This is a genomic window from Dactylosporangium sp. NPDC048998 (assembly GCF_043197855.1).
Taxonomy (GTDB): Bacteria; Actinomycetota; Actinomycetes; order Mycobacteriales; family Micromonosporaceae; genus Dactylosporangium.
The window spans coordinates 165,673-221,569 of record NZ_JBICTV010000001.1 but is presented as its reverse complement, the minus strand read 5'-3'; the positions used below and the strand labels follow the sequence as shown (position 1 = coordinate 221,569).

53 protein-coding genes and 1 pseudogene (2 of these 54 running past the window's edge) are annotated in these 55,897 nt (G+C 71.0%); 25 read left to right on the top strand and 29 right to left on the bottom strand.

Going from position 1 to position 55,897, the window contains the following annotated elements; translation table 11 throughout:
- The 3 genes from ccrA to ACGFI8_RS01100 form a co-directional block, all read left to right on the top strand.
- On the top strand, positions 1–1,238 hold the 3' portion of the coding sequence (gene ccrA / locus ACGFI8_RS01110; protein WP_392798179.1) for a crotonyl-CoA carboxylase/reductase. The gene continues 112 nt to the left of window position 1, outside the view; only the last 1,238 of its 1,350 coding nucleotides appear in the window; the start codon falls outside the window, past its left edge; the stop codon is at positions 1,236–1,238.
- A gap of 225 nt (positions 1,239–1,463) precedes the next feature.
- Positions 1,464–2,702, top strand: coding sequence for a cell division protein DivIVA (locus ACGFI8_RS01105; RefSeq protein WP_392798176.1), 1,239 nt, complete (start codon positions 1,464–1,466; stop codon positions 2,700–2,702).
- 123 nt (positions 2,703–2,825) lie between these two features.
- Positions 2,826–4,865, top strand: a complete 2,040-nt coding sequence (locus ACGFI8_RS01100; protein WP_392798174.1) for a hypothetical protein — start codon at positions 2,826–2,828, stop codon at positions 4,863–4,865.
- Positions 4,866–4,946: 81 nt separating this feature from the next.
- Here the strand turns inward: ACGFI8_RS01100 and ACGFI8_RS01095 are convergent, their stop codons facing one another.
- Genes ACGFI8_RS01095 through ACGFI8_RS01085 form a run of 3 tightly spaced genes read right to left on the bottom strand, consistent with a single transcriptional unit; the run spans position 4,947 to position 7,611 of the window.
- Entirely contained in the window at positions 4,947–5,579 is a 633-nt protein-coding gene (locus tag ACGFI8_RS01095; RefSeq protein ID WP_392798171.1) for a PIG-L deacetylase family protein, read from the bottom strand.
- Entirely contained in the window at positions 5,576–6,370 is a 795-nt protein-coding gene (locus tag ACGFI8_RS01090) for a sugar phosphate nucleotidyltransferase (RefSeq protein WP_392798169.1), read from the bottom strand. Before ACGFI8_RS01090 ends, ACGFI8_RS01095 begins: the two co-directional genes overlap by 4 nt.
- Positions 6,371–6,378: 8 nt before the next feature.
- On the bottom strand, positions 6,379–7,611 hold the full coding sequence (locus ACGFI8_RS01085; protein ID WP_392798167.1) for a methyltransferase domain-containing protein: 1,233 nt from the start codon (positions 7,609–7,611) through the stop codon (positions 6,379–6,381).
- Between the two features lie 230 nt (positions 7,612–7,841).
- On the opposite strand from ACGFI8_RS01085, the gene ACGFI8_RS01080 reads away from it, so the two are divergent.
- From ACGFI8_RS01080 to ACGFI8_RS01055, 6 genes are all read left to right on the top strand, one after another.
- A complete protein-coding gene (locus ACGFI8_RS01080) occupies positions 7,842–8,873 on the top strand; it encodes an NAD-dependent epimerase/dehydratase family protein (RefSeq protein WP_392798164.1) in 1,032 nt (343 codons plus the stop codon).
- Positions 8,870–10,084, top strand: coding sequence for a methyltransferase domain-containing protein (locus tag ACGFI8_RS01075; protein WP_392798161.1), 1,215 nt, complete (start codon positions 8,870–8,872; stop codon positions 10,082–10,084). The genes ACGFI8_RS01080 and ACGFI8_RS01075 overlap by 4 nt, the downstream gene beginning before the upstream one ends.
- A gap of 266 nt (positions 10,085–10,350) precedes the next feature.
- A complete protein-coding gene (locus ACGFI8_RS01070) occupies positions 10,351–10,965 on the top strand; it encodes an SAM-dependent methyltransferase (RefSeq protein ID WP_392798158.1) in 615 nt (204 codons plus the stop codon).
- A 208-nt stretch (positions 10,966–11,173) separates the two neighbouring features.
- The gene (locus ACGFI8_RS01065) at positions 11,174–12,334 is read left to right on the top strand and encodes a hypothetical protein (protein ID WP_392798155.1); all 1,161 of its coding nucleotides are present in this window, start codon (positions 11,174–11,176) and stop codon (positions 12,332–12,334) included.
- Between the two features lie 91 nt (positions 12,335–12,425).
- Positions 12,426–13,907: an oligosaccharide flippase family protein gene (locus tag ACGFI8_RS01060; RefSeq protein WP_392798152.1), complete on the top strand. Its 1,482-nt coding sequence runs from the start codon at positions 12,426–12,428 to the stop codon at positions 13,905–13,907.
- A complete protein-coding gene (locus ACGFI8_RS01055; protein ID WP_392798149.1) occupies positions 13,891–14,808 on the top strand; it encodes a glycosyltransferase family 2 protein in 918 nt (305 codons plus the stop codon). The genes ACGFI8_RS01060 and ACGFI8_RS01055 overlap by 17 nt, the downstream gene beginning before the upstream one ends.
- Before the next feature lie 60 nt (positions 14,809–14,868).
- Here ACGFI8_RS01055 and ACGFI8_RS01050 read toward each other — a convergent pair whose 3' ends face one another.
- Positions 14,869–16,638 carry a hypothetical protein gene (locus ACGFI8_RS01050; RefSeq protein WP_392798147.1) on the bottom strand — a complete coding sequence of 590 codons (1,770 nt, stop codon included), beginning with the start codon at positions 16,636–16,638 and terminating at the stop codon, positions 14,869–14,871.
- Between the two features lie 112 nt (positions 16,639–16,750).
- Here ACGFI8_RS01050 and ACGFI8_RS01045 point away from each other — a divergent pair, with 112 nt between their 5' ends.
- Positions 16,751–17,695, top strand: coding sequence for a phosphatase PAP2 family protein (locus tag ACGFI8_RS01045; protein WP_392798144.1), 945 nt, complete (start codon positions 16,751–16,753; stop codon positions 17,693–17,695).
- Here the strand turns inward: ACGFI8_RS01045 and ACGFI8_RS01040 are convergent.
- Positions 17,602–18,825, bottom strand: a complete 1,224-nt coding sequence (locus ACGFI8_RS01040) for an acyltransferase family protein (RefSeq protein ID WP_392798141.1) — start codon at positions 18,823–18,825, stop codon at positions 17,602–17,604. The two genes, ACGFI8_RS01045 and ACGFI8_RS01040, sit on opposite strands and share 94 nt — an antisense overlap.
- On the opposite strand from ACGFI8_RS01040, the pseudogene ACGFI8_RS01035 reads away from it, so the two are divergent.
- Positions 18,792–19,232 (top strand): annotated as a pseudogene (locus tag ACGFI8_RS01035) (glycosyltransferase); the annotation flags it as partial. The gene ACGFI8_RS01040 and the pseudogene ACGFI8_RS01035 sit on opposite strands and share 34 nt — an antisense overlap.
- A 252-nt stretch (positions 19,233–19,484) precedes the next feature.
- Here ACGFI8_RS01035 and ACGFI8_RS01030 read toward each other — a convergent pair.
- Genes ACGFI8_RS01030 through ACGFI8_RS01015 form a run of 4 tightly spaced genes read right to left on the bottom strand, consistent with a single transcriptional unit; the run spans position 19,485 to position 23,678 of the window.
- Entirely contained in the window at positions 19,485–20,981 is a 1,497-nt protein-coding gene (locus tag ACGFI8_RS01030) for a glycosyltransferase family 4 protein (RefSeq protein WP_392798139.1), read from the bottom strand.
- 26 nt (positions 20,982–21,007) lie between these two features.
- Positions 21,008–22,072: a GNAT family N-acetyltransferase gene (locus ACGFI8_RS01025; protein WP_392798136.1), complete on the bottom strand. Its 1,065-nt coding sequence runs from the start codon at positions 22,070–22,072 to the stop codon at positions 21,008–21,010.
- Positions 22,073–22,074: 2 nt separating this feature from the next.
- Positions 22,075–23,007, bottom strand: coding sequence for a glycosyltransferase family 2 protein (locus ACGFI8_RS01020; RefSeq protein ID WP_392798133.1), 933 nt, complete (start codon positions 23,005–23,007; stop codon positions 22,075–22,077).
- Positions 23,004–23,678 (bottom strand): polysaccharide deacetylase family protein, encoded by a 675-nt coding sequence (locus tag ACGFI8_RS01015; protein ID WP_392798130.1) that lies wholly within the window; start codon positions 23,676–23,678, stop codon positions 23,004–23,006. The genes ACGFI8_RS01020 and ACGFI8_RS01015 overlap by 4 nt, the downstream gene beginning before the upstream one ends.
- A gap of 352 nt (positions 23,679–24,030) precedes the next feature.
- On the opposite strand from ACGFI8_RS01015, the gene ACGFI8_RS01010 reads away from it, so the two are divergent.
- Both ACGFI8_RS01010 and ACGFI8_RS01005 read left to right on the top strand, forming a co-directional pair.
- Complete coding sequence (locus ACGFI8_RS01010) at positions 24,031–24,951, top strand: hypothetical protein (protein ID WP_392798127.1); 921 nt, start codon at positions 24,031–24,033, stop codon at positions 24,949–24,951.
- An 18-nt stretch (positions 24,952–24,969) separates the two neighbouring features.
- On the top strand, positions 24,970–26,352 hold the full coding sequence (locus ACGFI8_RS01005) for an O-antigen ligase family protein (RefSeq protein WP_392798125.1): 1,383 nt from the start codon (positions 24,970–24,972) through the stop codon (positions 26,350–26,352).
- Between the two features lie 75 nt (positions 26,353–26,427).
- Here ACGFI8_RS01005 and ACGFI8_RS01000 read toward each other — a convergent pair whose 3' ends face one another.
- Entirely contained in the window at positions 26,428–27,258 is an 831-nt protein-coding gene (locus ACGFI8_RS01000; protein WP_392798123.1) for a hypothetical protein, read from the bottom strand.
- A 713-nt stretch (positions 27,259–27,971) separates the two neighbouring features.
- On the opposite strand from ACGFI8_RS01000, the gene ACGFI8_RS00995 reads away from it, so the two are divergent.
- Positions 27,972–28,883 carry a TIGR03621 family F420-dependent LLM class oxidoreductase gene (locus tag ACGFI8_RS00995; protein WP_392798121.1) on the top strand — a complete coding sequence of 304 codons (912 nt, stop codon included), beginning with the start codon at positions 27,972–27,974 and terminating at the stop codon, positions 28,881–28,883.
- 72 nt (positions 28,884–28,955) lie between these two features.
- Here ACGFI8_RS00995 and ACGFI8_RS00990 read toward each other — a convergent pair whose 3' ends face one another.
- Complete coding sequence (locus ACGFI8_RS00990; RefSeq protein ID WP_392798118.1) at positions 28,956–30,446, bottom strand: sugar transferase; 1,491 nt, start codon at positions 30,444–30,446, stop codon at positions 28,956–28,958.
- A gap of 820 nt (positions 30,447–31,266) precedes the next feature.
- Here ACGFI8_RS00990 and ACGFI8_RS00985 point away from each other — a divergent pair.
- Entirely contained in the window at positions 31,267–32,145 is an 879-nt protein-coding gene (locus ACGFI8_RS00985; protein ID WP_392798115.1) for a glycosyltransferase family 2 protein, read from the top strand.
- Positions 32,146–32,212: 67 nt separating this feature from the next.
- Here ACGFI8_RS00985 and ACGFI8_RS00980 read toward each other — a convergent pair whose 3' ends face one another.
- The 7 genes from ACGFI8_RS00980 to ACGFI8_RS00950 all read right to left on the bottom strand — a co-directional run bounded on the left by ACGFI8_RS00980 (position 32,213) and on the right by ACGFI8_RS00950 (position 37,703).
- Positions 32,213–32,542: a hypothetical protein gene (locus ACGFI8_RS00980; RefSeq protein ID WP_392798112.1), complete on the bottom strand. Its 330-nt coding sequence runs from the start codon at positions 32,540–32,542 to the stop codon at positions 32,213–32,215.
- A 23-nt stretch (positions 32,543–32,565) separates the two neighbouring features.
- Positions 32,566–34,353, bottom strand: coding sequence for a 3-hydroxyacyl-CoA dehydrogenase family protein (locus tag ACGFI8_RS00975; protein ID WP_392798109.1), 1,788 nt, complete (start codon positions 34,351–34,353; stop codon positions 32,566–32,568).
- Positions 34,354–34,528: 175 nt separating this feature from the next.
- Positions 34,529–34,717, bottom strand: a complete 189-nt coding sequence (locus ACGFI8_RS00970) for a hypothetical protein (RefSeq protein WP_392798107.1) — start codon at positions 34,715–34,717, stop codon at positions 34,529–34,531.
- A gap of 143 nt (positions 34,718–34,860) precedes the next feature.
- The gene (locus ACGFI8_RS00965; RefSeq protein WP_392798104.1) at positions 34,861–35,631 is read right to left on the bottom strand and encodes a maleylpyruvate isomerase family mycothiol-dependent enzyme; all 771 of its coding nucleotides are present in this window, start codon (positions 35,629–35,631) and stop codon (positions 34,861–34,863) included.
- A 68-nt stretch (positions 35,632–35,699) separates the two neighbouring features.
- On the bottom strand, positions 35,700–36,203 hold the full coding sequence (locus ACGFI8_RS00960; protein ID WP_392798101.1) for a DUF456 domain-containing protein: 504 nt from the start codon (positions 36,201–36,203) through the stop codon (positions 35,700–35,702).
- Positions 36,204–36,238: 35 nt separating this feature from the next.
- Complete coding sequence (locus ACGFI8_RS00955; RefSeq protein ID WP_392798098.1) at positions 36,239–37,243, bottom strand: alpha/beta fold hydrolase; 1,005 nt, start codon at positions 37,241–37,243, stop codon at positions 36,239–36,241.
- A 55-nt stretch (positions 37,244–37,298) separates the two neighbouring features.
- Complete coding sequence (locus ACGFI8_RS00950) at positions 37,299–37,703, bottom strand: hypothetical protein (protein WP_392798095.1); 405 nt, start codon at positions 37,701–37,703, stop codon at positions 37,299–37,301.
- Between the two features lie 143 nt (positions 37,704–37,846).
- On the opposite strand from ACGFI8_RS00950, the gene ACGFI8_RS00945 reads away from it, so the two are divergent.
- From ACGFI8_RS00945 to ACGFI8_RS00935, 3 genes are read left to right on the top strand one after another with little or no spacing between them, the layout of a single operon-like run.
- Positions 37,847–38,203: a DoxX family protein gene (locus ACGFI8_RS00945; protein ID WP_392798092.1), complete on the top strand. Its 357-nt coding sequence runs from the start codon at positions 37,847–37,849 to the stop codon at positions 38,201–38,203.
- A gap of 56 nt (positions 38,204–38,259) precedes the next feature.
- Positions 38,260–38,772, top strand: coding sequence for a MarR family winged helix-turn-helix transcriptional regulator (locus ACGFI8_RS00940; protein WP_392798089.1), 513 nt, complete (start codon positions 38,260–38,262; stop codon positions 38,770–38,772).
- Between the two features lie 30 nt (positions 38,773–38,802).
- A complete protein-coding gene (locus ACGFI8_RS00935; protein ID WP_392798087.1) occupies positions 38,803–39,504 on the top strand; it encodes an SDR family NAD(P)-dependent oxidoreductase in 702 nt (233 codons plus the stop codon).
- Between the two features lie 47 nt (positions 39,505–39,551).
- On the opposite strand, the gene ACGFI8_RS00930 is transcribed toward ACGFI8_RS00935, so the two are convergent.
- Positions 39,552–40,373, bottom strand: coding sequence for an alpha/beta fold hydrolase (locus ACGFI8_RS00930; RefSeq protein WP_392798084.1), 822 nt, complete (start codon positions 40,371–40,373; stop codon positions 39,552–39,554).
- A gap of 119 nt (positions 40,374–40,492) precedes the next feature.
- Here ACGFI8_RS00930 and ACGFI8_RS00925 point away from each other — a divergent pair, with 119 nt between their 5' ends.
- Positions 40,493–41,998, top strand: a complete 1,506-nt coding sequence (locus ACGFI8_RS00925) for an aldehyde dehydrogenase family protein (RefSeq protein WP_392798082.1) — start codon at positions 40,493–40,495, stop codon at positions 41,996–41,998.
- 3 nt (positions 41,999–42,001) lie between these two features.
- On the opposite strand, the gene nucS is transcribed toward ACGFI8_RS00925, so the two are convergent.
- Positions 42,002–42,661: an endonuclease NucS gene (nucS, locus tag ACGFI8_RS00920; protein ID WP_392798079.1), complete on the bottom strand. Its 660-nt coding sequence runs from the start codon at positions 42,659–42,661 to the stop codon at positions 42,002–42,004.
- Positions 42,662–42,711: 50 nt separating this feature from the next.
- Here nucS and ACGFI8_RS00915 point away from each other — a divergent pair, with 50 nt between their 5' ends.
- Entirely contained in the window at positions 42,712–43,341 is a 630-nt protein-coding gene (locus ACGFI8_RS00915) for a DUF4126 domain-containing protein (protein ID WP_392798076.1), read from the top strand.
- Between the two features lie 210 nt (positions 43,342–43,551).
- On the opposite strand, the gene ACGFI8_RS00910 is transcribed toward ACGFI8_RS00915, so the two are convergent.
- Positions 43,552–45,537 (bottom strand): protein meaA, encoded by a 1,986-nt coding sequence (locus tag ACGFI8_RS00910; RefSeq protein ID WP_392798074.1) that lies wholly within the window; start codon positions 45,535–45,537, stop codon positions 43,552–43,554.
- Between the two features lie 67 nt (positions 45,538–45,604).
- Here ACGFI8_RS00910 and ACGFI8_RS00905 point away from each other — a divergent pair, with 67 nt between their 5' ends.
- The 3 genes from ACGFI8_RS00905 to ACGFI8_RS00895 all read left to right on the top strand — a co-directional run bounded on the left by ACGFI8_RS00905 (position 45,605) and on the right by ACGFI8_RS00895 (position 47,732).
- Positions 45,605–46,447, top strand: coding sequence for an ABC transporter ATP-binding protein (locus ACGFI8_RS00905; RefSeq protein ID WP_392798072.1), 843 nt, complete (start codon positions 45,605–45,607; stop codon positions 46,445–46,447).
- Positions 46,444–47,229 (top strand): ABC transporter permease, encoded by a 786-nt coding sequence (locus ACGFI8_RS00900; RefSeq protein ID WP_392798070.1) that lies wholly within the window; start codon positions 46,444–46,446, stop codon positions 47,227–47,229. The genes ACGFI8_RS00905 and ACGFI8_RS00900 overlap by 4 nt, the downstream gene beginning before the upstream one ends.
- 161 nt (positions 47,230–47,390) lie before the next feature.
- Entirely contained in the window at positions 47,391–47,732 is a 342-nt protein-coding gene (locus tag ACGFI8_RS00895) for an ATP-binding protein (protein WP_392798068.1), read from the top strand.
- On the opposite strand, the gene ACGFI8_RS00890 is transcribed toward ACGFI8_RS00895, so the two are convergent.
- Together ACGFI8_RS00890 and ACGFI8_RS00885 are read right to left on the bottom strand one after the other, a co-directional pair.
- Positions 47,717–48,568, bottom strand: coding sequence for a 3-hydroxyacyl-CoA dehydrogenase family protein (locus ACGFI8_RS00890; RefSeq protein ID WP_392798065.1), 852 nt, complete (start codon positions 48,566–48,568; stop codon positions 47,717–47,719). The genes ACGFI8_RS00895 and ACGFI8_RS00890 overlap by 16 nt on opposite strands.
- A 154-nt stretch (positions 48,569–48,722) precedes the next feature.
- The gene (locus ACGFI8_RS00885) at positions 48,723–49,682 is read right to left on the bottom strand and encodes a helix-turn-helix transcriptional regulator (protein WP_392799569.1); all 960 of its coding nucleotides are present in this window, start codon (positions 49,680–49,682) and stop codon (positions 48,723–48,725) included.
- Positions 49,683–49,753: 71 nt separating this feature from the next.
- Between ACGFI8_RS00885 and ACGFI8_RS00880 the strand changes: the two genes are divergently transcribed.
- Positions 49,754–50,212: a VOC family protein gene (locus ACGFI8_RS00880; protein ID WP_392798063.1), complete on the top strand. Its 459-nt coding sequence runs from the start codon at positions 49,754–49,756 to the stop codon at positions 50,210–50,212.
- Positions 50,213–50,258: 46 nt separating this feature from the next.
- On the opposite strand, the gene murA is transcribed toward ACGFI8_RS00880, so the two are convergent.
- Entirely contained in the window at positions 50,259–51,542 is a 1,284-nt protein-coding gene (gene murA / locus ACGFI8_RS00875; RefSeq protein WP_392798060.1) for a UDP-N-acetylglucosamine 1-carboxyvinyltransferase, read from the bottom strand.
- Between the two features lie 28 nt (positions 51,543–51,570).
- Here murA and ACGFI8_RS00870 point away from each other — a divergent pair, with 28 nt between their 5' ends.
- A complete protein-coding gene (locus ACGFI8_RS00870; protein ID WP_392798057.1) occupies positions 51,571–52,149 on the top strand; it encodes a cob(I)yrinic acid a,c-diamide adenosyltransferase in 579 nt (192 codons plus the stop codon).
- Between the two features lie 8 nt (positions 52,150–52,157).
- Here the strand turns inward: ACGFI8_RS00870 and ACGFI8_RS00865 are convergent, their stop codons facing one another.
- The 5 genes from ACGFI8_RS00865 to atpA form a co-directional block, all read right to left on the bottom strand.
- Positions 52,158–52,613, bottom strand: coding sequence for a DUF2550 domain-containing protein (locus tag ACGFI8_RS00865; protein ID WP_392798054.1), 456 nt, complete (start codon positions 52,611–52,613; stop codon positions 52,158–52,160).
- Positions 52,614–52,629: 16 nt separating this feature from the next.
- Positions 52,630–52,914, bottom strand: a complete 285-nt coding sequence (locus ACGFI8_RS00860; protein ID WP_392798051.1) for a F0F1 ATP synthase subunit epsilon — start codon at positions 52,912–52,914, stop codon at positions 52,630–52,632.
- A gap of 281 nt (positions 52,915–53,195) precedes the next feature.
- On the bottom strand, positions 53,196–54,629 hold the full coding sequence (gene atpD, locus ACGFI8_RS00855) for a F0F1 ATP synthase subunit beta (RefSeq protein ID WP_392798048.1): 1,434 nt from the start codon (positions 54,627–54,629) through the stop codon (positions 53,196–53,198).
- On the bottom strand, positions 54,629–55,555 hold the full coding sequence (locus ACGFI8_RS00850; RefSeq protein ID WP_392798045.1) for a F0F1 ATP synthase subunit gamma: 927 nt from the start codon (positions 55,553–55,555) through the stop codon (positions 54,629–54,631). Before ACGFI8_RS00850 ends, atpD begins: the two co-directional genes overlap by 1 nt.
- A gap of 3 nt (positions 55,556–55,558) precedes the next feature.
- On the bottom strand, positions 55,559–55,897 hold the 3' end of the coding sequence (gene atpA / locus ACGFI8_RS00845; RefSeq protein ID WP_392798042.1) for a F0F1 ATP synthase subunit alpha. The gene runs 1,299 nt beyond the window's last position; the window shows 339 of its 1,638 coding nt (coding positions 1,300–1,638); its start codon lies off the right edge, out of view; the stop codon is at positions 55,559–55,561.

Below are 55,897 nucleotides of genomic sequence, written 5' to 3'. Positions count from 1 at the left end.
TCAGGGCCGACGAGGCCGACATGTTCGATGGACTGACCACCCGGGACAAGGATCCCCGCAAGTCCCTGCACGTGCAGGAGGTGCCCACGCCCGAGGTCGGGCCCGGCGAGGCGCTCATCGCCGTGATGGGCAGCGCGGTCAACTACAACACGGTGTGGACCTCGATCTTCGAGCCGGTCTCGACGTTCGGGTTCCTGCAGCGGTACGGCCGGCTGAACTCCCTGAGCCGGCGCCACGACCTGCCGTACCACGTGGTCGGCTCCGACGCCGCCGGGGTGGTGCTGCGGGTGGGCCCGGGGGTGAGCAAGTGGAAGCCGGGCGACGAGGTGGTCGCGCACTGCCTCAGCGTGGAGCTGGAGGACGCGGCCGGCCACGACGACACCATGCTCGACCCCCAGCAGCGCATCTGGGGCTTCGAGACCAACTACGGGGGCCTGGCCGAGCTCGCGCTGGTCAAGGCCAACCAGCTGATGCCCAAGCCGGCGCACCTGTCGTGGGAGGAGGCGGCCTGCCCCGGGCTGGTCAACTCGACCGCCTACCGGCAGCTGGTCTCCCAGCACGGCGCGCAGATGAAGCAGGGCGACACCGTGCTCATCTGGGGCGCCTCCGGCGGCCTGGGTTCCTATGCGGTGCAGTTCGCGCTCAACGGCGGCGCGACGCCGGTCTGCGTGGTCTCCAGCCCGCAGAAGGCCGAGCTGTGCCGGTCCATGGGCGCCGAGCTCGTCATCGACCGGTCCTCGTACCACTTCTGGAAGGACGAGGAGACCCAGGACACCGCCGAGTGGCGCCGCTTCGGTGCCGAGATCCGCTCCCTGACCGGCGGCGAGGACCCCGACATCGTGTTCGAGCACCCCGGGCGGGAGACGTTCGGCGCGAGCGTGTTCGTGGCCAAGCGCGGCGGCACGATCGTCACGTGCGCCTCGACATCGGGGTTCATGCATCAGTACGACAATCGGTATCTCTGGATGAACCTCAAGCGCATCATCGGCAGTCACTTCGCGAACTACCGCGAGGCGTGGGAGGCCAACCGGTTGATCGCCCGCGGGCGAATCCATCCGACGCTGTCGCGCACGTACTCGCTCGAGCAGACCGGGCAGGCGACGTACGACGTGCACCGCAACCTGCACCAGGGCAAGGTCGGCGTGCTGTGCCTGGCGCCCGGTGAGGGCCTCGGGGTTCGTGACGCGCAGTTGCGGGCCCGCCACGAGCAGGCGATCAACCGGTTCCGCAACCGGTAGGGCCGATCCCAGGACCGGACTTGGACCCCGCTCCGGGGGTGGTCACAGCGTGGTGACCTCCCCGGCGCGGCGATTTTCACCTCCCCGTTCGGCCAGGCGACACGCCCATAAAGCAGGACAAAAACTCGGCGTGTCCTGGCCGGTCGAAGTTGACCATGGAAGGCTCGCGGAAGATAGCCGTTGTACCCTTGCGAAAGCCCCCGGGTGGTCTGCAAGTATGTGCCAATGCCCCAGCAGCAGTCCTCGGTTGACTTCTTCCAAAACGGCTCGGATCACGAAGAGCTGAGCGTCGTCCTGCGCGGCTATGACCGCACCCAGGTCGACAGCAAGCTGCAGCGCCTCAACTCGCAGCTGCAGCAGGCCAATCAGGCCCGCGAAGAGGCCGAGGGCCGACTCGCCGAGGCCCAGCGCCGCGTCCGCCAGGCCGAGCAGCGCCTGGGCACGATGGAGCAGAAGCTCAGCGACACCAACAAGCAGCTGGAAGAGAACAACCGGCCGACGCTGTCGGGCCTGGGCACCCGGGTCGAGCAGATCCTGCGCCTGGCCGAGGAGCAGGCCAACGACCACCGCGGCGAGGCGAAGCGCGAGTCCGAGGGCATCATCTCCGCGGCCCGGCTGGAGGCCCGCGAGATCACCGACAAGGCGCGCGCCGAGTCCGCCGCCATGAAGGCGACCGCCGAGCGCGAGGCCGGCAACCTGCGCACCGCCGCCGAGCGGGAGGCCGCCGAGGTCCGGGTGCAGGCCCGGCGCGAGGCCGACACGCTGCGGGCCGACGCGGAGCGCGAGACCAAGCAGCTGCGCACCGCCACCGCGCACGAGGTCGCCGAGCTCAAGGCGACCGTCGAGCGCGAGGTCGCGACGCTGCGGGCCACCGCCGAGCGGGAGATCACCCAGCTGCGCGCCAAGGCCGCGCGCGAGGCCGAGGAGAAGCGCGCCGAGGCGACCAAGCTGCTGACCGACGCCCGCGACAAGCGCGACAAGGACCTGCAGTCCCTCGCGCTGGAGATCGCCGAGCGGCAGGAGAAGGCCGAGCGCGACGAGTCCGCGCGCCACGCCTCCGCCGTCGCCGCCACCCAGAAGCTGGTCACCGAGGCCGAGGGGCGCGCCCGGGCGGCCGAGGACCGGGCCAAGGAGATCGAGCAGCGGGCCGAGACGCGCCGCGTCGAGTCCGAGCGCGCCGCCGCCGAGACGATCGACAAGTCGAAGAACCTCGCCGACAAGACGGTGAACGAGGCCCGCGCCGAGGCCCACCGTGTGCTCAGCGAGGCTCGCGCCGAGGCGGACGACACGACCCAGCGGGCCCGGCGCGAGGTCGAAGATCTCACCCGCCAGAAGGACGCGGTCACCTCGCAGCTGGGGCAGATGCTCTCCGGCCTGGCCGGAATCATGCCCTCGGTGGGCCAGCAGCAGGGCGGAGACGCCAAGAAGGGCAAGTCGGGCGACGGCGAGAAGGTCACCGCCTGACGAAGGCGGGTCGCGGGTGGTCATGCCGCTTCTCGAATCATTCACGGGGAGTTCGACCGCACGTCCCGCCATGCGCAGTGTGTAATTGCGCATGGCGGGACGTTGCGTGTGAGGATGGGTGTTATGTCAGACGGCGGCAACCTCTTCAATGCGGGCACAGGGGTGTCCTCGGAACCTGACTTCGAGACCGCTATCCGGGGTTACCGGCGGGATCAGGTCGACAAGTACTGGACCCAGTCCGAAAACGAGATCGCCGCGCTGAAGATCGAGAACGAGGAGGTGTGGGGCCAGGTTCAGGCCCTCGCCTCACAGGTCCAGGACCTGCAGATGGAGCTCGCCGAGCTGCGCCGGCACGCGCCCAGCCACGGCGATGACCTCTCGTTCCGCCACCTCGGCCCGCGCGTCGAGCAGATCCTCGGCCTCGCCGAGGACCAGGCCGCCGACATCCGCTCCAGCGCCGTGCAGGAGATCTCCGGCCTGCGCGCCGAGGCCGAGCGTCTGCTCGCCGAGGCCCGCAACCGCGCCGCCAAGGCCAACGAGGACTTCGAGCTGGCCCTGGGCGCCCGCCGCGCCGAGGAGGAGCGCGCCGTGAGCCAGCGCCGCTCCGAGCTGGACGCCGAGTCGCGCGCGCTCGACGAGCGCACCACCAGGGCCCAGGCCGAGGCCGAGCGCCTCGTCGCCACCGCGCACGGCGAGGCCCAGCGCGTCACCCAGTCCATCACCGCCCGGCTCGAGCAGGCCCGCGCCGAGTCCGAGCGGGACGCCCACGGGGTGCGCACCGCCGCCGAGCAGCACGCCGAAGCGGTACGCGCCGAGGCCGAACAGCACGCCCACTCCCTCCGCTCGGCCGCCGAGCAGGAGACCGCCGGCGCCCAGTCGCACGCCGCCGCGATCGTCGCGCAGGCCCAGGAGCAGGCCGCCACGCTCGCGGCCCAGGCCAAGCACGAGGCCGACACGCTCGCCGCGCAGGCCCAGCAGACGGCCGCGGCCGTCGCCGCCAAGGCGCAGGAGGCCGCCGATGCGGTCGCCGCCCAGGCCCAGCAGCACGCCGCGACCGTCACCAGCCAGGCCAAGGAGGCCGCGGACGCCCTGGCCGCCCAGGCCGAGCGCGCCGCCGCCGAGGCCGCGGAGCAGGCCCGCCTCCGGCTCGAGGCGGAGACCGGCGCGGCCAAGCAGGATGCGGACACCCAGCTCGCCGCGTACCGCGCCACGCTGGAGCAGGAGCTGCGCGACCTGCGCGCGGCCCACGACGCGGAGCTCGCCGAGCAGCGGGCCGCCGCCACCGCCGAGGCCGACCGCCTCCGCGAGGCCGCGAAGGCCGAGGCCGAGAAGCTGCGCACCGCCGCCGCCGGCGAGGCCGACGACCTGCGCGCGTCCGCGGCTTCCGAGGCCGACACGCTGCGCACCGCCGCCGCGACGGAGGCGGAGGGCGTCCGCGCCGCCGCCACCACCGAGGCCGACGACCTGCGTGCCGCCGCGGCCACCGAGGCCGAGGGCGTCCGCGCCGCCGCCACGACCGACGCCGCCGGTGTCCGCGCCGAGGCCCAGGCCGAGCGCGAGAAGGTCCGCTCGGCGACCGCCGCGGAGACCGAGAAGCTCCGCGCGGCCGCCTCGGCCGAGGTGAAGGCGCTGAAGACCCGCATCGAGGCCCTCGACGCCGAGGCCAAGACGCTCCGCGCGACGGCCGCCGAGGCGGAGACGCTCCGCGCAGCCGCCGCCGAGACCGAGGCGCTGAAGGCCCGGATCGAGGCGCTCGAATCCGAGGCCGAGTCGGCCACCGAGCGGACGATGGCCCTCGACGCCGCGAAGACCGAGGCCGGCGCCGCCGCCGAGAAGGCCGTCGCCGAGGCCAAGGCGACGGCGGACGAGGCCACGAAGCGCCTCACCGAGGCCGAGGCGAGGCTGGCCGAGGTCCAGTCGCAGGAGGCCGCGCTGCGCGAGCGCCTGAAGGACTCCACCGAGGCCGAGAGCCGCGTCGCCGAGCTGCGCGAGCAGGAGGCCGAGCTCAGCGGCCAGCTGACCCGGCTGCGCGAGCAGGAGACGGAGCTGACGGCCCAGGTCGCCGCCGTCGAGGCCCGCCTGGCCGAGCTCAACCAGGAGCTGTCCACCGCCGCGCCGAAGAACGGCAAGGTGACGGCGGACGCCACCAACGGCACCCGCTGACCGACCCCGCACCCGGACTCTGGGGCGACAAGCGCGCCGGCCCGGCGCGCGCAGGGCGGGCCGGGCCGGAAACGGGTGTGATCAGAAGGTGACGACGGACTTCGTGACCGTGTACGCCTCGGCGTAATGGGCGCGGCACTCCATTCCCCGCAGGCGCGCCAAGCCCAGGAACACCTCGTCGTCCCACCAGTCGCGCGCCTTCTGCGACGGGAAGTGCTCGTGCAGCAGTGCGACCTTGCGGCGGCCCTGGTCCGGGGTCAGCGGGACATAGACGTTGCGCCGGGAGAGGTCGCCGTCCCACTTCGGGATCTCGTAGTGCAGCACCAGGGAGTTGCGGAAGGCCGTCGAGGCCAGCGAGCCCAGCAGGCGGTGATCCTGGTGGGCGTCGTCGGTCGACGGGGCCAGGACCAGGTCCGCGGTGCCGAGGCGCGCGGCGGCCTCGACGATCTCCTTCGTGGCGTTCCAGTGCGCGGGCAGCCGGCCGTCGGGCAGGTCGTTCAGGTGGAACGTGAGCGAGCCGGCGTGGGACAGGAAGGCCGAGGCCGCCGCGCGGGCCTCCGCCTGCCGGTTCGGCACGCCGGTGGCCAGCACGTAGTCGACGGTGACGCCCTCGGGCAGGGACAGCAGCAGGCCGCCGGCCGCGATCTCGATGTCGTCCGGGTGGGCACCCAGGGCGACCACCGACCGCACGCCGGTCAGGGAGAAGCCGATCACGAGGCGGGCCCCCGCACGGCGTCCCAGAGCATCCACGGGCAGTTGCCGCTGCTGTACGCCTCCTCCATCTCCGCGCGGTCCTTGAAGGTGTCGATCGCGCGCCAGAAGCCGTCGTACTGCTGCGCCATCAGCCGGCGCTCCGGGATGAGCCGGTCGAAGGCGTGCGGCACCATGTCCTCGCCCTCCCTCAGCACGTCGAAGACGCCGGGCCGCAGGATGAAGTACCCGCCGTTCTCCCACGTCATGAGCTCGCGGAAGTCGCGCACTCGGGAGACCGAGCCGTCGGCGTCCATCTCCACCACGTGGTGGGTGGACACCGGCGGCACCGCGAGCATGCTCACGGTCGCCTCCGAGTTGCGGAACCGCTCCACCATCTCCGGCAGCGGCGCGTCGGTGAGCGTGTCGGCGTAGTTGGCCAGGAACATCGGCTCGTCCTCGACGTACTTGCGCACGCGCATGAGCCGCTCGCCGATCGTGGCCTTGAGGCCGGTGTCGATGAAGGTGATGTTCCAGCCGGTGATGTCCGTGGAGAACAGCTGGACGTCGCGGTCGCCGCCGGTGAGCGTGAAGTCGTTCGACAGCGTCTCGTCGTAGTGCAGGAAGTAGTCCTTGACGACGGCGGCGCCGTAGCCCAGGGCCAGGATGAAGTCGGTGTGTCCGAAGTGTGCGTAGTAGCGCATGACGTGCCACAGCAGCGGCCGGTCGCCGATCATCGCCATCGGCTTCGGCGCGTTGTTCGTCCCCTCGCGCATGCGCATGCCGAGGCCACCACAGAACAGAACGACCTTCATGTGCGGGATTACCCCTCTACCTCGAGGACCGGGATCGGGTACACCAGCTTGCCGCCCCAGTCCTTGACGTAGGACAGCTGCGCGCTGATCTCGGTGCGCAGGTTCCACGGCAGGACCAGGACGTAGTCGGGCCGGTCGGCGGCGATGCGCTCCGGCTCGTGAATCGGGATGTGCGTGCCGGGCAGGAACATGCCCTGCTTGTGCGGCGAGCGGTCGACCGTGTACTCGAGCAGGTCCTCGCGGATGCCGCAGTGGTTGAGCAGCGTGTTGCCCTTGCCCGGGGCGCCGTAGCCGACGACCCGCTTGCCCTCGGCCCGCGCCTGCATGAGGAACGTCAGCAGGTCCCGCTTGATGGTGAAGACCTCGTTCGCGAAGCCCATGTGGCCCTCGAGCGTGTGCAGGCCGGCCGCGGCCTCGGTCTCCAGCAGCGTCTTGACGGCCAGCGACGGCTCGCCGGCAAACTCGGTGTGCTTGGCGTGGACCCGCAGCGAGCCGCCGTGCGTGGACAACTCCTCGACGTCGACGACGGTGAGGCCGCCCTTGGCCAGCGCCCGCGAGGCGGTCAGCAGCGAGAGGTACTGGTAGTGCTCGTGGTAGATGGTGTCGTACTGCCGACGCTCGATCAGGCGCAGCAGGTGCGGGAACTCCAGGGTCACCAGGCCGTCGGGCTTGACGAGGTTGGCGAGGCCCTGCGAGAAGCCGATGATGTCGGGAATATGCGCGTAGACGTTGTTCGCGGCCACGAGATCCGCGCGCCCGTATTGATCGGCGACGGCCGCCCCGGTTTCCGGCCCGAGAAAGCAGACCTCCGTCCGAACGCCCTTTTCCCGGGCGACCTCCGCGACATTTCCGGCCGGCTCGACGCCGATGACCGGAATACCGGCGGCCACAAAATGCTGCAGAAGGTACCCATCATTACTGGCCACTTCGGCGACCAGACTGTCGGCCGTTAGGCCGAGCTTCTCCGTCATCGCGACCGCGTAGCGGCGGGCGTGCTCGACCCAGGACGTGGAGTAGGAGGAGAAGTAGAGGTAATCGGAGAAGATGTCCTCGCCCGCGACATATGCCGGAAGCTGCACCAGGAGGCAGTCGGAGCAGATGCGCACGTGCAGCGGATAGAACGTCTCCGCCGCGTCCACCTTGTCGGCCGAGACGTAGCTCTCGCAGAGCGGGGACATCCCCAGGTCGACGAAGGTCTCGGTGAGCTCGGCCCCACACAGCCGGCACGAGACTGCGGACATGCGTTCCCCCTCATAGTCGTTGGCGCTAGGCTGCTGGCCGGTGGCTGACCAGGTGTCGGAGACGCGCAAGCTTAGAACAGTTCTCTGAATCCGACCCGGCCGCCAAGAACCTAGCCGTCCAGGCCGCACGGCGGTAAACGACAAAGTAAAAAGTCCGACAGACGACCAGGGGCCGTTTTGCACGGCTTCTAGAATCACATCCTGCCCCCCAAGCCTTCGGGAGCTAGCTCATGCGCGTACTCGTCACCGGCCACGACGGATACATCGGCAGCGTTCTGGTGCCGTTACTCACCGAAGCCGGGCACGAGGTCGTCGGCCTCGACACCGGGCTGTTCGCGGACTGCGTGCTCGGTCCGGCGCCCGAAGAGGTCAAGACGCTCCGCGTCGACCTGCGTGACGTGGAGCCGGAGCACGTGACCGGCTTCGACGCGGTGATCCACCTCGCCGCGCTGTGCAACGACCCGCTGGGCAACCTCAACCCCGACCTGACGTACGACGTCAACCACCGCTCGACACTGCGGCTGGCCCGCGCGGCCAAGGCCGCCGGCGTGGAGCGCTTCCTGTTCTCGTCGTCGTGCTCGCTGTACGGCAAGGGCGAGGACGACACCCCACTGGACGAGACGGCCGGCTTCCAGCCGGTGACCCCGTACGGCGAGTCGAAGATCCTCTCCGAGCAGGGCCTGCTGGAGCTGGCCGACGACGACTTCTCGCCGGTGTTCCTGCGCAACTCCACGGCGTACGGGTTCTCCCCGCGCCTGCGCGGCGACCTGGTGGTCAACGACTTCGCCGCGCACGCGCTGCTGACCGGCAAGGTGGTGCTGCTGTCCGACGGCATGGCGTGGCGGCCGCTCATCCACATCGAGGACATCTCGGCGGCATTCCTGGCGCTGATGGAGGTCGACCGCGACCGGGTGCACGCCAAGGCGTACAACATCGGGCGCACCAGCGAGAACTACCTCATCCGCGACGTGGCCAACCTGGTCGCCGAGATCGTGCCGGGCAGCGAGCCGACCTTCGCCGAGGGCGCCGGCGCGGACCTGCGCAACTACCGCGTGACGTGCGACCTCATCGAGCGCGAGATCCCCGAGTTCCAGCCGAAGTGGAACGTCAAGCTCGGCGTCGAGCAGCTCGTCGAGGCCTACCAGCGGCACGGGCTGACCATCGAGCAGTTCGCCAGCGAGACCCACCAGCGGATCAAGCGGATCAAGGCGCTGATCGCGGCGGGCAAGCTCGACAACAACCTGCGCTGGACGAACGCGTGACGGCGCCGAGCGACATCCAGGCCGAGCACCTCCAGCACCGCCTCTGCGACGCCTGCGGCGAGGACCGGCTCGTCCCGTTCGCCGACCTGGGCGAGATCCCGGTGCTGTGCGGCGTGCACTGGGAGGCGCACGGCGACGCGGTGGCCTCGCCGGTCGGCCGGATGGTGCTGGCCGCCTGCCCGCGCTGCGCCTACGTGCGCAACGTCGCGTTCGAGGCGGACAAGCTCGTCTACGACACCACGATGGACACCAACCTGCACTTCTCCCCCGCGTTCCAGAAGTTCTCGGCGGAGCTGGTGCAGAGCCTCAACGAGCGGTACGACCTGAGCGGCAAGCTGGTGCTGGACATCGGCTGCGGGCAGGGCGAGTTCCTGCGCGAGCTCACGCACGCCAGCGACGCGCGGGGGGTCGGCTACGACGCCATGTACGCCGGCGAGGAGGGCGAGCAGGGCAACGCCACGTTCCACTGCGGGTTCGCCCCGCGCGGCGGCGGCCTGCCGCAGTACGACTTCTTCACCTCCCGGCACTGGTTCGAGCACATCGATGACCCCTACGAGTTTCTCGTCGACCTGCGCGAGCAGGCGAACGGGCGCGAGGTGTTCGGCTACGTCGAGGTGCCCGACGCCGTCTACGACCTCGCCACCGCCGGGTGGGAGGTCATCTACCCGCACGTGTCGTACTTCGACGCCTACTCGCTGGCCACCATCTTCGGCCGCGCGGGCTGGACGGTGGAGTCGACCGGCACCCTGTTCTCCGGCATGTTCCGGTACATCGAGGTCTCGGCCAACCGGCCGCGCGCCGGCGGCCACGTCGCGCACACCGGCGAGCTGCCCTCGCTGCGCGCGCGGGACAAGCAACTCGCCGCGATCGCCGGCTTCTCCGACCGTCACCACGCCGAGCGGCAGCAGTGGCGGGACACGATCGCCCGGCTCGACGCCGAGGGCGCCCGCCCGGTGCTGTGGGGCGCGGGCTCGCGAGGCGTGCAGTTCCTCACCCTCGCCGACCGGGAGCTGGCGCTGGCCGGCGTGGTGGACCTCAACCCGCGCAAGTGGGGCCGGTTCCTGCCGGTCACCGGCCACCGGGTCGACCCGCCGTCGACGCTGACCTCGCTGCAGCCGAAAGCGGTCGTCATCACCAACCCGGCGTACAAGGAAGAAATCGCCAAATCCCTGGCGGATCTCGGCGTCACCGCCGAAATCCTCGTCGCATAGCGACCGAGCGTTCGTCGAAGGCCCCGTATTCCTCGCAACGCGCGAGGAATACGGGGCCTTCGACGTCGGCCCGTCGCAACCATCACGCGGCACTAGCCGCTATACTCGCAGAACCGCCGTCTTAGCCAGAACCGGACGGCGGTTCCATGCTGTCCGTTCACCCAGGTGTCGCGGTCAGTCATCGTCAAGTACAGTCCGTAATGCACCGTAGCCCAAAGCGATCATTCATTGTGTCATCTGGCTGATAGACCGCCGAGGAGACATTGATGTCAGGTGTGACGGGCGCGCTGGTCGCCGGCAAACGGCAGGCGCGCCGAGTGAACAACCTCCTGTGGGAACGCCGGTTGGGCGTCGTCACCCGCGGCGTCGTCGCCGTCGACTACCCCGACGCCAGCCAGTACGCCTCGATCGACTACGCGCTGATCGACCAGATCCTCCGCCATCTGGCGCTGCAGCCCTCCGACGTGTTCGTCGACGTCGGGTGCGGCAAGGGGCGGGTCCTCTGCTGCGCGGCCCGGTTCCGGGTCCGGCACGTCATCGGCGTGGACCTGTCGGAGGAGTTCTGCGCGCAGGCCCGGGCCAACGCGGAGCGGACCCGCGGCCGGCGTTCGCCGGTCGAGGTGCACCAGGCGTTCGCGCAGGAGTACGACTACTCGGACTGCACCGCGTTCTATATGTTCTCGCCGTTCGGGCCGGACACCATGGAGCAGGTGCTCACGAAGATCCGCAAGGATCGCGCCGGCGCGCCGATTCGCATCGCGTATTCGAACCCCGCGTTCGTCGAGGTGTTCGCCGGACAGGACTGGCTCGAGCAGTACGATTTCTGGGACCGGGATGCGCGCGGCGAGGAACATTCGGTCGCGTTCTACCGGTCGAAATAGCACGCGATATCCGCCGAAGCGCCGTCCGGTCCCGAAACCGGGCGGCGTTTCCGTTGTGTCCCTGCACCGGTTGCCGGGGTCGTCCGCGGTCGCGTAACGTCACGGCGGCGCTGAACGGGAAATAGAGCGCCGCGGGTCGGATCGATGACGCCAGCATTGGGTTTCGCCAGGGATCAACCTTCAATGCCTCACGGGAGGAAGGAGCAAGATGCCCGCGATTCGCCCGGACCGGCCGTGGTCCGACGGTGAGCTCGACCAGCCGATGCCCAAGAAGCCCGGGAGCGCGCTCGCCCGCGAGCTGCGCCGGCCGCGCCTGTGGCTGATCGGCACGCTCGTGCTGGCCGTGGCCGCCGCCTCGGTGTACGTGGCCGACTGGGTCCGGCAGCCCCGTCCGACAGCCGCGAACGGCGCGGAGCCTTCGATGACGCCGGAGCCCGGCCCCGCGCATGGCGCCGCGCAGGGGCTCGACTCCGCCTCACCGTCCGCGTCCGCGTCCGCCTCCGCGTCGAAATCGCCCTCGGCCAGTGCCGGCAAGACCGACGCGGCCGTCGGCCCCCGGGTGGGCGGCGCCTGGCCCGGCCCCGGCAATACCGGCGTGCCGAAAGGCACGGATCTCAGCACCTACACCGGGCCGTGCACCATCCAGAAGGCCGGCACAGTCATCGACGCCAAGACCGTCAACTGCAGCCTCACCGTCCTGGCCGCGAACGTCACCATCAAGCGCAGCAAGATCAATGGCACGGTCTTCATCGACACCGACCGGGCCGGTTCGAGCGGGTGGTCGTTGACCCTGTCGGACTCCGAGGTCGATGCGGGCCTACGGCAGCTCCCGGCCGTGAGCGACGGCAACATGACGGTCTTGCGCAGCAACATCTACGGTGGCCAGACGGGCGTCCATTGCGGGGAGAAGGCGTCGGTGTGCACGGTGCAGGACTCGTGGCTGCACGGCCAGCGCATCCCCAACGACGCCGACTGGCACCTGGGCGGCTTCCAGTCCAACGGCGGCCGCAACGTCCGCATCAAGCACAACACGATCGTCTGCGACCCGCCGGTGAACTCCGTCGGCGGCGGATGCACCGGCGACCTCAACCTCTTCGGTGACTTCGCGAAGGTCACCGACGTGGTCGCCGACAGCAACTACTTCGGCGCCAACATGGCCAACTCGTACTGCCTCTACGCCGGCGACACCAGGACCAAGCCCTACCCGAACGCCGACCACGTCGTGATCACCAACAACGTGTGGCAGCTCGGCTCGAACAAGAAGTGCGGCGCGTACGGCCCGGTCGCGGGCTTCAACACCAGTGGCCCCGGCAACGTCTGGAAGAACAACACCTGGGAGGACGGCACCCCGGTCCAACCGGAGAACTGACGGCTTGTGACGCAAATCCGTCAGCACGGCAGCACTCCAAGGTGGCTCACGTAAACTCTCGCCGCCTGAATACCGATTGAGCTGGAGTCACGTGACCACCTCAGAAGCATCCACCGAGACGATCGGGCGTCAGGCGAAGCGCGGCCTGAAGTGGAGCCTGGTCGGCACGTTCGTCAACAAGGTCGGCTCGTTCGCCATGGGCCTGGTCCTGGCCCGGCTGCTGACCCCGGAGGATTACGGCGTCTACGCGGTCGCGCTGAGCGCCATGTTCTTCGTCATGCACGTCAACGACGTCGGGCTCATCGCGGCCACGACGCAGTGGCGCGGCAAGATTGAGGAGATGGCGCCGACGGCGACGTCGCTGGCTCTCGTGTTCAGCATCGTGACGTACATCGGCTTCTGGTTCGCCGCGCCGGCCCTGGCCAACCTGTCGCACGTGCCCGCGGCCACCAACGTCATCCGGGTGCTGACCATCGTCATCCTGGTCGACGGCGTGACCGCGGTGCGCAGCGGCACGCTCATGCGGGAGTTCCGCCAGGACAAGCTGATCCAGGCCAACATGGTCGGGCTCGTGGTCAACGCGGCGGTGGCGATCTCCATGGCCGCCCTCGGCGGCGGGCCGATGAGCTTCGCCGCCGGCATGGTGGCGGGCTCGATCGTCACCGGCTTCATGGTGTTCACCGGGGCGGGCGTGCCGTTCCAGCTCGGCTTCGAGCGCCCGATCGCGCGCCGGCTCATGGCCTTCGGCATCCCGCTGGCGGCGAGCCTCGGCATCGAGTCCATCCTGCTCAACACCGACTACGTCGTCGTCGGTCACGTGGTCGGCGCGGGACCGCTCGGCGAGTACCTGCTGGCCTTCAACATCTCCACGTGGGCGCTCAGCGTCGTCAGCAGCGCCATCCGGTATGTCTCGGTGGCCGGCTTCTCCCGGCTGTCCGAGGTGGACGCCGAGACGCTGTCCGCCGGCGTGCGCCGCTCGCTGCCGATGCTCTTCACCGTGCTGGTGCCGATCGTCGTGCTCTCGGCGTCGCTGGCCTACCCGCTGATCCAGGTCCTCTACGGCGAGAACTGGACGCCGGCGGCGGTCGTCCTGCCATACCTCATGATCCTCACCGCGGTGCGGGTGCTGACCTCGTTCGCGATGGACATCCTCATGGGCGCCGGCGCCACGAAGTGGACGCTGTGGTTCAACCTCGCGTGGGCGGTCGCGCTCGTCCCGGCGCTCATCTACGGGACCAACGTGGGCGGGACCCGCGGCACCGCCATCGCGCACGCGGTGGTCGGCCTGGTCGTCGCCGTGCCGGTGATGGCGTGGGCGCTGCACAGCATCGGCGTGCGCCTGGCGCCCCTCGGGCCGCCGCTGCTGCGCCCGCTGCTGGCCGGCCTCGCCTCGGCCGCGGTCACGCTGCTGATCGGGCACGCGGTGGGCGGCTCGATCCCGCTGCTGAAGCTGGCCGGCGCGGGCGCCGCGGGCCTCGTGGTGTACGGCGCGCTGGCCCTTCCGCGGGAACAGCTGCGCCAGTGGCTCGGCAAGCTCCGGCGTGAGGAGGCGGCGGATGTCGCCGTTGAATGACGTGCTCGTCTCCGTCTGCCTGCCGGTGCGCAACGGCGCGTCGCGGCTGCTGACGGTGGCTCAATCGGTCCTCGCCCAGGACCACGAGAACCTCGAACTGATCATCTCCGACAACGCGTCGACGGACGACACCGAGGAGGTCTGCCGCGCGCTCGCCGCGGAGGACTCGCGGGTCGTCTACCACCGCAACCCCGAGAACATCGGCCTGATGAACAACTTCATCTCGGCGATGCACCACGCCCGCGGCACGTTCTTCCGGTGGGTCGGCGACGACGACTGGCTGGAGCCGAACTGCATCTCGCGCTGCCTGGAGGTCTACGCCACCGACGAGCGGCTGGTGCTCGTCACGACGGGGGCGCAGTTCATCGGCGAGGACGACGAGATCACGGCGACCCGGGAGTACGACGGCGCGAGGCTGCTGTCGGACGACCCGATCGAGCGGCTCACCGAGATGCTGCGGCTGCTCAACTCCAGCTTCCTGCTGATCGATCCGCTCTACGGGCTGGCGCGGCGCGAGGCGATCGCCTGGATCCCGCGCCGCAACATGCTGCGCGAGGACCAGATCTTCGCCGCCAAGATGGCCCTGGCCGGGCCGTGGGGGCACATCAACGAGCAGCTGTACCGCCGGGGGTTCCGCGACGAGAGGCGCCCGGAGCTCGCGCGGCGCCTCGGCGTGCCGGCGTGGCACGCCCGCGCGGCGAACACGCTGCAGGGGCGGGAGCTGCTGCGCTGGGTGAGCGAGGGCGCCCAGCTCGAGCCGGAGCAGCGGCGCGCGGCGCGGGCGGCGGTCCGCAAGTGGTACGTCGAACGGCAGCAGATCGTGCTGGCGCGGCGCGGCCGGCGGATCGCCCAGGTGGCCGGCCTCGTGCCGAAGCGCGACACGACGCACCAGCCCGGCTGAGCGCGGGGCACACACACGAAAGGCCCGGCCGCATCCGGCCGGGCCTCGTTCGTTGCGGTACTACTTCGCCTGCTCCGCCACGACGATCAGGTTGACCAGGAAGGCCACGGTGGTCGCGGCGGCCCCGTGCGCGCCGCCGAGCAGCCCGTCCAGCCACTGCCGGTCCACCATCGGCATGTCGTACAGCGCCTGGCAGGCCGCGGGCTCGGCGCGCCAGTGTGCCAGCACGAGCTCGCCAACCTCCGCCGCGCCGAGCTGCGGCTTGCGCGCGTTGGTCAGCCGCTGGCGCACCTTGCCGGCCGCCTTGCGGGCGGTGGCCGCCGCCACGGTCATCCGGGTCGCCATGGTGCGCCGGCCGAGCCGCGCGGGGATCAGGCCCGTGTCGAGCGGCATCCGGGCCAGCTCCGGGTCGAGCCGGCTCATCAGCCGGCCCAGCAGCAGCGAGTCGCGCTTGTCGGCCGGCGCCACGGCGAGCGCCAGCTCGATGAAGCGCCGGTCGAACATCGGGTTGACGAAGTGGCGCCGGACGCCGGCGAACGTGCCGTGCGCGGCCGACCAGCGGTGCATGCGGTGGTAGAGGTAGAACTGGTCGGTGGCGCGCAGCCAGTCCCCGGCCGGGAACAGCCCGGCGAGGGTCTTGTGGGTGTGCTCCTGCGCCGCGGCATGGAAGTCGCGGTTGAGCGCGGCCGCCTCGACCGACTCGTTGCTGAACAGCCGCCAGCGCGCCAGCCGGTCCACCAGCGCGGGCGAGGTCTGTGCGCCGACGGGCTGCCCGGCGTAGTAGAAGCCGCGGGCCACCTCGCCGCCGAGGCCGGAGAGGCGGTGGCCCTGGTCGAGGCGCGCCTCCACGGTCAGCAGCGGGGCCAGCGCCATCGGGCTGCCCAGGCACTCCAGGCCCTTCGCGGCGACGAGCGACAGCGCGTGGGCGGAGGCGGGGCTGGGGGGCGCGTGCTCGTCGAGCCGGTAGATCTCGTGGCGGATGCCGTACCGCTGGGCCAGCCGCGCCGCGATCACCACGTCGGGGCTGGTGTCGGAGCCGAGGGTGAGCGCCCGCATCCCCCGGCGCTGCTTCTCCGGGGTCGCGCCGAGCAGGATCCGCGAGTCGTGGCCGCCGGTGAGCTGCAGCACCGAGTCGGGGTGCGCCTCCAGGTAGGCGGTCTGCCAGCGGACCAGGATGTCGGCCATCTCGGCGACCGCGTCCTCGAGCACCGGCGCCGGGCCGACCTGGCTCACGGGCTCCGCGTATTGCCGCAGCCCCAGCGCCCCGCCCTGGAGGGTGGCGATCGTGGCCGGCGGGCAGGCGCGGACGCCCTCGAAGATGGTCTGGTCGGAGATCTGCCAGCCCATCATCGCCTGGGTGCCGAGCCCGTCGAGGTCGAGGCCGGCGCCGGACAGCGCCGCGAGCGCGCGGGCGCTGGTGGAGACCGCGGCCACGCCCTCGCCCTTCCACCAGAAGAGCTGGCGGAACCCGAGCCAGTCATTGGCGACCGTGATCGGCCCGCCCGAGCGTGCGCGGTGCGCGGCCGCGAACGGCGGCAGCAGCGCGGTGAGCCCCGATCCGCCGTCGAGCATGGCGACGAGGTCGGCGGTGGACAGGTCGGCGTCGCGGGTGCGCAGCATGCGGCTCAGCACCACGGTGAAGGCGCCGCCGGGCTGCCCCGGCAGGTCGGTGTCGTCGGCGTCGGTGAAGGCCACCCAGCCGTCGAAGGCCTCGTCGACCCGGGCGACGGAGACGTCTTCGTCGGCGAGACAGGCCACCGCCGCCTCGACCGGGCGGCGCAGATGTTCGGCTGCTTGCGGTGCGATGGAGACGGCGAGAAACGCTCTCATAAGAGCCCGAACGTACCCGGCCGCCGACCGGGCGACCAATAGGTCGATCGGTTATCCGTCAACGCTTTCGTGCTCGCCGCTCCGGCCCCGGCGGCAGGGCACAATGGCTGTCGTGGACGCCACCCGCGCCGTGCTCCGCGCCGCCGTCGTGGGCGGCGGCTCCGTGCTGCTGTTCGCCGTCGTCTACCTGCTCGCCGTGCGCACGGTGCCCGGGCAGCGCTTCGAGGACGCGGTGCTGACGGCCGCCGAGGCCCGCGCCGGCACGGTCTCGCAAGAGCGGGCGACGCGCGTGCTGAGCATCGTGACCGCCTCGACGGTCGCGGTCGTGGCCGCCGGGGTCGTCGCGATCGGGTTCCTGCGCCGCGCGCCGCGGCTCGGGCTGCTCGCCGCCGCGGTCATCCTCGCCACCGTGGCCGCGACCGAGGTGCTGCAGTTCTGGCTGCCGCGGCCGGTGCTGCTGCACTCCGGCTACCGCCGCGACGACCAGAGCTTCCCCAGCGGGCACACGGCGACCGCGATGGCCATGATGTGCGCGCTCGTGCTGGTCGTCCCGTATCGCCTGCGCTGGGCCGCGCTGGCCGCCTCGTCGCTGTTCGCCGGCGGCATCGCGGTCGCCACGGTCGTCGCGAGCTGGCACCGGCCGAGCGACACCATCGGCGGCGACCTCATCGCGCTCGCGGTGTGCTGCGCCGCGGTCGCATGGCTGGCAGGGCGGGGCGGCCTGCGCCCGGTCCCCCGCCCGGTCCCGAAGCCGCTGTGGGCGCTCGGCGGCCTCTACACGCTCGTGACGCTCGCCGCCACGGCCGTGGTGCTCGCCGTCGGGCCGCTGGACGCCCGGGCCGGGGCCGACGCGACGCGCGGCTCGGCGCTGCTGACCGGCCGGGCCATCGCGCTGGCCGGGGCCGGCGCGACGGCGCTGATGCTGCTGCTGGTGCTCGGGCGCGCCGAGACGACCGGCACCGGTCAGGGCTCGCCGACCGGCCCGGGCACCGGCCGCGGGCGGCCCAGCCGCGCGCGGATCGCCGCGCGCAACGGGCCCCAGCTGCGGTACCGCTGAAACGGCAGCTCGAAGAAGCGCGAGAAGCTCCAGGCGAACGCGATCGCCACGGGCCCGGCCAGCCCGACGTTGGCCCAGAAGGTCGGCACGGTGCCGGACACGTGGGGCTCCACCAGCTTCGCGTGGATGGCCACGACGATCGGCGCGTGGGTGAGGTACAGGCTGTAGGAGAACGAGCCGAGCGAGCGCAGCGGCCGGGTGTCCAGCAGCCGCACCAGAAGGCGCGGCCGCCCGGTCGCCACGGCGGCGAGCAGCAGCGCCACGCCCGGCCCGAACGCCAGGTCGACCCAGTAGTAGTGCGTAGCCGTCCACACCGAGCCCCGCACCGCCATGAGCGCGACGGGCGGGACCAGCGCGGCGAGGGCGAGCCAGTGGTACGGCAGGCGCCGGACGCGCTCGCCGGCGCGCAGCACGGCGGTGGCGACCAGGCCCAGCGCGAAGAGCACGGCGAACTCCGGGGTCAGCCGGATGAGCAGCTGCACCGCGGAGACGTGCGGCGCCAGCACCCCGATCGTCGTGACCACCAGCGTCACCGCCGTCAGCAGCACGATCGCCCCGGCGCGGCGCAGGACGAGCAGCATGAGCGGGAACACGACGTACAGCTGCGCCTCGATCGCGATCGACCAGAACGCTCCGTTCGGGGAGGCCGAGCCGAACACGTCCTGCAGCAGCAGCCCGAAGATGACCACCGACTTGCCGTTGGGCACCGGGGTGTCCGGCTGCGGCACGACCGTCCACGCGATGATGAGGCTGAACACGAGCGCGGCCCAGTACGGCGGGAGGATGCGCCAGGCGCGGCGGTGCGCGAACCGGGCGCCCCCGCCGAGCTGCCAGTCGTGCTGGGCCGGCGAGAAGCCGAGCGAGAAGCCGGACAGCGTGATGAAGACGACCACCGCCAGGTGCCCGTAGAACAGCCAGGCCGCCCACAGCGGGCCGTTGTTCGACGGGTACCCCGGAAACGCCAGCAGGTAGCAGTGGTGCAGCATGACGGCCAGTGCGGCGATCCCGCGGATCCCGTCGAGGCCGAGGAGGCGGGGACGCTCGCGCCGGGCGGCTCCGGCCGGTTCGGCGGCCGGTTCGCCGAGTGGTTCGGCGAATGGTTCGGCGACTGGCCGGGCGAGTTCCGTCATGGGCGAAGCACTCCGATCGGTGTCGGCCGCGCGGCGGCTATCCTGTGCATCGGCCTGGGAGGCATCGGCCTACGAGAGGTGGTTCTCCGGTGGTCACACCGTTGGTCAGCATCGTCATTCCGGCCCACAACGAGGCCTCGGTGATCGGCAAGAACCTCGCCCGGCTGCTGGAGGGTACCTCGCCCGGCGAGTTCGACGTCATCGTCGTTCCGAACGCCTGCACCGACCGCACGGCCGAGGTGGCCGCGTCGGTGCCGGGCGTGCGGGTCATCGAGTCGCCGGTCCCCGGGAAGGTGCCGGCGCTGCGCCTCGGCGACGAGGCGTGCCTGACCTTCCCCCGCATCTACCTCGACGCCGACGTCGAGCTGACCGCCGGCTCGGTGCGCGCGCTCGTCGAGGCGTGCGCCCGCCCCGGCGTGCTGGCCTGCTCCCCCGTTCCCGAGCTCGACCTGGCGCAGGTCGGGCGGCTCATCCGGCGCGTGCACCGGGTGCACGACCGGATGATGGCGCCCTCCCGCGCGCTGGCCGGCGCCGGCGTCTACGTGCTCACCGAAGCGGGCCACGCGCGGGTCTTCCCGATGCCCGACGTGATCTCGGACGACGGCTGGGTGCACGCCAGCTTCGCCCCGCACGAGCGCGCGGTGGTCGCCGACGCCCGGTCACTGGTACGTCCGGCCCGCACCGTCGCCGCGCACCTCAACCGACGGGTCCGGGTCCGGCGCGGCAACCGGCAGCTCGCCGCGCTCAGGGGTGGCTCTGGGAGCTCCGGCGAAGCCTCGCTCAGCCTGGGCTCCCTGGTGCGGCTGGTCCGCCGCCGCACGGTCAGCCCCGTGGACGCCACGGCCTACCTGAGCGTGCTGGTCCTCGACCGCGCCGTGAGCCGGCTGCGCCGGGATGACAACGCCTGGGGCAGCGACGCCAGCACCCGCACCGCTGCGCTGAGCGGGGATTGACGCACCGCGGCCGCCGGCGCCCTTGGCGTAGGCGGCCTCGTAGGCGGCGATCAGCGCGACCTTCGAGTTCTCCCACGACAGCGGGCCGCTGACGCGCTCCTGGCCCAGCTCGCCCATGCGCTTGCGCTCATCGGGGTTGTCGAGCAGGTACGAGACCAGCTTCGCGAACTCCGACTCGTCGTTGGCCGGCGCGTAGAGCGCCGCGTCGCCCGCCGAGACCCGCGCCTCGCGCAGCTCGAACGAGACGATCGGCTTGGCCATCGCCATGTACTCCATGATCTTGTTCATGGTGGACACGTCGTTGAGCGGGTTCAGCGGGTCCGGCGACAGGCAGACGTCGGCGGTGGAGAGGTACCGCAGCAGGTCCTCGTCCGGGATGCGGCCGGTGAACGTGACCGACTCGCCGAGCCCGAGCTCGACGGCCAGCTCCCGCATCTGGTCGAACGTGTCGCCGGCGCCGACGAACGCGGCGTGCCAGTCGGTGCGCCCGACCTCGTCGCGCAGCTTCGCCAGGGCCCGCAGCGCGTAGTCGACGCCGTCCTGCGGCCCCATCACGCCGAGGTAGCACAGCAGGTAGGGCTTGCCGCGCTTGATGGACTCGTCCGGCGGCACGTGGTGGAAGCGCTCGACCACGGGCGCGCTGCGCACGACGAACACGTCCTCCGGGCGCTTGCCGCCGCGGGTCAGCGCGGCCTGGCGGTAGCTCTCGTTGGTCGCGATGACCACGTCGGCGGCGTCGTACGTGGCCCGCTCGGCCCGCAGCACGGCCCGGTAGAGCAGGTCCTTGCCCCGGTTGAAGCGGGACAGGTACAGCTCCGGCACCAGGTCGTGCTGGTCGAAGATGAACCGGGTGCCGTGCTTGCGCAGCCGCTTGGCCACGATGTACAGGATGTCCGGCGGGTTGCACGCGTGCACGACGTCGACCGGGCCGACCTTCTTGGCCAGCCGCAGCGTGTGCCGCAGCGCCGCGGAGTACTCCTTGGCGTAGCCCAGCGGGCCGCCGGTCGCGGCGTCGAGCGGATACCGGTGGATCCTGATCGAGTCGATCTCGGCATAGGGCTCGGTGTCGCGCTTCGTGCCCTGCGGGCAGATGACGTCGACCTCCCAGCCGGCGTCGCGCAGCGCGAGGCTCTCCTGCCACACGCGCCGGTCGAACGGCACCGAAAGGTTCTCGACCAGAATGAGGGCTCTTCTACCGGCCATGCTGACGCCTCCAGGGGTGTGGTGCACTACCGCTTGGCGGCGCGCAGCCTGCGCACCACCCGCCGCAGGTGCGGGCCGAGGGGCGACGCCTTCGCCGCCGCCACGAGGGATTCGCGGGCCCGCCGCACGGCGCGCCGGGCGTTGCTCCGGGTCACGATGCCCTGACCGACGAGGGTCTCGCCGGTCTTGGCGCGCCGCTTGTACTCGTCGTCGCCGCGGCCCAGGTCGATCCGGGTGAAGCCGAGCTGCGGTGCGGCCAGGACCAGCTCGCGCAGGAGCATCCAGCCCGGCGCCAGCCCGGCGTGCTCGGGATCGTACACCGGGAACCACCAGTGCAGGACGCCACCGGAACGGATGCCGAAGTGGGCGGCCAGCAGGTGCGGCCCGGCGTGCAGGGTGGACAGGATGCCCGCGAAGTCGGTGCCTCGGGTGTGCAGCAGGTCGGTGAGCAGCCGCACCCGGTCCGGCTCGGCGAAGTAGTCCCGGGCGCCGGTGGCCGCGTACTGCGCCCGCTTGAGCTGCACGACCTGCGCCAGCGCCTCGTCGTCGACGACGTCGGCGGCGAAGCGCACCGGGCCGATCTCGCGCTCGGCCTTGGCCGCGCGGCGGCGCGCCTGGCCCATGTTGTCCTTGCCGGACTTCGAGGCGCGGGCGAGGTACCCGTCGAGGCCGCCGGTCGTGTCGACGAACGGCGACGGCCGGGTCGTCTCGGTCCACGGCGCGAAGTCCTCGGCCATGGGCAGCAGGTGGTCGAACTCCAGCGCCGTCACGCCGCCGGTGAGCAGGCCGGCCACCGGGTAGGCGGCGCCCGGCGCCAGGATCGGGCCCTGGAAGTCCGCGCCCGGCCAGCCGACCGGGCGCAGCAGGGCGCCGTCGCGCTGCACGGGGAAAAGGCTCTCGATCTCGCCGGTCTCGCCGCGCCCGACGTACACCTGCACCGGGCGGCCGCTCGCGTGCACGGCGGCGGCGAAACCGGGGTGGAAGTACGGGCTGTCGAGCATCGGGTTGACGTCACGCAGCTTGTGCCATGCGTCGAGGTGCGCGTCGGTGAGCCGGTCGAACGCGACCGGCTCCAGTGCCGTCCGGGCCATGCTCAGTCCGCCAGCCGCGGCGGGTTGGACGGGTGCATGAGGGCGGCGACCGAGGCGCGCGCGATGCGCCGGCCGGTGGCCGCGCGCATCGACTCGCCGAGCAGCACCGCGGCGTAGTACGCCGAGCCGGCGGCCCGCCCGCGGCGCCGGCGGAACAGCTTGACCTTGTTCACGGTGAGCAGCGCCGCGAGCGTCGGGTTGACGCCCGAGTCGCCGCCGATGTGCTCGACGACCGCGCTCGGCTCGTACCACAGCGTCCAGCCGCGGTCCCGCGCGCGCAGCATGTACTCGGTCTCCTCGCTGTAGAGCACGAACGACTCGTCCCAGTCGCCGAGCTCGCGGACCACCTCGGCCGAGATGAGCAGGGCCGCGCCGGTCGCCCAGGCGAACTCGCCGGCCTTCTCGTACTCCTTCGGGTCGGTGATGAGCTCACCGAGCTTGCCGATGCGGCCCGCGCGGTCGCCGCCGATGACGGCCTCGACGAGCGCCCGGCCCACGGTCGGCATCCGGCGCAGGGACGGCTGCAGCGAGCCGTCGGAGTTGAGCATCAACGGCACGGTCATGCCCCGGCCGGGCTCCTTGAGCGCGTCGGCGAGGACGGCGAGCGTGTCGGGGCGCATGCGCACGTCGGGGTTCATCACCCACAGCGCGTCGTACTTCTCCTCGGCCAGCGCCGCGAGGCCGGCGTTGATCGCGGCCGCGTAGCCGGCGTTGCGGCCGGTCTGCACGCTGCGGACCGGCAGGCTGTCCGCGGCGGCCAGGGCGACCGCGACGGAGTCGTCCTTGGAGTTGTTGTCGACCACGACGACGGCCGCGATGTCCACGCCGTCGGACGGCAGCAGCGAGGCCAGGCAACCGCCGAGCACGCCCCCGCTGTTGTAGGTGACGATCACGATGGCGACCCGGTGCCGGGCCGGCTGCTGGAAATCGTTCACGATGCCCCACGTAGTTGTTTGACGCGACGCGCGACGACCCGTCGCGCCTGCACGATCGGTGAAGCCTTGCCGTTGAACACCTGCTGCACCCATGCGTCGTCGAGGTCGTGCCGGAGGCTGTTGCGCGCCTGCAGCCACTGCCCGGTGCGGGCCCGGCCGCCGTCGCTGGTGTAGACCAGCCGCATGCCGGCCCGGCGCAGCCGGGTGAGCACCACGCGGTCGTAGGAGCCGAAGGGGATCGCGACCTCCTTCACGGGCTCCCCGGTGATCTCGCCGATGACGCGGTTGGCCTCCCCGATCTCCCGCTCGGCCTCGGCGTCGGTGAGCTTGCGCCAGTCGCGGTGCGCCCAGCCGTGCGAGCCGACGGACATGCCGGCCCGCAGCAGTTCGCGCACGCCGTCCACGTCGAGCCGCCCCGGCTTGCCGAACTCGCCCGCCAGCACGAAGAAGTGCGCCTTCAGGCCCCGCTCGACCAGGCGCGGCAGCCCGATCTCCAGGTCGGAGGCGTTGCCGTCGTCGAAGGTGATCCGCACGTCGTCCCGGCCCACCGCCGCGTCGAGGGCCCGCTCGAACTGCCCGACACTGACCCAGGTGTTCTCTTCGCCGGGATCGAGGGTGCGGGACGTAGGGCCGATTCCGTGCACGGTGATGTTGACGACCGAGGTCGGCATTCCGACGGTTCCTCCCCGAATTGTCCTTTGCCCCTGCCCGCGAAACACGCCTCGTCTCTGTCACGTGCCGCCACCCCCGCCAAGGGACGACGAGATACTGACTGCGTCGCGTGTGCCCCTGCATCGGTAGATCGGGCAGAGGTATTGTCGACTACCGGACATGCGTAGGTTTTTCAGCTTTTCTTCAGCTGTTCTGGAGTTCGCTGCGAGGCTCCGGGCCAGTAAGGTGTCGGCACGCGGCCCGCCCTCGTGACAGTTGCGCGACCCGTCCTTGCCCTTCGGTCAGTGCCACCGGAGACTGGATGCGCCGGCGCGCGCGGGGCTGCACCAGGCGGTCATCGAGAGGACGACGTTGGACTTCTGGGACATCACGAAGCTGCTGGTCCGACGCTGGCGGATCGCGCTGCCGTTGCTGCTGCTGTCCGTGGCCATCACCGCCGTCACGATGAGCCAGGTGAAGCCGGACTACGTCGCCACCGCCTACGTCCAGCTGGTGCCGCCCAACGCCGGCCAGAGCCAGCCCGGCGCGATCAGCCCCGACCAGCAGAACCAGTGGATCGGGCAGGGCCTGCAGACGCTCGGCAACGCCGCGATCGTGCAGGTGCAGGACCAGACCGTCGTCGACGAGTTCAAGCGCCTCCACTACAGCGACACGTTCACGGTCACGATGGGCCAGAGCACCCCCCTGATCACGTTCGAGGTCACCGGCAACTCCAAGGCGCAGGCGAAGGACACGGTCGACGCGCTGGTCACCAAGTACACCGACAGCGTCAAGCGGCTGCAGAACGAGAACGGCGTGACCAAGAAGGAAATCATGATCACCGCCAACCGGCTCGACGCCGGTGGCAACGTCAAGAAGTCCACCTCGAAGGTCAAGCGCGCGCTGGTCGCCGTCGCGGCGGCCGGTCTCCTGCTCACCGCCGGCACGACGATCGCCGTCGACGCGTGGCTGCGCCGCCGCAAGAAGGGCGGCAAGCCGGGCGCGGAGGCTGAGGACACCGCGACGACCACGCCGATCCAGGCCCGCGCCGGCACCGTCGCGCCGGGCAAGCACGTCGACCGGGGCCTGCCGATCGTCACCGGCGCCGACCAGCACGGCCTCACCGTCGAGTACCAGCGCCCAGGCGCGACGCCCGGCCCCATGGGCGAGAGGATCGAGCGCAGGGCCGATGAGACAGCGATCATCGTGCCCGACGCCGAGTCGACCGTGGTCATCCCGCTCGCCGCGATGCCGCCCCGCCCGGCCTCGGCGAAGCGTGGCACGACCAACTGATGCCGACCGGAGCACCCGGTGACGATCGCGACTGAGGAATACATCTCCGCAGACCTCGAGCCCTCGTACGTCTCCGGCAAGACCTACGTCTCCCGCCGCCGCGTCACGCGCATCGACGCGGCGGCGCTGCTGAGCGTCACGATGTTCCTCATCACCGTCATCCCGGCACGACTCATCGTGCCCGGCATGACCGACGTGGGCCGGCCCGGCCTGGTGGTCGGCCTGGCGCTGTTCGTGTGGTGGGTGCTCGCGCGGTTCACCACGACGCTGTCGATGACCGGTCCCCAGCCGATGCGCTGGGCGCTGATGGTCTTCCTCGTGTCGGCGCTGATCTCCTACGCCATCGGGTTCATGCGCGGGCTCACGACCATGGAGTCCAACGCCGCCGACCGGATGATGCTGTACCTCAGCGTCTTCTCGGGCATCCTGCTCACCGCCTCCGACGGCGTGCCCAACTGGATCCGCATGCGCGGCGTACTCAAGGTCGTGGTGGCCTGCGCGGCGGTCGTCGCGGCGATCGGCCTCCTGCAGTACGTGACCAAGGTCGACTACACGCTGTACCTCAACATCCCGGGCCTGCAGGTGAAGACCGAGGCACTCGGGTTCGAGGTCCGCGGCAGCGGCATCCGCGTCGCGAGCACCACCACGCACTACATCGAGCTGGCCGCGTTCCTGGCGATGGTGCTGCCCTTCGCCATCCACTTCGCGCTCTTCGCCGGCACGCCGCAGCGGCGCCGGGCCTCGGCGATCGCATGCTTCGTGATCGCCGCCGGCGTGGCCGCCACCGTCTCGCGCACCGGCATCCTGGCGCTCGGGATCACGCTGCTGGTGCTCGTCCCGGTGTGGAAGTGGCGGACCCGGTTCAACGTCCTGGTCATGGCCGCCGGCCTGCTGGCCGGGCTCGGCGCGGCCAGCGGCGGGCTCGTGCGCACGATCTTCACGCTGTTCGACAACCCGTCGGACAACTCGTCGATCAACGCGCGGACCGAGCGCTACCCGATGGCGTTCCACTACATCGCCCAGCGCCCGTGGTTCGGGCGCGGCACGGGGACGTGGGTGCCCCCGCAGTACCAGGTCATGGACAACCAGTGGCTGATCACGCTGCTGAGCACCGGGTTCGTCGGCGCCGCGGTCATCGCCGCGCTGCACATCACCGGCATCACGCTCGCCGGTCTGGCCTTCCGCCGCGCGACCGAGCAGGCGGACAAGCACCTGTGCGCGGCGCTCATCTCGACCCAGCTGATCGCGCTGATGGTGGCGGCCACGTTCGACTCGATGAGCCTGAGCTACAGCACCTACGTGATGACGCTGGCGCTGATGTGCGGGCTGTGCGGGACCGTCTGGCGCCTGACGCACCCGGCGCGCACGATCCGCACGTCCACGACCCGCTGGTTCATGTGACGGTTTCTTGAACACGCGTGGCCGCCGCGCCGGGCGCGGCGGCCACGATCGTCACGGTCCGTGGCGACCCCGCGGTCAGCCGGCCGCGGTCTGGACGGGGACCTTCCGCTCCTCCCGGCCGTCGCCCTCCTCGATCTTCTCGAGCCAGATCTCGCGCCAGTACGGCGTGATGGCCCGCGGGCAGTTCGCGTTGAACGCGCCCTCGCAGATGACGCCCTCGAGCACGAGGCACGGGCTCTTCATGTAGATCATCCGGCCGGTGTTCTCGTCGATGATGTGGTCGACCCGGCGCAGCACCCGCGCGGTGCGCCCGAGGAACCGGGCCATCTCGGCGTCGAAGCCCATACCGCGGTTGAGCAGGTCGGAGTTGAGCGTCGGCTCGATCTCCTCGCGGGACCTGATCCGCACCAGGTCGCCGGGCTGCAGGCCGGTGCGGGCGTCGGGGGTCTTGCCGCTCGCCTTGCCGCGCAGGTAGCCCCACTCCTTGCCGCCCCGGATCCGGGCCCAGCGCGGCAGCCGCTTGTTGCTGGCCCGCTGGAAGCGGTTGTAGACGCCCACGCCGAAGGCGCGCACGGTCCAGCTCAAGCCGAAGTTTCCGGTGTGCATGTCCTTGCTGAACTGGCCGAGGTCCTTCAGCGGCAGCACGGTCGGGGCGGCGCGCAGCAACTCGGTGGTCTGGCACCGGAAGCGCTCGGCGCCGTCCTCGAAGGCGGGGCCCTGGGCGTTTTCGGTGATCAGCGGCAGCAGCCGGACGCCGGCCGGAGCCTCGGGCGTCGGGGCGGCCGGCTCAGCGTCGCTGACCTTGCGCAGCCACGCGTGCTTCCAGAAGATCATGCATCCGGCCTGGCAGCCGCCGTGCCCGCCGCCGTCGCAGCGCACACCGGAAAGGTGAACCGCGTTCTCCATTTTCCGCATGCCCGACCGCGTCATGGTGTCGCACGTCTTGTGTGCCGATTTGTACACACGGAAACGCTTTCCGCAGTACTGCAGCATTTCCGGCATGAATGGCAGAGCCTCGAGTTCGCCGCGCTCGTCGAGTGTGGCGAGAATCTCGTCGGGACTCCGCACCTCGACCAGATCGCCGGAACGTAGGTCCACCGGTTCCGCCTGGATGGATGATTGCGTTTGCACGTCAGACCGCCTCCGTCAGCTGTCCGCGGCACGCCGCGGCCCTATCCCTACCGAACAGACCTTCGAACTTGCCCGGATCTCCCTGCGCTGGGCCGACTCCGGCCGTCGTGAGCCGCGCACGGGCCGTGACCGGCGGCGCCCGGTCGCCTCGCCGGTGAACCCTCGGGGCGGCCGCCGCCAGTCTTCCCGCCAAAACTCACGGAAAATGCGGAATCCGGCATTTAGGCGCCCGCCCGATGGGCCGGACCGCCATGACACCGGCAGCTGCCGCCAGACCACGCATACCCGCACTCCGACTGTTATCCGACTCGGGACGCGCGTACTCTACGCAACTAGAATCCGCATCCCGAGAAATATGACAGATTTATGACGCCTCTTTTCGTTGAAGAGGGTACCAGTTAGGTTCTGCAGCGGACGTCCGTCGGCCACGACCATTTTTGGGGGGTCAAGTGACCGCGCAAACACGCCCGTTTCATTTCATCGTCACGATGCCGGTCCTGCGCCGGCCGCTCGACGCGTGGCGGGGCCGGGTTCGCCAGATCGAGGATCTCGGGTTCCACACCGTGACCGTCGCCGACCACCTCGGCGACGGCTGGTCTATGGATCCGATGCTGACGATGGCGAGCGCCGCGGCGGCCACCACGGACCTGCGGGTGGCCACCGGAGTGCTGTGCAACGACTTCTACCACCCGGTGCACCTGCACCGTTCCATCAGCAACCTCGACCTGCTCTCGGACGGGCGAGTGACCCTCGGCCTGGGGGCGGGATACCGGCTCATCGACTACGAGGTCTCCGGCATGCCGTTCGATCCGGCGCCGGTGCGCATCGCGCGGCTCACCGAGTCGATCGCGGTCCTCAAGGGCCTGTTCGGCGGGGAACGGGTCGAGTTCACCGGCGAGCACTTCCAGGTCAGGGACCTGGTCGGCGCGCCGCAGCCCGTCCAGCAGCCGCACCCGCCGATCCTGGTCGGCGGCGGCGGCCGGCGCATGCTGGAGCTCGCGGCCCGGTCCGCCGACATCGTGAACATCAACCCGCGACTCAGCCGGGACCTCTCGATCGACAGGATCCGGCACGAGCTCAGCTTGGATGGCCTGTCCGCCAAGGTGGACATCATCCGCGACGCGGCGGTCGCGGCCGGGCGCGACCCCGGCGATCTGCGCCTGCAGGTCAACATGCTCGACGTGCGGCTGCAGGGCGGCGGCGCTGAGCACCACTGGACGTCGGGGCTGCTCGGCTGGCTGCCGGACGGGGCGTACGACAAGTCGCCCCTGGTCCTCAACGGCGACGTGGGGCGCTGCGCCGAGGCGCTGCTGGAGCTGCGCGAGACGACCGGCATCACGGAGATCCATCTGGGCGCTAACGCCGCCGCGGTCGCGCCGATCGTGAACAAGCTGCGCTGAAGCCTTCCTCATGGGAAACGCCCCGGCAGTCCTTGCCGGGGCGTTGCTCGTCTCGGGGATGTGGGCGGTCGCTCAGTAGGCGCCGGTGCCGCGGACGACGGCGCTGACGGTGCGGCCGAGGATGCGCAGGTCGAGCAGCGGGGACCAGTTGTCGACGTAGTTGAGGTCGAGCCGCACCGACTCCTGCCAGGACAGCTCCGAGCGACCGCTGACCTGCCACAGGCCGGTCATGCCGGGCTTGACCAGCAGGCGGCGCCGCACGTCCTCGTCGTAGCCGGCCACCTCGGACATCAGCGGCGGGCGTGGGCCCACCATCGACATGGTGCCGTTGATGACGTTGAGCAGCTGCGGCAGTTCGTCGAGCGAGGTGCGCCGCAGGAGCGCGCCCACCTTCGTCACGCGCGGGTCCCGCTTCATCTTGAACAGCAGGCCCTCGGTGTGCTGGTTGAGGTGCGCGATCTCGTCCCGCTTCTTGTCGGCGTCCTTGACCATGGTGCGGAACTTGAAGCAGGTGAACTCCCTGCCGTTGATGCCGGCGCGGGGCTGGCGGAACAGCGCGGGGCCCGGCGTGGTCGCGCGGATGAGGAACGCGACGACGAGCATGAACGGCCCGGCCAGGACCAGCAGGATCGCGGCCAGGAGCCGGTCGAGCACGTTCTTCACCGCGCGCTGCGGGCCGGTGAGGACCGGGGCGCGCACGTGCAGCAGCGGCCCGCCGCCGCTGGGCAGCACCGCGACCCGCTCGGGCGCGACCTCCGGCAGCGCCGGCGCGACGAGCAGCTCGATGTCGTTGTCGGACAGCTCCCAGGCCAGACGGCGCATCCGGTACGGGTCCATCTCCAGCGGCAGCGCCACGAGCACCGCGGTACAGCCGGCGCCGAGCGCGGTGCCGGCGACGTCCTTCAGGTCGCCGTACACCGGGATGGAGTGCGCGGTGATCTTGCGCGCCTCGTCGAGGTCGGTGATGCAGGCGCCGGCCACCCGCAGGCCGTAGGACCGGTCGCGGCTGAGCGCGGTCAGCAGCCCGACGACCGAGTCGGCGGGGCCGATGACGAGCGTGCGCTGGCGGACGTACTCGCGCTGCACGGTGCGCAGGATCTGCAGCGTCGTGTAGCGCCCGGCGATGGTCAGCGCCGCGGCCACCGGCACGGCCACGATCACCGGCCTGAGCAGGTACAGCATGTCGAACAGCACGCACACCGGCGCGAGGACGGCGACGGCGAGGACGGCGGCGCGGATGGTCCGGTAGATCATGCCGGTGCGGTTCTCCAGGAACCAGCGGTCGTACATCCTGCTGCCCGCGAGCAGCAGCAGCCAGAACAGCCCGAAGCCGGTGACGGAATACGCGGGCGGCACGCCCTCCCCCGGCGCGACGAACGCTCCGCCCATCAGGTCGGCGGCCATGAACAGTACGACGGTCGTGATGGCGATCGTCACCCCCAGCACGTCGCCGAGGAAGGCGACGAGCAGGTTGCGCCCGGTCGACCTGAGCCGGCGCCGCTGGACTCCCGGGAACGCCGCCATCACCGCGGTCTCGACCGTGGCCGAATCCGCCAGAACCATCCCAACCCCCTTACGTGCTGCTCAAATCCACTTATCGAAGGTGAAATGTGGTGGCGTCCGCCGCCGCGACTGCCGGTGCGCGGTCGAACCCCGGCCGTAAGGTACCGAGGAAGTCGCATAGCCGGTACCGCCGTGCCGCATTCCCGACGTGCCTGAAGGTGCTATTGACACCACGGGTGCTGGACCTTCGCCCGAACCGCCGTCCAATAAGGGAAAAAAGGACAAGACGCCACGCCGGAAACCCGATCGCTGTTCGCCCTCCACGGCAAACTCCCGGGATACTCACGCTGCGTCGCCTTAATAGAGTTCTATGCTGGACTTAAAGATCGCAAAGTGACGAGCAGCGATGGCACAGAACCCCTCCGGCCAGGCAGAACGGTTGATCACCAGAGGCATCGCCATGATCACCGTCCGTTCGACGACCGTCACGCACCGCATCGACTTAACCCGAGCGCCACCGTCAAGCCGCTACCCCCGACAGCATTCGGCTCTTTGCACCGCGGCCTTGTTTCCCAGTCACTCGCCGAAACGACCGGGAGCGCAATGGACCAAGGGATGTTTGAATGCATGGGCACAAATTGCTGGCCGGGCTTTCCTGCGCCGCCGAGGGGAGGATAGCAGCGTGTGGCCAGGTGGCGGCAGCCGGACCCGAGTCGACTTCGTGTCCAGATTCTGCGTTTTCGCAGCCCGCAAGGCCCGTTGGTCGGGATCGCGACCGGCCTGATGGCGGACTTCTCTCGGTACTTTCGGCTCATTCACCCTCGCCACCGGTACTATCCGGGGAGCTTCAGCCCGCACTGAGCAGCCGTGGGAGCAGCTCGTGAGTAGTAGGACAGCACCCGTCGTCAGTATCGTCTCCGTCGCGCAGAACTCCCGGGAGGGCCTGCTCAAGGGCCTGGCCGCGCTGCAGGCGGGCACCGAGGTGCCGACCGAGATGATCGTCGTGGACAACGGGTCGGCCGACAACACCGCGGCGGCGGTGCGGTATGCGTTCCGCGAGGTCTCGCTGGTGCACCGGGACCCGCCCGTGCCACCGCTCGCGGCGGCCAACCTGGGCGCGGAAAAGGCCCGCGCGCCGTGGCTGCTGTTCCTCGACCCGGGCCTGGAGCCGGTCGGCGACGCGATCCGCACGCTGGTGGAATACGCGGGCGGGAATCCGTCGTACCGCCTCTACGCCGGCCGGACGCTGCGCGGCGGCGCGGACGACGGGCGCACGGTGCAGGGCGCACCCTCGCTGTGGGGCACGGCCTGCCTGGCGGCCGGGCTGCCCTTCGATCCCGAACGGCTGCCGCGGCTCGACCGCGCGATCGGCGGCGAGGTCCCGGCGCTCACGCCGCGGATGCTGCTCGTCGAGCGGGGCCTCTGGGACGCGCTCGGCGGCTTCGACGAGCGCCTGCCGGCCGCCGATCTGTCGCTGCGCGCCCGCGCCCTCGGCGCGCGCCCCGTCCTCGTCCCGGACGCGCAAATGGTGTCCCTGACGCCGCCGGTGGCCGCCCGGCCGGTCACGATCGGCGGGCTGGCCTCGCGGATGGCGTTCGCGCACCGGCACTGGACGCCGGGGCGGGCCCGCGCCGCGGGCTGGCTGCTGAGCGCGGCCGCGCTGATCCGCTCGGTGGCGCAAGAACCGTGGCGCACGGCCTGGCAGGAACGGTCCGGGTGGCTGTCCACGGTGGACGCCCCGGCTTCCGCCCCCGCGTAGCCACCGCGGTCCTCGCAGGAAACGCCGCAGTCGTTGGCCTGACTTCGGTGTGCGGCCTTTCGGCGGCTCAGCCGTAGTGCGGGGCGCCGCGGCCGCGCTGGATGTTCGGGGCGCGACGATCCCGCGCGCGCCAGCAGCCGGTGTGCCAGTGGCGGCGGTCGGTCAGGTCGCCGCGCTCGTCGGCCGGCCAGGCCACCAGGTGCGGGACGCCCTGGGAGATCTCCTGGTCGCAGCCGGGGCAGCGGTACGCCTTCGTCGCGGCCCCGGCGGGAATGTTGCGCACCTGCCACTCGCCGTCGCTCCACGCCTGCACGGCGCCGACGCCCCGCTTGATCCGGTCGAGATCGAGCGGCGGCGGCGCGTCGTCGCGCTTGGGGTGGTTGCGCCGAGGGGACACGGTTTCAAGACTAACGAACCGGCTCAGCGCCTCGAATAGTCGTGGAAGCCGCGGCCCACCTTGCGGCCCAGGTAGCCGGCCGTCACCAGGTGCTCCAGGAGGGGCGCGGGGGCGAAGCCGGGCTCGCGAAGCTCGAGGTAGAGCTCCCGCTGGATGGCCAGCGAGACGTCCAGGCCCACGACGTCGAGCAGCTCGAACGGGCCCATCGGGTAGCCGCAGCCGAGCTTCATCGCGTAGTCGATGTCGTCGGCGGTGGAGTAGGAGGCCTCGACCATCTTGACGGCGTCGTTGAGGTACGGGAACAGCAGCGCGTTGACCACGAACCCGGACCGGTCGGCGCACACCACCGGGTGCTTGGCCAGGGTGTTGCACACCGCGGTCGCCGTGGCCACCGTCGTCTCGGACGTGCGGATCGTGCGCACGACCTCGACCAGCCCCATGACCGGCGCCGGGTTGAAGAAGTGCAGGCCCACGACGTCGGCGGGGCGCTCGGTCGCGACGGCGAGCTCGATGACCGGCAGGCTCGACGTGGTCGTGGCCAGCACCACGCCCGGCTTGCAGATCTCGTCGAGCGAGGCGAACAGCGCCTTCTTGACCGACAGCTCCTCGACGACCGCCTCGACGACGAGGTCGACGTCGGAGAGGTGCTCGATCGTCGCGGACCAGGTGACCCGGCCCAGCGTCGCGTCCCGGTCGGCCTCGGACAGCTTGCCGCGCACGACGCCCTTGTTCAGCGAGGTCTTCAGCGCCTCACAGGTGCGCCCGGACTGCTCGGCGCCGCGCGTCACGGACACCACCTCGAAGCCCGCCCTGGCGAAGACCTCGATGATGCCGGTGGCCATGGTCCCGGAGCCGACGACGCCGACCTTGGCGACGGTGCGCGGGGCGGCCGCGGGCTCGGCGCCGGACCGCGGCGTGGCCTCGTCGGGCACCACGACCGGCGAGCCGGGTTTCTCGTACGTGTAGAAGCCGCGCCCGGACTTCCGCCCGAGCAGGCCGGCGGTGACCATCTGCTTGATGAGCGGCACGGGCGCGTGGCGGCGGTCGCGCCCGCCCCGGCGGTACATGGTGTCGAGGATCTCGTAGGCGGTGTCGAGCCCGATGAGGTCCATGAGCGCGAGCGGCCCCATGGGCAGCCCGCACCCGAGCTTCATGGCGGCGTCGATGTCCTCGCGGCCGGCGTACTTCGACTCGACCATGGAGACGGCCTGGTTGAGGTACCCGAACAGCAGCGCGTTGGCGATGAACCCGGCCCGGTCGCCGATCGTGACGTCGACCTTGCCCAGCCGCGCGCACAGCGCCTCGATGTCGGTGACGACGTCCTCGGCCGTGACGACGGTACGCACCACCTCGACCAGCTTCATGATCGGCGCAGGGTTGAAGAAGTGCATGCCGACGACCTGGTTGGGCCGCCCGGTCGCCACCGAGATCTCGGTGACCGACAGGCTCGAGGTGTTGGTGGCGAGAATGGCCTCGGGCTTGCACACCCGGTCGAGCTCGGCGAAGATCCGCTGCTTGAGGTCCAGGTGCTCAGGCACGGCCTCGATGACGAGGTCCGCCGAGTGCAGGGCGTCCAGCCCCACGGCGAACGTCACCCGCTCCAGCAGGGCGTCGCGCTCGTCCTCGGAGAGCTTGCCCTTGCGCACGGCCCGCTCGACGGACCCGCGCAGCGTCTCCTCCCCGCGGTGCAGGGCACCGTCGCTGATCTCGACGGCCGTGACGTCGACCCCGTTGCGAGCGAAGACCTCGACGATGCCGGCGCCCATCGTGCCGAGGCCGACCACGCCCACGGATGCAAAATCGCGCCCCATCGCACGACCCTCCCTAACGACCGCTCAAGTTACCGGCGAGTCTGCCATGAACCGGTGCATCGATTCCTCATCCTGTGGGATATCCCGCTACCCCGGCCACGACGACCGCGCACGCACGCGAGGCGGCGCAGGGCGCCGGCACGCGCGGGGCCGACGTCGTGTGGCCCTGGCAGTATCATCCAGCGTCGTGCGGGGCAGGATCTGGTTTCCCGGTAACCCGTGGCCGGACGGCCACCGCCTGACCGGACGCCCATGACCGAGGCCAATCGTGGCGGCATCGACATTGAACGATGCCGAGCAACTGCTCGGGCTTGCCGATGCCCTCGGGGCCGTTGCGGCGGACGTCCTCGATCAGCAGGTTCACCCGCCTGAGCATCTGCCGGTCCTGCTGCCGGCTCAGGTAGTCCTCCCATCCCGGGAGGCGAACCGGACCTTCACGCAACGGACGGCTCGTCGAAGCGACGCGCGAGCCCATGCGGCGCGAGCCCATGCGGCGCGCGAGCCGGGTCAGGTCCAGCGGATCGTGGCCTTTGCGCGCCAGACGGACAGGACGGACTCGTCGCCGTGGACGTCCAGGTCTGTGGTGGTCCGGCGGTTCCACAGGGCCAGATACAGGGCGCCGGCCGGGCCGCGCAGGGTGCAGTCGGTGGGGGACGGGGCGCCCCGCACGATCGTGGCGCCGGTCGGGGACATGGTCACGGTCCAGGAGTGGGGGCCCTCGGCCTGGGCGCCGTCCGTCACGTGGACGGCCAGGGTGCACGGGGTGTCGCAGCGCAGGCGGCCGCCCCGGGAGCCGTAGAAGCCCATCAGCAGCTCGTCGATGCCGTCGATGCCCAGGTCGGCGTCGACGCCGGCGATGTCGCCGATCGCGCCCTGCAGGTCGGCGCGGTGGATGGTGGTCTCGTGGGCCTGGCGGCGGGCCCAGAAGCTCAGCGGGGACTCGGCGGGCAGGAAGTGCCAGCAGGAAGTGTCGGGCGGGGCGGCGCGCAGCAGGTCGACGAGGTCGGTGTGGCCGGTCCGGAACCAGTCGATGAGGGAGTCATCCGGCGGCATCGGGCCGACGGCCTCCTCTTCCTCCTCGTCGGACAGGACCGCGGTGCGGCAGTCGCGGACATAGGTGGCCGCCCAGCGGTGCACGTAGCCGACGTGCTGGACCAGCTCGCGGACCGTCCACTCGGGGCAGGTCGGGACCTGGGCGTCGAACCCGGCCTTCTCCGCGGCGTCGACGAAATCCAGCCCGGCGCGCTCCAGAGCGTCGATGTGCCGACCGATCTCCATTCCGTCACTCTGCCAGAGGGGTACGACATTTTCGCTCGGGTGAAGGATCGATGGGATGAAGGCGAGGGTCAGGAGGCCGCGTACACGCCCGCCAGCCACACGCCGGCGATGAGCAGCGCGGTGGCAAGCTCGATGAGCATCGACACGCCGGCGGCCCTGAGGGCGTGCTTGGTGGTTCGCCAGGCGAGCGCGCCGTCACGGTGGCGGGCCAGTTCCACCAGCAACACGCCCAGCACGAAGCCCACGACCAGGCCGACGACCGGGATGACGAAGAACCCGACGATGGCGCACACGCCGCCGAGCAGCAGGGTGAGGTTGGAGACCCCGGCGCGCTTGAGGTCGCGGCCCGGGACCAGGTACTTCGCGGCGAGGCCCAGCGCCAGCACGACGGTCGCGGCGATGCCGACCGCCCAGCCGGTGGTGCCGTGGCCGCCGAAGACCGCCCACACCAGCACGCCGGCCCAGCACAGCAGCAGGCCGGGCAGCATCGGGACGACGACGCCGAAGACGCCGGCCACGACGGCGACGGCGGCGATCAGCGAGACCAGGCCGCCACTGTCGGTCGGATCCACACGGACCACTGTGCCGCACGCCGCGGCCGGACGCATCAGGAGCCGACGACCTCCCGCAGGACCGCCGCGAAGTCCTCCGGGCGCTCGATGTGCGGGCTGTGTCCGACGCCCTCGTAGACGATCTCGCGGAACGAGCCGCCCTTCTCGGCGTACCGCTGCAGCACCGCCCTTGTCTGCCCGACCATCGGCTGGGGCGGGCACTCGTCCTCGCCGGGCCAGCCAGGGACCAGGCCGAGCTTGCCGAGCTGCGCCAGGTCGAAGAACGAGCCGTCGGAGACGATCGCGTCCTGGTCGCCGCGGATCCACACGACGGGCGGCTTGACCGGCACGTCCACGATGCCCGAGAGGTCCAGCCAGCGCGGGGACATGGTGTTGAGCACGCCGCGGGTGCCGGGCGCGGTGCCGGGCCAGTTGGCACTCGCGGTACTGTCGCCGGGGTATTGATCTTCTCCGACGGCCGTGGAGAGCATCGTGTCGAGCAGGAGCTCCTCGTCCGCGCCGAAGTCGAAGCCCGCGGCGGCATAGAACGCGCGCATGACGTTGAGCGGGCTGGCCTGCTCGTCCGTGCCGCGGTCCTTGGCCCCGAGCAGCCGCACGAAGTCGGGGTTCGCGGAGCCGCCGCCCGTCCCGGCGTGATCGGGCGAGGTCGGCGTGCCGTCCAGGTCGCGGGTGCCGCCGAAGCCGTACGGCGAGACCGGCGCCTCCAGCACCAGCGCCCCGATGCGCTCGGGGTGGTCCAGCAGCAGCTGCATGGCAACGCCGCCGCCCATCGAGTGGCCGGCCACGGTGACCTTGCTGCCCGAACTGCCCGACAGTTCGGACAGCAGTGGCGCGATGTCGTCGGCGAAGTCGCGCAGGCCGCGCGTGGCGTCGACGCCGAGGGCGGGGCTGTCGCCGTATCCGCGCAGGTCCGGCGCCGCGATCCGCCAGTGCGTGGGCAGGTGGCGCACCAGGGGCTCCCAGAAGCCCGACGACGAGCAGTTGCCGTGAATGAGCAGGACGGGTGGGCCCGACTCGGGCCCATGGGTGGTGACGTGCATCACCGCATGGTCGCATCGGGCGTGGGCCGGTCACATGTGGCCGGCCCACACAGCTCTACCGCAGAACGGCCTCGTCGCGGCCATACCGCGTCAGCGCCCAGATGACCGCCACGTCGGCCGCGATGATCAGCATCGACCACAGTGGATAGTACGGCAGGAACAGGAAGTTGGCGACCGCGCTCAGCGAGGCAAGCACGATGCCGAGCACCCTCCCCCACAGCTGCCCGGCGAGCACGGCGCCGCCGCCGAGCGCCACCAGCACGCCCAGTGCGAGGTGGATCCAGCCCCAGGCGACGACGTTGAACCCGAACAGATAGTTCTCGGTCAACATGTAGAAGGTGCGCTCGAAGATCGCCGTCAGCCCGACCACGATCTGGAAGATGCCGATGACGATCATCATGCTGCCGCCGAACACGGCGAAGCCGGTGACCCAGCGGGACTGCCGCTGCAACGTCTCCATGCCCCAACGGTCGACGCCCGCGGGGTGAACGCCCCTCACCCGCGGATCGGGACTTCGCCAGAGTACTTGACGCTTCAAGTTCGTCGTCCGTACAGTCTTCTCCGCAGAAGTTTGAAGCTTCAATTATGAGGGAGCACGATTCCATGAGCATCTTCCTGTGGGTGTTGCAGATCCTGCTCGGCGCGGCGTTCATCCTGGCCGGCGTCATGAAGTCCACGCAGCCCAAGGAGAAACTCGCAGGCAACATGACCTGGGTGAACCGCCGGACGCCGGGGACCATCAAGTTCATCGGCGTGATGGAGATCCTCGGCGGCCTCGGCCTGATCCTGCCCTGGGCCACCGGCATCGCCACGATCCTGACCCCGCTGGCGGCCGTCGGCCTGGCGATCATCATGGTGCTCGCGATCGGCGACCACGTGCGCGCCAAGGAGTACAACGTCATCGGCATCAACGTGATCCTCGGTGCCATCGCCGCGGTGATCGCGATCGGCCGGTTCTGACGCCTTTCGGACGGGCGGTTGGCCCCGTAGTGCAAGATCAAGGCACCATGGAGTGCATGACCGACGAGGCACGATGGCTTGACGACACCGAGCGGCGCGCTTGGATGTCGCTGCTGGCCGTCGTGCTCGTCGGGTTTCCGGAGCTGGAGCGCACGTTCCGCCCGCACGGCCTGGTCCACGTCGAATACGGGCTACTCGCGGCGCTGGGCAACGCCTGTGAGGGGATGCGCCTGTCCGACCTCGCCGGGCAGATGAACATGTCACCGAGCCGGCTGAGCCACCGCATGCGCAAGCTCGTCGATCTCGGATACGTCGAGATCTCCGGCGACGCCTGCGACGGCCGGGTCAGCATCGCGCGCGTCACCGACACCGGCCGGGAGTTCGTCGAGCGCGTCGCCCCAGCCCATGTCGCCGATGTGCGCCGGCTCATCTTCGATCATCTCGACCCGGACCAGACGGCGGCGCTGGCCGACACGCTGGGCGCCGTGGCGGCAAAACTCGGCGAGTCGTGCCCGGGTGCGGCGGGCGCGCCGAAGGGACCACCGCCGCCCGGCCCACGGGCCATATAAATGACCGTCGGACAGGAATAGAGTGACCGCATGCGAGGCGTCGTGATCACTGGAGTGTCCCGCGGCCTGGGAGCCGCTCTCTTCGATGTGTCCAGCGCGCGCGGCGATCGCGTCATGGCGGTCGGCCGCCACTTCACCCCGGAACAGCAACAGCTGCGCGACGAGCGCCCCGGCGACGTCACGCTGTTCTCCACCGACCTCGCCGACGCACACTGGCTGCCCGACTACGACGTCCTCCGCGACTTCCTGCGCGACGCCGACGAGGTCGTGCTCATCCACAACGCTGCCGTCGTCGAGCCGATCGGCGCGGTCGGCCGGCTCACCACCGAGGCCATCACGAACGCGATCGCGGTGAACCTCACCGCGCCGGCCGTGCTGACGAACACGTTCCTGCGCGCCGCGCCGAGAGAGGCCCGGGTCCGTCTGCTGTTCATCTCCTCGGGCGCGGCGCGGCGCATCATCGACGGCTGGGCGCTGTACTGCACCACGAAGGCCGCCGGCGAGACCTTCTTCGACGCCGTCGCCTCGCAGGTCCGCGACGACGAGCGGATCACCGTCGCGAACATCGACCCCGGTCAGATGGACACCGGCATGCAGGAGAACATCCGCCGGGCCGCGTCGTCGGGCGCCTACTTCCCCGGCCAGCAACACTGGGTCGACGCGCCCGCCGACGGCAGGCTCGCCGACCCGCTCGCGGTGGCCGAGCGCATCCTGAAGGAGCACGCCTCGTGAGGCTTGGGCGGGCGCCCCGCCCCTAACCTAAGGGCATTTGCGGCGCATCAGGCCTCGAGGATCTCGCGCAGGCGGGCCGCGAACGGGGCCGCGTCGCCGAAGCCGCCGTGGCCGCCGGGGAACACCTCGGCCGTGGTCCCCAGGCGCGCCGCGAGCTCGAGCCCGGCGCGGTTGGGCGGCTCCCCCGTGCTCGCCGCGCCCACGGCCGGCACGATCCGCACCGTGCCGGAGCGCAGGCCTTCGAGGTCCGGCACGTAGGCGCCGACCGGCGCGATCTCCCGCGCCACGAACACCTCCAGGTTGGCCTGCATCCGCGCCCCGAACTCCGGCGACGGCGGGGTGCCACCGTCGCCCTCGCCGTGCATGCCCATGGCCCCGCCGAAGACGCCCATCGCCGGGCCGGCGCCGCCCTCGCGGTAGGCGTCGGCGACCTGACCCAGCACGGTGCGCCAGTGGTCGAAGTCGGCCAGCAGCTCGAACACGGGTGGTTCGTGGGCGACCACGGTGCGCAGCATGCCCGGATTGCGGGCGGCGAGCTCGAGCGCGATGACGGCGCCGGAGCTGTTGCCGAACACGTCGGCGGGCTCGTCCGCAGTGACGCCGACCGCGCCCAGCAGCCGGTACGCGTCGTCGGCCTGTTCGGAGACGCTGAGCTCGGCCGGCCGGCCGGTCAGCACGCTGCGCGAGTTGCCGCGCCGGTCGAAGGTGACCACGGTGCGCTCGGCCGCGAGCTCGTCGGCGAGGCCCGCGAAGCCCTCCGCGTCGTAGATGCCGCCGCAGATCAGCAGCAGCACGGGGCCGCTCCCGCGCACCTCGTAATACAGGGTCGCGCCGGGGACGGACAGCTTCTCGGTCTTGACGGGTTCCATGTTCGTTCCTCCTGCGGTCGGTGGTATCCAACGGTCGGAGCGATGCACGGGTTCTCGACATCCAGCGGCGGGACGATCAGGGCCTACTCGCGAGTAATCTGCGGGTCTAGACTCGCGCCATGACCGCCACGCGAACTCCCGGTGTCCCCGCCATCGACGGGGGCTCGCTGATCTCGACCAACCCCGCCACCGGCGAGGAGGTCGGCCGCTTCCCGGTGGCCTCCCCCGAGCATCTCACCGCCGCGGTGGCCCGCGCACGTGACGCGGCCGCGTGGTGGGCCGGGCTCGGCTTCGCCGGGCGCAAGCGCCGCCTGCTGGCGTTCCGCAGCGTGCTCACCAACCGCCTGGACGAGCTCACCGGCCTCATGCACCGCGAGGGCGGCAAGCCGCGCGCGGACGCGCTGGTCGAGGCGATCGCGGCCGTCGACCACATCGCCTGGGCCGCGCAGCACGCGCGCAAGGTGCTCGGCCGGCGCCGGGTGGGCAGCTCGATCCTGCTCAAGGAGCACACGTCGTACCTGGAGTACCTGCCGTTCGGCGTCATCGGCGTGATCGGCCCGTGGAACTACCCGATCCTGACGCCGATGGGCTCGATCGCCTACGCCCTGGCCGCCGGCAACGCGGTGGTGTTCAAGCCGAGCGAGTACACCCCAGCGGTCGGCCAGTGGTTCGTGGACCGCTTCGCCGAGGTCGTACCCGAGCAGCCGGTCCTGCAGATCGTGCACGGCCTCGGCGACGTCGGCGCCGCGCTCTGCCGCGGCGGGGTGGACAAGATCGCATTCACCGGCTCGACCGCGACCGGCAAGAAGGTTATGGCCGCCGCCGCCGAGACGCTGACCCCCGTGCTGCTGGAGTGCGGCGGCAAGGACGCGATGATCGTCGCCGCCGACGCCGACCTCGACTCCGCGGCCGCCGCCTGCGTCTGGGGCGGCCTGACCAACGCGGGCCAGACGTGCGTGGGCATCGAGCGCGTGTACGTCGCCGAGCAGGTGTACGACGACTTCCTCAACCGCATCGTCGCGCGCGCCGCGAACCTCAGCGTGGGCCCCGAGCAGACCGACGACATCGGCCCGATCACGATGCCCTCGCAGATCGAGATCATCCGCCGGCACATCGAGGACTCCCTCATCCGCGGCGCGCGGGCCGTGCTGGGCGGCGCCGAGGCGGTCCAGCCCCCGTTCGTCAGCCCGACGATCCTGGTCGACGTGCCGGAGGACGCGCCCGCGGTACAGGAGGAGACATTCGGGCCCACCCTGACCGTGACGAGGGTCCGCGACGCCGCGGAGGCGATTCGGCTGGCCAACAACACCGGCTACGGCCTGGGCGGCGCCATCTTCTCCCGGTCGCAGGGCCTGGACCTGGCCCGCCAGGTGCGCTCGGGCATGACGTCGGTCAACTCGGCCCTGACCTTCGCCGGCATGCCGGCCCTCCCCTTCGGCGGCGTGGGCAACTCGGGCTTCGGCCGCATCCACGGCGCGGACGGCCTGCGCGAGTTCACCCGTCCGAAGGCCGTCGTGAAGCGCCGCGGCCCGACGGTCCTGGCCGCGATGACCTTCGACCGCACGGAGAAGACGATGGAACAGATCGTCAAGGTCGTGCGGCTGGTCCACGGCCGCAGCAGGTAGCCCTCAGAAGAGCGTCAGCTCGTCCTTCTGGACCCCGCGCAGGGCGTTGTAGTCCAGCACGACGCAGCGGATGCCGCGGTCCTCGGCCAGCACGCGGGCCTGGGGCTTGATCTCCTGAGCGGCGAAGATGCCGGTCACCGGGGCCAGCAGCGGGTCGCGCCCGAGCAGCTCCAGGTATCGGGTCAGCTGCTCCACGCCGTCGATCTCGCCGCGGCGCTTGATCTCCACGGCGACCGTCGCGCCGGCGCCGTCGCGGCACAGGAGGTCTACCGGGCCGATCGCCGTCATGTACTCGCGGCGGATCAGCGTGAAGCCGGCGCCCAGCGTCTGCGGGGCGGCGGCCAGCAGCTCCTGCAGGTGCGCCTCCACGCCGTCCTTGACCAGGCCCGGATCGATGCCGAGCTCGTGGGACGTGTCGTGCAGGATCTCCTCGATGGTGATCCGCAGTTCCTCGCCGGACTTGTTGACGACCCGCCACTGGCCCTCGGCCTCTTCGAGGCGGCACGGCGGGCTCATCCAGTTCAGCGGCTTGTACGCCCGGTCGTCGGCATGGATCGAGATCGAGCCGTCGGCCTTGACGAGCAGCAGGCGGGTCGCGAGCGGGAGGTGGGCCGTGAGCCGGCCGATGTAATCGACCGAGCACTTGGCGATGACGAGGCGCACGGCCGACAGCCTAACCTGTCGGGCTGGCACCCCGATGTCATGCTATGGGGGTGTTGGAGTCATTGACGGGTCTCGGCCTCGCGACATCGGCCGGGCTCAACGCGTATATCCCGTTGCTGGCGATCGGCCTGCTCGCGCGGTACACGGACCTCATCACGCTGCCGTCGAACTGGGCGTGGATGGAGAACGGCTGGACCCTGGCGATCGTCGCGGTCCTGCTGGCCATCGAGTTCATCGCCGACAAGGTGCCGATGATCGACCACGTCAACGACGTCATCCAGACGTTCGTGCGCCCGACCGCCGGCGGGCTCGCCTTCGGCGCCGCGTCGAGCTCGCAGACGGTCACCGTCACCGACCCCGGCTCGTTCTTCTCCAGCCACCAATGGATACCGATCGTCGTCGGTGGCGCGATATCGCTCGGCGTGCACGGCATGAAGGCCGTGTCCCGGCCGGTCGTCAACGCGACGACCGTCGGCTTCGGCGCGCCGATCGTGAGCGCGATCGAGGACTTCATCAGCGTGGCGCTGTCGGTCGTGGCGATCGTGCTGCCAATCGTGGTCCTGCTGTTCCTGCTGCTGCTCTTCCTCGGCTTCGGCTGGCTGATGCGCCGCCGCAAGCGCCGCAAGGAGGAGAAGGCCGCGGCCAGGTGGGCCGCGGCCCAGGGCTGGCGCCCCTCCTAAGGGCCTGTATCGAAGTGGGGGTCGGAGCGAGGCGAGGCTCAGGCGTCGGCTGGGGCCGCGCCGGGCGCGCCCCGATACCGGTGTTGTATCGGGGTGCGCCCGGCGCGGTTCCAGCGCCTTGGCTGGGCCGGCCCCGGCGCAGCGCGCCGGGCCAGCCTTGGCGAGGCGTCTGAGTCCGCCGCAGCCCGGCCATCCACTTCGATACAGGCCCTAGGCCAGGCGGTGGGCCTCGCGGACGACGGTCACGAGCTCGTCGACCACGTCGGTGATGGCGAAGTCCTTCGGCGTGAACACGCGCGCCACCCCGGACTCGCGCAGCGCGGCGGCATCGTCGGGAGGGATGATGCCGCCGACGACCACCGGCAGGTCGCCCAGGCCCTCCGCGCGCAACCCCTGCAGCACCGATGCCACCGCGGCGAGATGCGAGCCTGACAGCACCGAGAGGCCGACCAGGTCGACGTCCTCCTCCACCGCCGCGGCGACGATCTGCGCCGGGGTCAGGCGGATGCCCTGGTAGACGACCTCGAAGCCGGCGTCGCGGGCGCGCACGGCGATCTGCTCGGCGCCGTTGGAGTGCCCGTCCAGGCCGGGCTTGCCGACCAGCATCCGCAGCCGGCCGGTGCCCAGGTCTCCGGCGGTGCGGCGGACCCGCTCGCGCACCCGGTCGAGGTCGCCGGCCGGGGCCGAGATCGCCGCGGACAGGCCGGTCGGCGCGCGGTACTCCCCGTAGACCTCCCGCAGCGCCCCCGCCCACTCGCCGGTGGTCACGCCCACCGCCACGCAGCCGAGCGTGGCCTCCATGAGGTTGCCGGTGCCCCGCGCCGCCGCTCGCAGCGCGTCCAGCGCCCCGGTCACGTCGGCGCGCTCGGCCCGCCAGCGCCGCACGCCGTCGGTCGCGGCCTGCTCGACGGCCGGGTCGATCTGCTCGATCGCCGCGGCGCCGGCGGCCATCAGCGGCGACGGCTCGGTCTCGGTGAAGCTGTTCACGCCGACCACCACGTCGTCGCCGCGCTCCATCCGGGCGCGGCGCTCGGCGAGCGAGGCGACGAGGGCGCTCTTGAGATACCCGGACTCGACGGCGGCGACGACCCCGCCCATCTCCAGCACCCGCTCGAGCTCGGCGGTGGCGCCGGCCACGATGCCGTCGACAAGGCCGGTCATGACCGTCGAGCCCTCGAACAGGTCGGGGTACTCCAGCAGGTCCGACTCGAACGCGAGCACCTGCTGCATGCGCAGCGACCACTGCTGGTCCCACGGCCGCGGCAGGCCCAGCGCCTCGTTCCAGGCCGGCAGCTGTACCGCACGGGCCCGCGCGCCCCGCGAGAGCGTCACGCCGAGCATCTCCAGCACGATGCGCTGGACGTTGTTCTCCGGCTGGGCCTCGGTGAGGCCGAGCGAGTTGACCTGGACGCCGTAGCGGAACCGGCGGGCGGCCCGATCGGCGACGCCGTAACGCTCAGCGGTCAGCCGGTCCCACATCGTCGTGAACGCGCGCATCTTCGCCGTCTCCTCGACGAAGCGCACCGAGGCGTTGACGAAGAACGAGATCCGCGCGACGACGTCGCCGAAGCGCTCGGCCGGCACCTGGCCGGAGTCGCGCACCGCGTCGAGCACGGCGATGGCGGTGGCGAGCGCGAACGCGACCTCCTGCACCGGCGTGGCGCCGGCCTCCTGCAGGTGGTACGAGCAGATGTTGACCGGGTTCCACTTCGGGCAGTTGGCGACGGTCCACGCGATGGTGTCCGTGGTCAGGCGCAGCGACGGGCCGGGCGGGAAGATGTGGGTGCCGCGGGACAGGTATTCCTTGACGATGTCGTTCTGCGTCGTCCCGGAAAGCCTCTCGAGCGCCACGCCCTGTTCCCGGGCGCACGTGACGTACAACGCCAGGAGCCACATCGCCGTGGCGTTGATGGTCATCGAGGTGTTCGCCCGGCCGAGATCGATGCCGTCGAACAGCGTGCGCATGTCCCCGAGGTGTGCGACCGGCACGCCGACCCGCCCCACCTCGCCGCGGGCGAGTTCGGCATCGGGGTCGTACCCGGTCTGGGTGGGCAGGTCGAAGGCGACCGAAAGGCCCGTCTGGCCCTTGGCCAGGTTGCGGCGGAAGAGCGCGTTGGACGCGGTGGCCGAGGAGTGGCCGGCGTAGGTGCGCATGACCCACGGGCGGTCGCGCTCGGGAAGCCTCTCTGAGACCATACGGCCACCTTACTGAACGGTAATAACGGTCCGTCGGTGAAAGTTGTCACCGCCTATAGTTGTCGCCGTGACCGATGCGATCACGGTGCGCTCCCTACACAAGAGCTACGGCAAGGCTGTCGCCGTCGACGGGGTGGACCTCGACGTTCGCGCCGGGGAGGTGTTCGCCCTCCTCGGCCCCAACGGCGCGGGCAAGACGACCACGGTGGAGATCCTGGAGGGCTTCCGCAGGCGCACCTCCGGCGACGTGCGGGTGCTCGGCGTCGACCCGCAGCAGGGCGACGCCGCCTGGCGGGCCCGGGTCGGCGTGGTGCTGCAGAGCACCGGCGAGTTCGACGACCTGACCGCGCGCGAGGTCGTCCACCACTTCGCGAACTACTACCCGGCCGCCGCCGACCCCGACGAGATCATCACGCGGGTCGGCCTGGCCGAGAAGCAGCACGCCCGCACCCGCACCCTCTCCGGCGGCCAGAAGCGGCGCCTCGACGTGGCGCTGGGCATCGTCGGCCGCCCCGAGCTGCTCTTCCTCGATGAGCCGACCACGGGGTTCGACCCGGAGGCGCGCCGCGAGTTCTGGGGCCTCATCCGCGACCTGGCTCGCGCCGGCACCACGATCCTGCTCACCACCCACTACCTGGACGAGGCCGAGGCGCTCGCCGACCGGGTCGGCGTCCTGGCCGGCGGCCAGCTGGTCGCCGTCGACACCCCCGACCGCCTCGGTGGCCGCGGCGAGGCCGGCGTCACCGTCGGCTGGCTGGGCCCCGACGGCCCGGTCACCGAGCGGACCGAGACCCCGACCGCGCTCGTCGCCCGCCTCGCCGAAACCTTCGGCGGCGAGGTGCCGGGCCTCACCGTCACCCGACCCAGCCTCGAGGATGTGTACCTGCGAATGATCGGCGCCGGCGAATGAACACGCTGCGACTCGGCCTCCTGCGCGGTGGCCTGGAGATCAGGCAGTTCCTGCGCAGCCGCGAGTCGGTGGTCTTCACGCTCGCCTTCCCGCTGATCCTGCTGACCGTCTTCGGAGCGGTCTTCGGCGGCGAGATCGCCCCCGGCGTCACGCTCACGCAGTACTTCGCCGCCGGCATGATCGCGGCCGGCCTACTCTCCACCGGCTTCCAGAGCCTGGCGATCCAGATCCCGATCGAGCGCGAGAAGGGCATCCTCAAGCGCCTGCGCGGCACCCCGATGCCCCGCACCGCGTACTTCATCGGCAAGGTCGTCATGGTCCTGGCCATCGGCCTGGTCGAGACGGTCGTGCTGGTCTCGGTGGCCGCTCTGTTCTTCGGCGTGAAGCTGCCCGCCACCGCCGGCAAGTGGCTGACGTTCGGCTGGGTGACGCTGCTCGGGATCGCCGCCTGCACGCTGTGCGGGATCGCCTTCTCGTCGCTGGCCCGCTCCGGCCGTAGCGGCCCCGCGGTCGTCACCCCGGTCGCGATCGTGCTGCAGTTCATCTCGGGCGTGTTCTTCCAGTACACGAGCCTGCCCGACTGGATGCGCGGGATCGCCTCGATCTTCCCGCTCAAGTGGATGACCCAGGGCATGCGCTCGGTGTTCCTGCCGGACTCCTTCGCCGCCAACGAGCCGTCCCACGCGTGGCAGCACGGCACGATCGCGCTGGTGCTGGGCGGCTGGATCGTGCTGGCCCTCGTGCTGTGCCTACTGACGTTCCGCTGGACGGAGCGCGACTGACCCTGGTTCTTGGCTCTTGTTCTTGGCTCTTGGCACCGCGGACCCGGCAAGGAGGGCCGCCAGGCCCGACTGGTGTCTCGTGGGAAGAACGGTCGTCAGTTGCACGGACCCGAGTCAGGAAATATCCGAAATTTCGTGATCGACCGGCCGATCAACGGTGCGTGACGGCGCTGAAGTACGTCCAGTCCGGACGGACCCCGAAGATCGACATCAGCGCCCAGCCGGCCGGCCCCGGCTGGGTCCGCGTCGAGGTCGCCGACCGCGGGATCGGCATCCCCGACGCGGACAAGCCGCACGTGTTCGAGTCGTTCCACCGGGCGCACACCGGGCAGTCCTACGGCGGCACCGGGCTGGGCCTGGCGATCTGCCGCCGGATCGTGGACCGGCATGGCGGCACGATCACGGTGACCGACAACCCCGGCGGCGGCAGCCGGTTCAGCTTCACCCTGCCGGCCGCCCTACCGGTCGCGCCGGCCGCGGTGGAGGTTCACGAGTACGTGTAGAAGCCCTTGCCGCTCTTGCGCCCGAGGTCGCCGGCGATGACCATGCGGGCCAGCAGTTCCGGCGGGAAGAACTTCGGGTCGTCGGTGTCGGTGTGGATGTTCTTGGCGGCGTGGTAGAGCACGTCGACGCCGGTCAGGTCGGTCGTCGCCAGCGGCCCCATCGCGTGGCCGAAGCCCAGCTTGCACGCGAGGTCGAGGTCCTCGGCGCTCACCACGCCGCTCTCCACCAGCTTGACGGCCTCGACGACCAGCGCCGCGATGAGCCGCGTGGTGACGAACCCGGCGACGTCGCGGTTGACGACGATGCACGTCTTGCCGATCTCCTCGGCGAACGCGCGGGCCGTGGCCAGCGCGGCGTCGGAGGTCTTGTACCCCCGGACGAGCTCGCACAGCTTCATGACCGGCACCGGCGAGAAGAAGTGCGTGCCCACGACCTGCTCCGGCCGCTCGGTCGCGGTGGCGATCTGGGTCACCGGGATGGCGGAGGTGTTCGTCGCGAGCACCGCATCCGCCTTGCAGATCTTGTCCAGCGCCCGGAACACCTCGTGCTTGACGTCCAGCCGCTCGAACACCGCCTCGACGACGATGTCCGCGTCGGCGGCCGCGTCGAGCTCGGTGGTGGGCGTGATCCGCCCGAGCGCCGCGTCGACATCCTCCGCGGCGATGGCGCCCTTGCTCGCGAACTTCTCGAGGCTGGCGCGGATGCCGGCGAGGCCGCGCCCGACCGCCTCGTCGTTCAGGTCCCGCAGCGTCACCTCCCACCCGGCCTGCGCGGCGACCTGGGCGATCCCAGACCCCATGAGCCCCGCTCCGATGACCGCAAGACGACCCGCCATGCCCGTTCCCCTTTGCCTTCCACATCGTCGTGAACGCTGTTGACCTTATCCGCCTCCGCTACGTGATCATCCGATGGCAGACTGTCAACGTGCCCCTCATGTACCTCGCGGGATGGGCCGCCTCCGCCGGCGCGCTCGCCGCGCTGCTGCTCTGTCAGACGGTCCCGGCCATCGCCGTGAGGCGGCGGGCGAGCAGCGCGGCGGCCTCCCGCAGTTCTGGAGGCTCCAGCACCTCCGCCTCGTAGCCCAGCCGGGCCACGTGCGCGGCGAGCCAGTTCAGGTCCGCTCCGCCGACGACGAGCACGCACCACCCGTCGCGGTCGTTCTCGACGCGTCCGACCTGGGGTGGCACCAGCTCCCGGACCCGGTCGGACGGGGCATGCACCCGCACCCGGGCGAGATACCGGTACGGCGCCTCGGTCACGGACCGCCGCACGTAGGCGACCGGGTCCGGATGCTCCCTCGCCCGGAAGCGCCAGGTCGTCGCCGCCACATCGTGCATGCGGTCCAGGCGGAAGGTGCGCCAGTCGTCGCGGTCGACGTCGCGGGCCATCAGGTACCAGCGGCGGCCGGTGGTGACCATCCGCACCGGCTCGACCGTGCGCTCGCGCTCCCCGCCGTCGCGGCCGGCGTACCGGAACCGCACCCGCACGGCGTCGCGGCAGGCCCGCGCGAGCGTCACCAGCAGCTCCGCGTCGATCTCGACCCCGGGGCCGACAAGGGTCTCGGTGGCGCCGTGCACCGCCCGCACCTCGGCGCGCAGCCGGGGCGGCATCACCTGGTCGAGCTTCGCGAGCGCCCGCAGCGCCGCCTCGCCCGCCCCGGCGATCGTGCCCGCCGACGCCAGCCGCAGGGAAACCGCCGTCGCGATCGCCTCCTCGTCGTCGAGGAGCAGCGGCGGCAGCCGGGTGCCCGCGCCGAGCCGGTAGCCGCCGCCGACGCCCGCCGTCGCGTGCACGGGGTAGCCGAGCGCACGCAGCCGCTCGACGTCGCGGCGCACCGAGCGGTCGGTGACCCGCAGCTCGGCGGCGAGCTCGGCGGCGGTCCAGGACGGCCGTCGCTGCAGCAGCGCCAGCAGCCGCAGCACCCGCTCGGTCGTCGCCTCGACGCTCACGCGCTCATCGTTCCACAGGTCTCGGAGGATCACGGAACGCTCCTGTCCGCTATAGGGGGCAGGCTGGAGCCATGACCGACGAACACAGCAGAACGGCCCGCGACGTCCAGATCACGTTCGACTGCGCCGACCCCGCCGCGTTGGCGCAGTTCTGGGCCGAGGCCCTCGGCTACCGGCTGCAGGACCCGCCCGAGGGCTTCGAGTCGTGGGAGCAGGCCCTGGACGCGATGGGTGTACCACCCGAGCGCCGCAACAACGCCTCGGCGGTGGTCGACCCCATGGGCTCCGGGCCGCGGCTGTTCTTCCAGCGGGTGCCGGAGCGCAAGCAGGTCAAGAACCGCGTGCACCTCGATGTGCGAGCCGCCCCGGGGCTTCGGGGCGACGCGCGGATGGCGGCCCTGGAGGCGGAGGCCGAGCGGCTCGTCTCCCACGGTGCCACCCGGCTCGAGCGCCACGAGCCCACTCCCCCGCTCGGCGCCGGCCACATCGTGATGGCCGACCCCGAGGGCAACGAGTTCTGCCTCGACTGATCGGCCGCACGGCGGGCCTGGGTAATCGAGGGGGCGGTGCCGCCGGTCAGAAGTCGAACTTGTCCGGCGGGGCCTCCGAGCGCTCCACCTTGACGCCCAGGGCCCGCAGGTCGGACTCGAAGCTCGGGTAGCCGCGGTCGATGTGGTGCACGTGGCGGATCTCCGTGACGCCGTCCGCGCACAGGCCCGCGATCGCCAGGCCGGCGCCGGCGCGGATGTCCGTCGCCGTCACCGGGGCGCCCGAGAGGCGGTCCTTGCCGCGCACCACCGCGTGGTGGCCGTCGGTGCGGATGTCGGCGCCCAGGCGGGACATCTCGTTGATGAACATGAACCGGCCGTCGAAGATGTTCTCGGTCACCAGCGACGAGCCCTCGCTCACCGCCGCCAGGCCGACGGCCATCGGCAGCAGGTCGGTGGCGAAGCCAGGGAACGGCAGGGTCACCACGTCGACGGCCTTCGGGCGGGTGGGCATCACGACGCGGAACGAGTCGGTGGACGTGGTCACCTCGGCGCCCGCCGTCGCCACCTTGTCGAGGGCGATCTCCAGGAACGACGGGTCGATGCCGTGCACGGTGACGTCGCCGCGGGTCATGGCGGCGGCGAAGGCCCACGTGCCGGCCACGATGCGGTCGCCGACGGTGCGGTGCTCGACCGGGCGCAGCTCCGGCACGCCCTGGATGACGAGGCTCGAGGAGCCGGCGCCCTGGATGTCGGCGCCCATGTCGGTGAGCATGCGGCAGATGTCGACGATCTCGGGCTCGCGGGCGGCGTTGTCGATCTCGGTGCGGCCGTTGGCGAGGACGGCGGCCATGAGCAGGTTTTCGGTCGCGCCGACGCTGGGGAAGTCGAGCCAGATCGTGGCGCCGTGCAGCTTCGGCGCGGTGGCGATGACGAAGCCGTGCTCGCCGGAGATGTCGGCGCCCATCCGGCGCAGGCCCTCGACGTGCATGTCCAGGCCCCGAGAGCCGATCGCGTCGCCGCCCGGGTGAGCCACACGCACGTGGCCGCGGCGGGCCAGCAGCGGGCCGAGGACGCAGATGGAGGCGCGCAGGCGGCGGACCAGGTCGTAGTCGGCCTCGGTGCCGAGCTCGTCGGGCACGTCGATGACGACGCGGTCGCCGTCCTGCTCGACCTCGCAGCCCAGGCGGCGCAGCACCTCGGCCATGATGGCGATGTCGGTGATACGCGGAACGTTCGTCAGCACCGTGCGGCCGTTGGCCAGCAGGGCCGCCGCCATCAGCTTCAACGCCGAGTTCTTCGCGCCGACCACGGATACGTCACCGGCGAGCCGGGCCCCGCCCACAACACGGATAACGTCCACGTCCGCCATCGTAGGGGGATTCCGTACCGTGAAAACCATGGCCATTCACCTCACGCGCATCTACACGAAGACCGGCGACACCGGTACCACAGGACTGGGTGACTTCTCGCGGGTGTCCAAGACGGATCCGCGAATCGTCGCGTACGCCGACGTCGACGAGGCCAACGCCGCGCTCGGCGTGGCGCTGGCGATGGGCGCGCTCGACGAGCGCATCGCGGCGGTGCTGTTGGCTGTGCAGAACGATCTCTTCGACGTCGGCGCCGACCTGTGCAACCCGATCGCCGAGAATCCGCCCCACCCGCCGCTCCGGGTCACCCCCGAACAGGTCGAACGGCTGGAGCGCTGGTGTGACGAGTTCAACGAGTCACTACCCAAGCTGGACTCCTTCATCCTGCCCGGCGGCACTTCGGGCGCTGCGCTGCTGCATGTCGCCCGCACCGTCACCCGGCGGGCCGAGCGCAGCGCGTGGGCGCTGTGGGAGGTCGACGCGGAGCGCACCAACGAGGTGGCGCTGCAGTACCTCAACCGCCTGTCAGACCTGCTGTTCATCCTGTGCCGCGCGGCGAACCCGGGGGGCGACGTGAAGTGGGTCCCCGGCGGCCGGCCGGTGGATTGAGGCGCGGCTCAGCTCGCGCGGTAGCGGTAGGGGCGCGTCTCCGGGGTCGGGTCCCCCGGCGGCGCCGCCTCGACCCAGGACAGGAAGCCGGTCAGCGCCCGCTCGGCCATCGCGATCTCGACGGGCGCCTTCCGGCTGATACAGCGCACGATCACCCAGTCGGGCGGCAGGACGAGCAGCTCGGCCGCGTCGGGCGTGCGGCGACGGTCGACGGCGAGCCCGCGCCGGGAAAACACCCGGCGCGGGCCGGGCCAGAAGCTGAAGATGCGATACCACCGCAGATCGTCGCCGGTGAACCGGGCCAGCCCGGCGGACCAGCCGCGGCCCGGGAGGATGGTGCTCAGCCGGACGCCGAGCTCGATGGTGCCGCCCCGGCGGGCGATGACGATGCGGCGCACGAAGAGCACCGCCAGGGCGGCGAGCAGGATCAGGACGCCGATACCGATTCCCTCGACGATCCTCACCTCCGCCGCCCGGTCGTCAGTGCGCTACGGAGGCGGACGATGCGGGCACACAGCTCTCGGCGAGGACCGTCACGCCGGTGCCGGTGACGGAGATGAACCCGCCGGCCACGTCGTAGGCGAGCTCCTGACCGGCCTGCTTGATGCGCACCTGGCCCTCCTCGGCGAGCTGGCCGAGGAGCGGCTCGTGGCCGTAAAGGACGCCGAGCTCACCCTCGGTCGTGCGGGCCACGACCATGTCCGCGTCGCCGGACCAGACTTTCTCCTCGACGGCTACGAGCTCGACGTGCAGCTGCCTCGCCACGCTAGTTACTCCTCGTGTGCGCGATTCGGTTTGGCCGAGTCTAGTCAATGATCCGACGCGCCGAGCAGTGGGCCTCACCACGTTGGCACACCTGGTGAACGGCCGGTGCTGCGGCGCGCCGCCGACTGACCCGGCGGACACTTCAGAGCGTGACGCACGTCACCGCTTCACGAAGTGCCTTTGCCGAAAATTCCAATGACCGGAAAACGAAATGATCGGTAGCAAAAGGGAAGGCGTGCTCCCCGCGGGGAGCACGCCTTCCCGAGGTACGGCCGGAACAATCAGTCCTTCATGAGCTCGTGCGCGTTGCGCTCGAGGTCCTCCAGACCGCCACACATGAAGAACGCCTGCTCGGGGAAGTGGTCGTACTCACCCTCGCTGATCTTCTTGAACGACTCGATCGTCTCCTTGAGCGGGACGGTCGAGCCGGCGACGCTGGTGAACTGCTCGGCGGCGTAGGTGTTCTGCGACAGGAAGCGCTCGATGCGGCGGGCGCGGCCCACCGTCACCTTGTCCTCTTCGGACAGCTCGTCCATGCCCAGGATGGCGATGATGTCCTGCAGGTCCTTGTACTTCTGCAGGATCCGCTGCACCTCGCGGGCGACCGTGTAGTGCTCGATGCCGACGTACTCCGGCGCGAGGATGCGCGAGGAGGACGCCAGCGGGTCGACGGCCGGGTAGATGCCCTTGTCCGAGATCGACCGCTCGAGGTTGGTCGTCGCGTCGAGGTGGGCGAACGTGGTGGCCGGCGCCGGGTCGGTGTAGTCGTCGGCGGGCACGTAGATCGCCTGGAGCGAGGTGATGGCCTTGCCCCGCACGGAGGTGATGCGCTCCTGCAGCTGACCCATCTCGTCGGCCAGGGTCGGCTGGTAACCGACGGCCGAGGGCATGCGGCCCAGCAGCGTCGACACCTCGGAGCCGGCCTGGGTGAACCGGAAGATGTTGTCGATGAAGAGCAGCACCTCCTGGTTCTGCACGTCGCGGAAGTACTCCGCCATGGTCAGCGCGGCCAGCGCGACCCGCAGACGGGTGCCCGGGGGCTCGTCCATCTGGCCGAAGACCAGCGCGGTCTTGTCCAGGACGCCGCCCTCGGCCATCTCCAGGATGAGGTCGTTGCCCTCGCGGGTGCGCTCACCCACGCCGGCGAACACGGAGGTACCGCCGAAGTTGCGGGCCACCCGGATGATCATCTCCTGGATGAGCACCGTCTTGCCGACGCCGGCACCGCCGAACAGGCCGATCTTGCCACCGCGCACGTACGGCGCGAGCAGGTCGAGGACCTTGATGCCGGTCTCCAGCATCTCGGTCTTCGGCTCGAGCTCGGCGAACGCGGGCGCCGGGCGGTGGATCTCCCAGCGCTCCTTGATGTCGAGCTTCGAGGCGTCGGCGTTGAGCACGTCGCCGAGGGCGTTGAACACGTGGCCCTTGGTCACGTCGCCGACAGGCACCGAGATGCCGGCGCCGGTGTCGCGCACCTCGGCGCCGCGGATCAGGCCGTCGGTGGGCTGCATGGAGATGGCGCGCACCATGTTGTCGCCGAGGTGCTGCGCGACCTCGAGCGTCAGCGTCTTGGTGCCCCCGGAGAGGGTCACGTCGACGTGGAGCGCGTTGTAGATGTCGGGCATGGCGTCACGCGGGAACTCGGCGTCGACGACCGGGCCGATGACCCGGACCACGCGGCCGACCGCGGTCTTGGTGTCTGCTGGTGCAGTCATCACACATCACTTCCCGCCGCCGCCAGCGCGTTGGCGCCGCCGACGATCTCACTGATTTCCTGGGTGATCGCCGCCTGCCGCGCGGAGTTCATCTCGCGGGTGTACCGCTTCAGCAGGTCGTCGGCGTTGTCGGAGGCGCTCTTCATGGCGCGCCGGCGGGCGGCCGACTCGCTGGCCGCGGAGTCCAGCAACGCCGCGAAGATGCGCGTGTTGATGTACTTCGGCAGGAGCGCCTCCAGCAGCTGCTCGGCCTCCGGCTCGAACTCGTAGGCCGGCAGCGGCCCGCTGACCTCCTGCTCCTCGACCTCCATCGGCGCGACGATCCGCGCGACGGGGGTCTGGGTCATCAGCGAGCGGAACTGCGTGTGGACCATGTAGAGCTCGTCGATGCCGAGCACGCCGTCCGGGCCGGGGCCGTCGACCGAGTCGTCGGCACCGTTGACGAAGGCCTGGATGAGCGTCTCGCCGATGTCCGCCGCGTTCTCGTACCGCGGCTGCTCGGAGAAGCCCGTCCAGCTCCCGGTGATCTCGCGACCGCGGAAGCGGTAGTATGTCACGCCCTTGCGTCCGGCGATGTACAGCGCCACCTGCTTACCGTCCTGGTGCAGCTTGGAGATCAGCTGCTCCGCGGTGCGGATCGCGTTGGCGTTGTACCCGCCGCACAGCCCGCGGTCGCTGGTGACCAGCAGCACGCCGGCCCGGCGGACCGGGGTACGCGGCACCAGCAGCGGGTGGTCGAGGTTGCTGCTGCTCGCCAGTGCTGTCAGCACGCCCGTGATCGCGTCGGCGTAGGGCAGGGAGGCGGCCACCCGCTCCTGCGCCTTGCCGATGCGGCTCGTGGCGACGAGCTCCTGCGCCTTGGTGATCTTCTTGGTCGACTTGACCGTGCGGATCCTCCGGCGCAGTGCCTGTACCTGACCGGCCATGCGTCAGCCCGACTTCCGGACCTGGCGGGTGACGGTCTCGCGAGCCTGCTCACCCTCGATGGCCTTGGCCGGCGCCTCGTTGACGTTGATCTCGTCGTCCTTGGCCGAGAACACCTGCTTGAAGTGGGTGATCGCCTCGGTCAGGCCGGCGATCGTGTCCTTCTCCAGCTTCTTGGTCGCGGCGATCGCGTCGAGCAGCTCCTTGCGGCTGGAGCGCAGGTGCTGCAGGAACTCGCCCTCGAACCGGCGGATCTCGCCGACCGGGATGCTGTCGAGCTGGCCCGTGGTGCCGGCCCACACCGAGACGACCTCCTCCTCGACCGAGAACGGCGAGTACTGCGG

Bases quoted from the DNA above. Each gene is read 5' to 3' on its own strand.
- ACGFI8_RS00890 (WP_392798065.1), bottom strand. From the start codon at position 48,568: ATGGCGGGTCGTCTTGCGGTCATCGGAGCGGGGCTCATGGGGTCTGGG.
- ACGFI8_RS00910 (WP_392798074.1), bottom strand. From the start codon at position 45,537: ATGGTCTCAGAGAGGCTTCCCGAGCGCGACCGCCCGTGGGTCATGCGC.
- ACGFI8_RS00975 (WP_392798109.1), bottom strand. From the start codon at position 34,353: ATGGGGCGCGATTTTGCATCCGTGGGCGTGGTCGGCCTCGGCACGATG.
- ACGFI8_RS00955 (WP_392798098.1), bottom strand. From the start codon at position 37,243: ATGCACGTCACCACCCATGGGCCCGAGTCGGGCCCACCCGTCCTGCTC.
- ACGFI8_RS00870 (WP_392798057.1), top strand. From the start codon at position 51,571: ATGGCCATTCACCTCACGCGCATCTACACGAAGACCGGCGACACCGGT.
- ACGFI8_RS01015 (WP_392798130.1), bottom strand. From the start codon at position 23,678: ATGCCGACCTCGGTCGTCAACATCACCGTGCACGGAATCGGCCCTACG.
- ACGFI8_RS00995 (WP_392798121.1), top strand. From the start codon at position 27,972: ATGCCGGTCCTGCGCCGGCCGCTCGACGCGTGGCGGGGCCGGGTTCGC.
- ACGFI8_RS00935 (WP_392798087.1), top strand. From the start codon at position 38,803: ATGCGAGGCGTCGTGATCACTGGAGTGTCCCGCGGCCTGGGAGCCGCT.
- ACGFI8_RS01030 (WP_392798139.1), bottom strand. From the start codon at position 20,981: ATGGCCGGTAGAAGAGCCCTCATTCTGGTCGAGAACCTTTCGGTGCCG.
- ACGFI8_RS01065 (WP_392798155.1), top strand. From the start codon at position 11,174: ATGCCCGCGATTCGCCCGGACCGGCCGTGGTCCGACGGTGAGCTCGAC.
- ACGFI8_RS01040 (WP_392798141.1), bottom strand. From the start codon at position 18,825: ATGACGGAACTCGCCCGGCCAGTCGCCGAACCATTCGCCGAACCACTC.
- ACGFI8_RS00850 (WP_392798045.1), bottom strand. From the start codon at position 55,555: ATGGCCGGTCAGGTACAGGCACTGCGCCGGAGGATCCGCACGGTCAAG.
- murA (WP_392798060.1), bottom strand. From the start codon at position 51,542: ATGGCGGACGTGGACGTTATCCGTGTTGTGGGCGGGGCCCGGCTCGCC.
- ACGFI8_RS00945 (WP_392798092.1), top strand. From the start codon at position 37,847: ATGAGCATCTTCCTGTGGGTGTTGCAGATCCTGCTCGGCGCGGCGTTC.
- ACGFI8_RS01055 (WP_392798149.1), top strand. From the start codon at position 13,891: ATGTCGCCGTTGAATGACGTGCTCGTCTCCGTCTGCCTGCCGGTGCGC.
- ACGFI8_RS00925 (WP_392798082.1), top strand. From the start codon at position 40,493: ATGACCGCCACGCGAACTCCCGGTGTCCCCGCCATCGACGGGGGCTCG.
- ACGFI8_RS00940 (WP_392798089.1), top strand. From the start codon at position 38,260: ATGACCGACGAGGCACGATGGCTTGACGACACCGAGCGGCGCGCTTGG.
- atpD (WP_392798048.1), bottom strand. From the start codon at position 54,629: ATGACTGCACCAGCAGACACCAAGACCGCGGTCGGCCGCGTGGTCCGG.
- ACGFI8_RS01080 (WP_392798164.1), top strand. From the start codon at position 7,842: ATGCGCGTACTCGTCACCGGCCACGACGGATACATCGGCAGCGTTCTG.
- ACGFI8_RS01105 (WP_392798176.1), top strand. From the start codon at position 1,464: ATGCCCCAGCAGCAGTCCTCGGTTGACTTCTTCCAAAACGGCTCGGAT.
- ACGFI8_RS01070 (WP_392798158.1), top strand. From the start codon at position 10,351: ATGTCAGGTGTGACGGGCGCGCTGGTCGCCGGCAAACGGCAGGCGCGC.
- ACGFI8_RS00990 (WP_392798118.1), bottom strand. From the start codon at position 30,446: ATGGTTCTGGCGGATTCGGCCACGGTCGAGACCGCGGTGATGGCGGCG.
- ACGFI8_RS01090 (WP_392798169.1), bottom strand. From the start codon at position 6,370: ATGAAGGTCGTTCTGTTCTGTGGTGGCCTCGGCATGCGCATGCGCGAG.
- ACGFI8_RS00965 (WP_392798104.1), bottom strand. From the start codon at position 35,631: ATGGAGATCGGTCGGCACATCGACGCTCTGGAGCGCGCCGGGCTGGAT.
- ACGFI8_RS01000 (WP_392798123.1), bottom strand. From the start codon at position 27,258: ATGGAGAACGCGGTTCACCTTTCCGGTGTGCGCTGCGACGGCGGCGGG.
- ACGFI8_RS00950 (WP_392798095.1), bottom strand. From the start codon at position 37,703: ATGGAGACGTTGCAGCGGCAGTCCCGCTGGGTCACCGGCTTCGCCGTG.
- ACGFI8_RS01025 (WP_392798136.1), bottom strand. From the start codon at position 22,072: ATGGCCCGGACGGCACTGGAGCCGGTCGCGTTCGACCGGCTCACCGAC.
- ACGFI8_RS00880 (WP_392798063.1), top strand. From the start codon at position 49,754: ATGACCGACGAACACAGCAGAACGGCCCGCGACGTCCAGATCACGTTC.
- ACGFI8_RS00900 (WP_392798070.1), top strand. From the start codon at position 46,444: ATGAACACGCTGCGACTCGGCCTCCTGCGCGGTGGCCTGGAGATCAGG.
- ACGFI8_RS00930 (WP_392798084.1), bottom strand. From the start codon at position 40,373: ATGGAACCCGTCAAGACCGAGAAGCTGTCCGTCCCCGGCGCGACCCTG.
- ACGFI8_RS01085 (WP_392798167.1), bottom strand. From the start codon at position 7,611: ATGTCCGCAGTCTCGTGCCGGCTGTGTGGGGCCGAGCTCACCGAGACC.
- ACGFI8_RS01050 (WP_392798147.1), bottom strand. From the start codon at position 16,638: ATGAGAGCGTTTCTCGCCGTCTCCATCGCACCGCAAGCAGCCGAACAT.
- ACGFI8_RS01100 (WP_392798174.1), top strand. From the start codon at position 2,826: ATGTCAGACGGCGGCAACCTCTTCAATGCGGGCACAGGGGTGTCCTCG.